Here is a 57,671-nt window from a genome sequence, read left to right as displayed (position 1 = left end):
AGTAGAGTAGGGGTAGCCTTGAACGTTGAACCCGCTTGAGGAAGGTCTCCTTATTGGCTACTGCTTTTTCGGCATTATCCCATAATTTTTTGTAACGGCGCATCAGCTCGGGTTTCAACATGCCGTTTTTGTGCGTTACAGGCGAGTCGTAAATCCAAAGTGGCACTCCACTGGCAATCAGAGCGCCTTCCATCACTTTTATATATTGATAGATATTGTGCCCGGCTTCACCGTAATAGCCATCCAAAAAGTGTATCATCAGCGAATCGACATCAACCTCAGGATTCCACATAAGCTTAGAAACCAGATAAGCACGAAGCTCCGGGAAATCACCACCAAGACTGCCCCCAATTTGCGAAAAGTGCATTTGCGCATTATGTTTTTTAAAGAGACGGATGTTATCCTGCAAGATATGGAAATTGGGGAATGGTGCCACAAAGTTATCGAAGTTGATGCCATAATCCCATACAAAAATATTGTTGCTGATTTCGGACCATCCTTCCATCGCTTTCATAAACTCCCGCCCCGATTCGTTTTCGGTGAGCGACACTTCCCTCATGCAGTCGATATCGCAGAGCATTATATTTACATTGGGCAATGGTTTAATGTGCTTTGGGGGATTCATGGTATAGAGGTAGGCCAGCGTAGAAAACTCTTTGTCGGGGAAGCGGACTGCCAATTTGTTTAAAAAGGTAATCAGGCTTCCGGAGAAGGCCTCTTCGTGCTCATCAATGGCGCTGCAATCATCACAAGTGCAATTGGTGTAGTTCCCGTCGTTCTGGCTGACGGAAATGATATTTTTATCCGGATTAGCTTTAAAAATAGCGTCGATTCTTTGTGCCACTATTTCAAAAACCTCCGGGTTGGTCAGGCACCATTGACTGGCCTTGCCGGGATGACGTTTTCCTTTAAAGTAGGAATAATATTCGGGATGCTCCTCGCCATATTGGTCAGAGGGCAGCAGTTTGTCGAAGGTGTGTACCCAGTAACTTTCGGCAAAAACCTCACTGGGCACTTCTATGCGATGCCACAGTTTGTACAACGAATCGTTGCGCATGGCATAACTTTGGGTTTGACGGTAGCGAAAGGCAGGATTGTCAATTTTATGAATAAGAGGAACCTCGAGTGTAGGCTGCTTTTCAAATGTGTATTCATGTTCACCAAAATAATCAATACCAAAATAATTTTCCAATAAGGTAACCACAGCATAGATTACCCCCCTGCCTTCGCCGCCAACAACCTGTACTGTATTGTCCTTTGATGAAAGATAAAAACCATCTTCTTTAATTGATTTACCAAGTAAGGACGGAAGGTTCTTCTGCGTGTTATCAATCACTACATCATTTTTTTTGATCTCAGCAAAAGAGGTCAGAATCGGTAGCTTGGCCCCGCTCATCTTTTCTACGAAGGTTTGAAGGATGTGTGCTGCTGTTTTTGAATCATTATCATCCACAGTGAGCAGGATGCGCGAGTTGGCTTTGTTGTTTTTAACCAACAAGGCCTGGCTTATCACCTGTGTAGATATTCCGAGTAATAATAAAACGACAAATAAGATGTTTTTCTTCATTTTTTAGATTTTTGATTGATTACAAAAGGTGCTTTTAACAAAGATAGTAAAAGAAAAAAGTCCACGCCCTTGTTGGACGTGGACTTGTGTTGCACTGACCGCACTCAATGAGTGTGGATTTACATTACGTGTTAAAAGTTACCTCTGTCGGCGTTGTCCCACCATATACGGGTTCCACCTTTATCACCTGAAATTCCTGTTTTGCTTGTATTGCTCTGATTCAACAATTCAATTCCGGTGTTAACCCCTTTTTCGTTGGCATCATAGGCCTGTCCGCTAAAAATAACGCGCCTAACACCTTCTTCTTTGTTTACATCGCCACCGCTTTTATTTACAAATGCTGGGAAAAAGTGAGGGTATCCGGTACGGCGCTGTTCGGCCCATCCTTCCGTTGACAATGGGAAAAGAGCCAACCATTTTTGAGTAATAATGCGCTCCAATTTTTCTTCCTTAGTAGCACCTTCGTCCCATTTAACGCTGAGTTTATTTAATGCTGGGCTGTTTAATGCCGGGTCAGCAGGATCTACAAAATCAATTTGGGTAGAGGTTCCATTGATGTAGTCATCAATCGCGCCGTCTTCATAATTGTTCACGCCAGCATAATCTCCTCTATAATCCAATTCATTCTGCATAGAAACTCGAATGCCCTGTTCATATAATTCCTGAGCAGTGGAGCTTCCGATATCCCATCGCAACTTGGCCTCAGCCAACAGGAAATAAGCTTCGGCAGCTTTCATGATGGGCAGGGGCATTGAATAGGATGAACCGTTGTCGCCCTGGATCCAACCAGAGAAGTTGGCCCAATTATTGCCTTTGGGCGGTAAACCGCTCGCAAAACGGATGCCTACATAATCGGTGCCCTCCGGCATGGTTACTTCACCTGCCTCATTTTTGATGTCACCGGTATTTTTGGTCATATATAATGGCTGGCGCGGATCATTCATGCCGCTCATAAGGGTAACCAAGTTGGCGTTAAAACCACAATCGCCCCAAGCGAACATCAGCCACATATTATTTTCCAAATTTTTGTCAATGAGGATGTCTTTATTCACAGTCGCCAAGGTGTTTGCAGCAGCTTCCGTAGCTATTTGCTTCAGATTCATTCCGGCCTCCAGTGCTTCGGGTTCTCTTTTCGATAAGCGGAGTGCTAAACGCAATTTTATGGTATTGGCAGCTTTAACCCATAAATCTGTATCACCACCGCACCATGAATCAAATGCTTGTAATTTTGCAATCTCATCGGCCTCCATCGCACTAATATCCTTGATGGCAATATCCAAATCTTCGATCATGGATTTAAAAATCTGTTTTTGGCTGTCGAATTCAAAATAGACTTCATTTTCGCCCGATAGAATTGAGCTATATGGTATAGGGCCATAAGCATCGGTAGTCATCAACGTGCCGTAGGATTGAACAACACGCATTATACCGGCTAGACCTTTGTTGCCGTCGGCATCAGATTGTGCAATTAAACGGCGTGAGTTGTTAAAGATATGCAGGTAATAATTTTCGTACATACCTCCACTGTGTCCACGGTTTTCGCCCATATCGGCATTGGTAAAGTTACCGTGCGGGGTCATAAAATATCCACCGTACATATCAATCGTCAGGTTGGTCCAAAACTGGAACATGTTCTGCTGTGGTGGATAGCAATACACCATAGGTTCAGTAAACTGGGCGTCAAACGGGAGATCGGCCGGATCTACCTGAACATCGCTGGTGTTCATTTTTTCAAAACCATCCGTACAGGATGTCAACAGACTTCCGCCAAACAGTGGAAGAACCATCAAAATTACGTATATCAAATAATTATTTCTGTTCATTTTATTAATCTTTAAAAGTTAAATTTCAAATTTAAACCAAAACTACGCGGAGTAGGCAGCGCAAACATATCTATCCCCTGCACACCGTTGCCTGTACCAGCAGATACATCAGGGTCCATTGGCGCATCTTTATGGAAAAAGAACAGGTTACGCCCTATCAAGGAAGTGGTCATGTTTTTTCCTCCTCCAAAAACATCTCGGAACGTATAACCTAAGCTTACCTCCCTCATGCGGATGTTGGTGGCATCATAAATATAGTTCTCAACGGCATAAGGGCTGTTGAAATTGCTGTTGCCCGTAGTCCTATAATATTTCTCGGCATCAAATTCTACACCATCGATGGTAACAGTGCCGGCATCCCTAGCTTCTCCGCTTCGTTTAGAAACTCCCCAGCCATCTAATGCGGCTTCGGTCATGGAGATAACTTTACCACCAAATTTGGCATCTATCAGGAATGAAAAGGTAAAGTCGTTGTAATAAAAAGTATTGGTCCATCCCATGTTAAATTTGGCATTCATATTTCCGGCATAATTCAAGTCTTCTGAGGAGTCTCCGCTCAAAACAGGTTCACCGTTATTATTTTTAATGGGTTTGCCGTTGTCGTCACGCATGATATGACGAACGTATAGATCGCCATACTCACCACCCTCTTTAAGGATGATTTTGGCTCCACCGAAATCGCTTAATGTTAAACCATTGGGTAGCTCGTCTACCAATTCCTTGATTTTATTTGTGTTGTAGGCCCCGTTAAGGCTAGTGCTCCAGCTCAGGTCGTCGTTGAACTGCTGCAACCAGCTCAGGCTAAACTCAAAACCTTGGTTTTCTACATTTCCAGCATTTACATAGCGGTTGCGTAAACCAGACTCGTAAGGTGCCGAAACTGAAAAGAACTGATTTTTAGTATTACTCTTATAATAAGTGAGGTTTGTTCTCAATCGATTGTAAAAGAATACGCCATCAAAACCAATTTCTGTAGAATACGTTTTTTCTGGTTTCAGCGTCCTGAACGGTGCGTTTTCGGGTGGAGCAATGGAACCCTGAGCACCCAAGGAATACAATAGGTTACTCATAAAAACTGGCACATCGTTACCTACAATAGAATGGCTTGCACGAATTTTGAACAAATCGATATTGCTCCCCATGTCCACAAATTTATCCAGCAAAAAGCTACCACCTATCGATGGGTAGAAGAAAGACATACTCTCGGTAAAGGCCAGGGCCGAAGACCAGTCGTTACGAGCTGTAACATCAATAAACAAACCTTCGCGATAACCAATTTGAGCTGTTCCAAAAACAGCGTTCAGGCGTCGTTCCGTATTCCAATGATCGTTCTTTTTGTACGTGGACATATTCTCGTAATAATTATTTGGAGTAAAGATGTTCGGATAATAGATATTTCCCGCACCAGGCTTTGAAAATTTCGATCCTTCTCCCCAAAGATTTACAGAAGATGTTTTGTTTTTGGTAAAACTGGAGCCTACCGTAGCCGTAAAGGTGACATCGTTAAATGTTTTATTATAGTTTATTAAAATATCGCCATAAAGCTGATCGCTAAAATAACGATTGTCTTTCATCCTTCCCATAGGATACAAATTACCAATACTTGAAGCATATGCGTTATGTACAAAATGCTCCTCACCACGCTCGTAGCGCATACGACCCAAAACGTTCAGTTCCGGTGTAATATCCCATTGGATACCACCCCCGAATTCGTAGCGATTACGGTCGGTAACGGGAGTTTGTCTGTTCAGCATCCAGTAGGGGTTTCCAAATTGTTGCAGCCCCACATTAGTCCAGTTCTGTACGTTGGCTCCCCGCTCTGGATCGTAAACCTCATATTCTGCCTTGTATCCGTTCCAGTCTTCGCCCCGGGGAAATAAATAGGCACCCGTCAATGGGTTCCATAAATATCCGGCAGCAGCCTGATTGGTAATGTGTTGATTGGTGAATCGGGAAGAGAAATCCACATGTACCGAATTAAATAAATCAAAACCAAGCTTAGCATTCAAGTTGTGGCTCCTATAATCATTTTCAGGGGTTATGCCGTTTGAGTAAACATTGGCATACGAAAAGTATGATTGCATATTTTCGCCTCCTCCGTTAATTGCGATGGAGTTATTGGTGGTGTAACCTGTCTTGAAAAATTCTTTAGCGTAGTCGGGGGCACTGCTAGTCAACTTATCGCCCCAACTGAATGTTCCATTGTCGCTCACGCCATATGAATTTTGAAATTCCGGTGTAATCATCGCACTTTCTATGGTAGTATTGCTGGACACGTTTACGGAAACCATGCCCTTTTGAGCCGATTTAGTAGTGATCATTATGGCTCCGTTGGCAGCTACCGCACCGTATAGTGCAGCGGCCGATGCCCCTTTCAATAAGGTAATCTGTGCAATGTCGTCGGGATTTATCGTGGACATGGCGTCCCCCCCATCTCTTTCGCCTCCGTAATTGGTGGCAACTTGATCATTCGTAATGTTCATCATCAAGGGCACCCCGTCAACTACTATTAAAGGTTGATTGCTGCCGCTAATGGATTTATTACCGCGAAACAAAATTTTTGAAGCACCACCGGCCCCCGTAGAGTTAGGCGTAATGCTTAATCCAGCACTTTTACCTTGAAGCGAGTTAATCATGTTAACGCTTTTGACGTCGTTCACATCTTTTCCTCCAACTGTTTGTGCTGAATAGGTTAAAGATTCCGATTGCCGTTTAATTCCCATTGCAGTAACGACCACTTCGCCAAGGCCGAACGCACCGGAAGACAGACTCACATTAATTACAGTACGGTCACCCACAATTTCCTCATGCGTTTCCATTCCTATAAACGAATACTGAAGTACGTCCTCAGGATTTGCTTCCAATACGTACTGCCCATCAATATTTGTGATGGTACCAGTGGTAGTACCCTTAATTACCACTGTAGCCCCAATCAAAGGGTCTGAGCCATCCTCGGTGACTACACCGGTAACTCTTTGTTGCGCCCAGAGGGCGTTAATGCTTGCTCCCATAAAAATGAGAACAATTGAAAATAGAATACTTTTCATAAATAAATTTGTTTGTAAAATTAGAATAAAATTATTTGTGATTAATTACTATGATAAAAATGACTATTAGACTAATATGTTTAAATTTTCAATTGTCGACGTAAAGTTATACTGTAGCAATGTAATACTGCATCTTAGTGGATACCACTGAATTCCTCCATCAAAGATCAACCATCCCTTCAATAAAAAATGGGAGGGAAGATCCACCTTTGCTGTGAATCCTATTCTATAATGTGAATTAATGTGTTTAGGACATGTTTTTTCTTAAAAAGAGGATAGATTGCTGATATTGATGTGCCAAATGACCTCTGGTCGTTTAAAGTGTCAGATGGGTTTGGTTATAATCCTTATCCAACCCTGAAAAACACTCATATGGCATAAAAACACACCTGACTAAACCCAATTCTCCGCTCCTTACCCTTAACTCTGAAGCTTTAGTTTAGGAGCACGTTGCTGCACTGTCTGTTTCTCGAAAAAAAAGAGAAGAGCAGTCTCCGTTAACCTTCCTTTCGACAAAGTTCTATATCGAATTATTTTTTGTAAACTCGATTATTTCGGAGATACGGCCAAAGGCTATACCTACCACTGTATCGGCAGCTCCATAATACACCACCACTTTACCTTCCTCATCGTGTAACGATGCACAGGGAAAAATAACGTTGGGCACATCACCTGCCAATTCGTAATCCTTGGCCGGAGCCAACAGGTAAGGCTGTGTGCGATACAGCACTTTATCGGGTTGTTCCAGATCTAACAATGCCGCTCCCATAGAGTAACGGAATCCATTACAGGTTTTGATAACACCATGATAGAACATCAGCCAGCCCTCGTCGGTTTTGATGGGTACACCGCCGGCACCCACTTTAAGGCACTGCCAGGCGCTGTCCTCAAAAGCGGTCACCTTTAATACAGGACGGTGCTCGCCCCAGTATTTCATATCCGGACTGTAACTCATGAAAATATCGCCGAATGCCGTATGCCCATTGTCGCTGGGTCGGCTCAACATGCAGTATTTACCGTTTACTTTTTCGGGAAGTAGCACACCGTTACGGTTAAAAGGCAAAAAGGCATTTTCACACTGAAAGTATTCCTTAAAATCGTAGGTATAAGCAATGCCGATGGTTGGCCCATGATAACCGTTGCACCAGGTTACCCAATATCTGTCCTCAATAAAAGTAACACGGGGATCATATTTATAATCGGAATCAATCATTTGGGTATTACCGGCTTTCATCACAATGGGATCGGGTTCAATGTCCCAGTTAATGCCGTCCTTGCTAAAACCGGTATGGATATTCATTTGCACCGCTTTGTTGTCGCAACGGAACACACCGGCAAAGCCATCTTTATAAGGTACCACGGCGCTGTTGAATATACTGTTTGAAGTAGGCGTATCGTAACGGCCGATAATAGGGTTTTGCGAATATCGCCACATAACATCCTTACAACCTTCGGGACGTTCTTCCCACGGTATTGCTTGTGTTGAAATCATAGTTTTACTATTAGTTATTTTAATATTTATAAGATTATTGATCCTCTTTGTCGGCATCGGGATAAGTGAAAGGCACAAAATAGGCTACCAACAGAGAAGGTATGGTGGCTATCATTACCCAAATAAAAAATATATTATACCCCAATAAATCACTGAGGTAGCCACTTCCCATCGATGGTATCATCACGCCCAGGTTCATGATTCCCGTAGCAAAGGCGTAGTGGGCCATTTTGTATTTACCCGGTGCTATTTGCTGCATCATAAACAACATAAGCCCTACAAAGCCAAAGCCATAGCTCAAGTACTCCACAACCACGGCCGTGGTGATCAGAAAAAGACTGTCGGGCTGATAGTACGACAGATATATGTAAACGGCATAGGGGACGTTAAAAACCAAAGCCAGTTTGAACAGCACATTTTTGAGTCCGCGCGATGCGATATAATAACCGCCCAGCAAGGAACCGATCACAAAGGCCACAGAACCAAAAGCACCATAAACCAATCCAATTTGCTTAGTGGTCATCCCCAGGCCACCATCGGCCACGGCTGCCTTAAAAAACAGCGGGACCATTTTTATGGCAAAGCCCTCGGCAAAGCGGTACAGGATGATGAACATGATATACCAAAGGATATACTTTTTTTGGAAGAAGGTCCTTAGCACATCCCATAGTGTCTCGAAACCCTCTTTCAAGGATTGTACTTCGGTAGCCTGTCCACCCCCGGGCAGCATTTTAATATGGTACAAGCCCAACAAAAACATTACTGCGCCATAGATTCCCATCACCACCATCCAGGCCGTCGTTATGCCCATGGTTTCTTCCAGTTCGCCGGCCAGATAAACAAAACCACCGCCCGACACCAGTTTGGCCACATTATAGGCCGCGCCCTGCCAACCGATGAACCTGGCCTGCAGCTTCGGCGACAACACACTCAGGTAAACGCCGTCGGTGGCAATATCGTGGGTTGCACCGCTTATAGCAATAAGGCCCAACAAGGCGATGGAATATCTAAAATAATTTTCCAAAGGCAGCGACAGGGCCACCAGGGCAAAGGTCATCCCCGTAACTATTTGGGTGGCCACCACAAAGTGCTTTTTCGTTTTGAACATCTCCAACACCGGGCTCCACAAGAACTTTAAAGTGTAAGGGATCATGATGAGCGATGTCCAAAAGGCAATTTGACTATCGCTGACCCCCATGCTTTCATACATCAGGGCCGATGCCTGTGCGATCGCAATAAAGGGCAGACCCATCGCAAAATAAACACTCGGGATCCAGAGGCCAGGATTTATTTTTCGCGGTTCAATGTCAAAATTCTTTCTTGTCATATCTATTTACTACCGGTTGTTATTTCCATTTTAGCCCCTTCAACAACATCTTTATGATTGATAAAGAAAGAATTTACGGGTTTACCGTCGATGCGGATTTCTTGTATAAAATTGCCTTTGTTTTTTGAATGCCTCACGATCTCGAAGGTTTTGCCGGGATAAAAGCGGTTGTCGAGCGCTATGGTCACTTTGTCGAACACCGGCGTGGTAATGGTGTAATCCATATTGCCGGGGCTCACGGGATAAATGCCCATCATGCCATACACCACCCATGCGCTCATGGTGCCACAGTCGTCGTTACCGGGCAGGCCGTCGGGCGAGTTTTTAAAGTAGGTATCTATCAAACGACGGGTCTCTTTTTGGGCGCGCCACTCTTCCCCTTTCACGTAGTTAAACAAAAAAGGATAGTGCATATCGGGCTCGTTGGCCATATCGAACAAACCATCGTCGAAAATATATTGTAGCTTTTGGGTAAACTTTTTACCGCCGCCATTCAGTTTTATCAAACCCTTAACATCGTGGGGCACACCAAAGGTATATTGCCATGCCGTTCCTTCGTGGAAGCCGTGTACAGGCTCAAAATCTTTTCCTTGCAGGGGGTCGAAGGATTTGAGGAAAGTGCCGTCCGGATGTTTTGGGCGCAGCATTTTAAATTCTTTCTTGTCGTAATAGTTTACGTATTGTTTCGATTGTTTATCGAAACGCTTGTAGTCGTCTGTTTTGCCTAATGCTTTGGCAAACTGTCCCAGGTTCCAGTCGGCCAGGTAATATTCCAGGGCAATGGAAACGGAACGGTCGTAATCTTCAGTAAAGGGCACATAGCCGTGCTCCAGGTAAAAATCATTCCCCAAGCGTATCTTGTTGTCCTTTTCGGGGGTGGTGGCCGATTTTATCATGCCCTCGTAGGCTGCATCCACATCAAAATCGGTGAGCCCTCTTAAATAAGTATCCACGATGACCGGGAAAGAAGGGTCGCCGTTCATGGTAAAGGTTTCCTTACTGTTGAGCTCCCATTTGGGCAGCCATCCCCCCTCTTTGTACATATCTACCATGGAGCGCACCATATCCAATTGTTTATCGGGATATACCAAGCTCATCAGGGGATGGAAATTACGGTAAGTATCCCAAAGCGAGAATATGGTATAACGGTTCCGATCCGTAACTTCGCCCGTTCCATAGGATTCCATCAATGGATATTGCCCGTTTACATCGTTGATAATGTTGGGATGTATGTGCATGTGGTATAAAGCGGAATAGAATACCGTTTTTTGGTCGTTGGTACCGCCTTCTACCTTAATTTTAGATAGCGTAGATTCCCATTGTTGGTGGGCATTGGCACGGGTAGCCTCAAAGTCAAACTCGGTGGATTCAAACTCAAGGTTCTGTCGGGCATTGTCGATGCTCACGTACGAAACACCTACCTGAACGGCTACCGATTCGTTTTGCTTGGTGTCGAACGAAAAGTACGCTCCAATGCTATCTCCGGCCACGGGATGTAGGAAGCCCTCGTAATATTTGAATTTATCGGCTGTTGATGACCAGGCTTCTTCTGCTTGCATGGCAGGCATCTTTTTAAATGCACCAAAGGATTTTGCCGGCTGACTGAAGCGGGCCACAAAATAAACGGGGCGTTCCGAATTACCCTCGTAACAAAAGTTACCCGTCATCCTAAAACCTTCCACCTCGGTGCTGTTCACAATTTTTATGCTGGCGCCCATCTCGTTGGTGAGACTGTTCCCAAGGTCGATGAGGATATTGGATTGCCCCTCGGGGAAAGTAAATTTGCTTAAACCAGTGCGTTGTGTTGCGGTTACTTCGGCTTTTATACCATATTTGTCCAGTTGGCAGCTGTAATAGCCCGGTTCGGCCTGCTGCTCCGACATCAACGAACCGTACTTTTTAATCCGTGCATCTACCTTGCCCGTGGTGGGCATCACCATAATAACCCCCAGATCGGGGCAGCCTACACCACTCAGGTTAACATGCGAAAAGCCGGTGAGAAAGCTGTTGTCGTAGGAATAGGGGGTGGACCACCACATGGCATCTTTATCCCATTTGTTTTTATCGGATCCTGTAACGTTAAAAGGAACTACCGATACCATGCCTTGCGGCACGATGGCACCCGGGTTGGTAGTGCCAAAATTAGTTGTACCGATAAACGGGTTTACATATTGGGTGTAATTCTGGGAATAGGTTGATCCCCATAACACCAAAGCTAAAAATGTAAGAAATATGTTTTTCATAGTGTTGTAAATTAATATTAAGTACAAATTATCAAGCATCAAGATAAAAACATAAAACATATGTCGATAGATAGGGCGTAACGGATTAATATATACTACTTCGTCTATCCAATAAAAAAAGCTCCCTATCTTCTCCGCATTACGGGTTCTACCTTAAGTTAAGATTATTTTTATGATTTTAATTTAGGATTATTTCATCCAGGTACATCAAGCCCTTATGCCCTGTGGCGGCGTGCCATGATGGGATAGGTCCGAATTCACTGGCTGTTACTTTTAAATAGCGTGTTTTTATATGATTAAGATTAAAAATCGGACGTTCCAAAAAAGTTTCTTCTAATTCCGCTTGTGAATAGCTGAACGATTTGTGCGCGATTTCTTTAAAGTTTTTGTTGTCGTTGGAAGCAGATACGGAGATTGCCGAGGGGGGAAATATCCATACCCCGGTATTGGATAGGAAACCGAGGCTCAGGTTTTTGAGCCTTATTTCCTGACCAAAATCGATAACGGCCACCATATCTCTTCCATTAAAGCCTACCCACCTGCCATCGTTAAATTTTTCTGATCCTATTTTCTGATTCATCAAGGGGCTGTCTTTTGTTGGGATGTGTTGACCAGCTTTATTTTCCAAGGTGAGTATAGGATATCCTTGTGCCAATTCTTCAAAGCGCCTTCCCGCATAATAGGTGCGATCGTAAACAAAGCTGGGCTTCATCCCATCGGCATATGCAATGGCTTTGAGGTTGGATGTTTTGTGCATCGTGATACCACCCTTGTATTTTTTGCTTTTTTTGTCGGGCGTTGAGCCGTCGAGCGTATAATAGATATCGGCATCGGGCGTATTGCTGTGCAACCTGACCTTGCGGCTTCCTTCAAACATCTCGCTGTTATCTTTGTCAAAAGGCTTTAGTGTTATTTGTGGCAAAGCACTACTGCCCTTAGGAACCGAGACTGAGGAAACCGGCATATCCTCAGGTTCTGATGCCCATTTTTTATTGGGTTCACCGCCCATCTCAAAAACCATTTCGCCGCCTTGCATAATTTGTTGGTGCGCGATAAACGACTTGGTGTAGGGCTCACCATTTAAAGTTACAGACTGGATATAAATATTTTCCTTGGGATTGTTTTTGGCTCTTATCGTAAACTGTTTCCCATTTTCGAGTTGAATGGCAGCGCTCGAAAATAGGGGAGCGGTAATGATATATTGCATGTCGCCGGGACAAACCGGATAAAACCCCAGGGCACCAAAAATATACCAGGCCGACATTTGGCCCAAATCATCGTTATTCACCAATCCATCAGGTGTATCCTGATAAAAATCGTCCATCACTTTACGCACATAACTTTGGGTTTTCCATGGTTGACCTGCATAATTGTACAGATAAGGCATGTGGTGACCGGGCTCATCGCCATGTCCATATTTTCCAATAAAGCCCGAAATGTCAACATGGGTATCGCCTGCAATGTGGCTTGTGTCGGTAAAAATTCCATCGAGCCAGGTAGCCAATTCTTCTCTACCGCCAATGAGACTCATCAAGCCTTCCACATCGTGTGGCACAAAGGCGGAATATGCCCAGATATTACCCGAAACATAGTTGCCAATTAAATCGCTCCACACCGTCAGGTCCATCTCGCGCCATTCGCCGGTGGTATATTTCGAATGAAGGAATTGTGTTTGCGGATTAAACAGATTCCTATATCCCAGGCTTCGTTCTATAAATAGTTGGGCATCCGCTGTGCGCCCCAATTTTTTGGCCAGCATGGCGATGCACCAGTCGTAATAGTTTTGCTCGGTGGTTTTGGATACGGCACAGTTTAACTCGGCGGGCACAAAACCCAGCTGAATATATTCCTCCATCCCGTTTTTATCGTAGTTGGGGCTATGCTTTTCGGTTGACATGGCAGCAGCTCTTACGGCCTCATAAACCTGATTAGCATCAATACCTTTTATATCTTTTAAAGCAGCATCAACCAACGGCGATACGGCGTTATAACCTATCATGCACACGTTGTCGTGCCCCAGGCATTCCCAAACCGGTAACCCCACCTTGGCATCGGAATGGCGACTGGCCAGTGAATTGACAAATTCTGCGGTCTTTTCCTGGTCGATCATAGTAAACAGTGGATTGAGCGCCCTAAAGGTGTCCCAGGTAGAGAAATTGGAATATTGCGGAATTTCTGAAGTCAGCACTTTTCCTTCCACCACATATTTGCCATTTACATCTGAAATTAAATTAGGGGAGATAAAAGAATGGTACATAGCGGTGTAAAAAATACGCTTGTCGGATGTTGATTTTCCGTCCACCTTGATCTTATTTAGTTTTTCGCTCCACTTTGAACGAGCCATCGTATGCACCTCAGTAAAAGATAGTCCGGCGCCTTCGGCATCAAAATTGGATTTGGCACCTCGGTGACTTACAAACGAAAGAGCCACCTGCACCTGAAGTGCTTCGTTTGATTTTAGTTGAACCTGCACAAAGGCCTTGGTGTTTTTACCCTTCAGTGTTTCTGCACCGGGACTTACCGTATTATCCTTAGCTAAGCCAAATTTTATAATTGGCTTGGAAAACCTGGCATAAAAAAACACGGTCCGTTCGCCACCTTCGCCATCGCTTTTTTTATAGCCTCGCATCTCGGTATCCGAAATGTACTCAATACCCGTATCCAGTACCCGCTCCATGATATGATGTGTGGGATCGATGATTACATTTAGGGTACCTGCCTGAGCCGGGGTATATTTATGGAAACCTACCCGCTCGGTAGCTGTTAGCTCCACATTGACATCATAATCCTTCAGCACCACTGAATAATACCCGGGCGATGCCTCCTCCTGATTGTGCGAGAAACGTGATCGGTATCCCATTTCGGGGTTTTCTTCCGTTCCGGCTTCCAGCTTTACTTCGCCCGTGGTGGGCATAAACAGGATGTCGCCTAAGCCGGCCAGTCCGGCACCGCTGAGGTGCGTGTGGGCAAAGCCTTTTAATATGCTGTCGGAATAATGGTAACCCGAGCACCAGTTCCAGGCCTTAAAATCGTTGGACGGACTTAGCTGTACCATGCCAAAAGGAACAGTAGCACCCGGAAAGGTATGCCCCAGACCATCAGTGCCAATCATGGGATCCGCATAATCGTATGGTGATTTCGACCCGCTGTAACAAGCCGACAGCAGGGAGGCAAGAATCAGGAAAAGCGCTATGTTTTTTAATCTCATTTTTTGGTTGCTGTTAGTGTGGGATAATAAAGGTATACCTTACTTGAGCGAGCTCCGGGTGTACTGCACATTCATAGTAGCATATTTTTACTCCCTACTCATGGAATAAGGTGCGGCCTCTTTAGTATTTCCTCTGTTTTTATTGGGCTTGTTGGTCATGTCAATGCTCATCTTTCCTCCGCTTTGTAATTCGGTATGGGTAAAAAAGTTGCGTTCGATGGGCTTGCCGTTGAGCTGGATGCTGTTAATATACACATTATCCGCATTGTTGTTATCCGCTTCAATCACCAACTCCTTACCGTTCTCGAACTGCATGGTCACTTTATTAAACAAAGGCGAGCCGATGACATACTCATCCGTGCCGGGACACACGGGATAAAAACCCAGGGAGCTGAACACGTACCAGGCCGATGTTTGGCCATTGTCCTCATCGCCACAATAGCCGTCGGGGTTTGGTGTATATAATCTGGTGAGTACTTCGCGAACACGGGATTGCGTTTTCCAGGGCTGCCCCGCATAATTGTAAAGGTACAACATGTGTTGGATAGGTTGATTACCGTGCGCATAGTTGCCCATATTTACAATTTGCATTTCCCTTATTTCGTGAATGGTAAATCCATAGTAGGAGTTGTCGAAAATAGGCGGAAGTTCAAATACGGTATCCAACCTGCTCACAAAAGCTTTGTCGCCACCCATCAGGTTTATCAAGCCTTCCACATCCTGAAATACGCTCCAGGTATAATGTATGCTGTTGCCCTCGGTAAAGGCATCGCCCCATTTAAAGGGGTTGAAGGGCGACTGGAAGCTGCCGTCCTCATTTTTACCGCGCATCCAGTTTGTTTCCTTGTCGAACACATTTTTATAGTTTTGTGCCCTGGCCTTAAACAGGTCTATCTCCTCTTGCGGACGACCCAATTTTTCGGCCAGTTTCCACACGCAATAATCGGCGTAGGCATATTCCAGCGTGCGGGCTGTATTTTCGTGTATGCCCACATCGTAGGGTATATAACCCAATTTGTTGTAATAATCGCTGCCGTATCTGCCTACGCTTTTAATTTCGGGATGTACGCCACCGCTATTTTTAATCATGGCTTCGTATAATTTCTCAATATCGTAGCCATCAATTCCTTTTAGGTAGGCATCTGCTATCAGTGAAGCGGAGTTGGAACCAATCATACAGTCGCGATGGCCGGGGCTCGCCCATTCGGGCAACCATCCACTCTCGTTGTAGGTATTCACCAAACCTTCCATTATCTGGGCATTAAGTTCGGGATACATCAAAGTAAAGAAGGGGAACACTGCCCTGAAAGTATCCCAAAAGCCATTGTCGGTATACATGTAGCCGGGCAATACCTTGCCATTGTAGGGGCTGTAATGTACTATTTCGTTATTATCGTTTATTTCGTGAAATGTGCGCGGAAAAAGTAATACCCGGTATAAAGTGGAATAAAAAGTACGTATGTGGTCAATATCCTTTCCTTCTACTCTTATCTTGCCCAGTTCATCGTTCCATATCTTTTTACCTTCTGCTTTTACGCTTTCAAACGATTTATCTCCAATTTCTCTGGTTAAGTTCAGTTGTGCCTGCTCGGGGCTGATAAAGGAAGAAGCCACTTTTACATTGACCACCTCACCCTTAAGGGTTTTAAAACCCACTACGGCACCGGCATGGTCAGACTCGCTGCTTAGTTTATTTTTATGCAGTGTGCTGTCGGTGAAGGTGTGCACTATTTCAAAGTCTTTGTCGAACTCGGCTACAAAGTAGTTATGGAAATTATCAGGGACACCGCCGTGGTTATTGCGGCAGTAGCCGATTATCTTACGTTCTTCGGGAATTACTTTTACCATAGAACCACCCTTGAAACCATCTAATAATATATAGGATTGATCGTTTTGCGGGAAAGTAATTTTAAATGATGCTGCTCTCTCAGTTGGTGTTATTTCTACTTTGGTATCATAATCGGCTAGATACACACTGTAATAATGGGGCTTTACCTCTTCTGCTTTATGCGAAAACCACGAAGCCCTTTTTTCTTCATTAATCTCCAGGTCGCCCGTTATAGCCATCAGTGCAAAAGCGGCATAATCGTTTATCCAGGGACTGGGCTGGTGCGTCTGCTTGAAGCCCTGAATTTTATAATCGTCGTACTTGTAGGTCCAGCCGTCGCCAAAGTTAGCTGTCATAGGGGTCCAAAAATTCATTCCCCAGGGGCGCGCAATAGCAGGGTAAGTATTGCCGTTGGATAAAGAAAATTCGGAATCTGTGCCCATCAGGGGGTTAACATACGATGTGTAATCATATGAAGTAATACAGTTGTTTGTTACCTTTTCTTGGTTGCAAGCAGTGAAAGCTATAAGCATCACTATAAATAATAATTGAAAGCTTTTCATTACAATATTAAATATTAGTTGTTTTTAAGCGATATTCGTTCACAGTATTTACTACTCATGTGCTAGGGTTTTGTAAGCATTTATGATTCAGTAAAAACTGTGCTAAGGGGCTGTGTTTAATACGGTTCAAAAATAGTACAAAAGCCCATATGTCGCAATAATATATGTTGTTCCTAAACCTATATTTGTTATGCTATTCCGTTGTGATAAATTGTAATTAAAAGCGGTGTTAATACCATAATTAAGATGGTTTTTATTATTATTGCAGAGATTAAGAATGAATATTGTAAGGTATTACCAATAATTTGCTGTCCTAATGTCGGCAAGCAGAGGGTTTTTAATGTTGATAGATTTGTCATTAGCCACTGTTTATTCCGACCTGCGAAAAGAATCGATTAAATTACTGAAGGAAAAAATGATTTAAATTTGATAAGCCCGTAATGTTATGAAGCCTAAAGAAAAAGTCCGTATAAATTTGCCTTCTTTTTTAATTCAGCCTAATGATGTTTTTCATATTGTACGAAGAACTATTACTGCCGACGAAAATCTAGATTATCACGACCATGATTACGCTGAGATATTTTGGATTAAGGAAGGTTCAGGTATTCATGTTATAAATGGTGAAGAGCACCCAATAGAAAAAGGTGCACTATGCCTAGTTCGTCCTCACGATACCCATACTTTTATCGCCAACGGTAATAGTACCGGGCTGGTGGTGAGTAATATAGCTTTTTATTTAGAAAGCCTTAACCTATTTAAGGAAAGATATTTCCCTGATTCAGACACTTTTTTCTGGACCACGGAAAAAATGCCATTCATGGTTAAGCTGAATGCCGATCAATTAAACGAAATTTCCGCGATAACGGATTACATGCTTACAAAAAAGCGTGATTATATTCATTTAGATCTTATGGTGTTGCAAATTTTCAGGATGCTCACGGATTCTTTTAGCGACAAGTCTAATGACGTACCACATTGGCTGGTATTAGCCATGGATCAGTTTAACTCGCCTAAATTGTTCAGGGAGGGGATAGCCGGATTTGTAGCGCTTACCAATAGAACTACGGATCATGTTAATAAAACAATTAGGCAATGTCTAAACCAGACACTCACCGATACGGTTACCAAAATTAAGATGAATTATGCGGCCCAACGACTCAGTATGACCAACGTTCCAATAAAAACCATCTGCTATAACTGTGGCTATAATGCCATAGGTCATTTTTATAAAACCTTTAAAAAATACAATGGGATGACACCTAACGAGTACAGAGCCATAAACCATAAAGTGTTTTAGGTGGTTTGAAACCATGGCACAGTATGCGCAGACGTATAATAGGAGCGAATATTTTAGGGCTAAAAGTTTGCAGCCTCTGATAAAATAATTAATTTTGCGCCCGCATTTATTAATTAATTGAAAATAACTATGTTGAATCATTATGAAGCCGTTTTCATTTTGACTCCCGTTTTGTCTGATGTACAGATGAAGGAAGCGGTTGAAAAATTCCGATCTGTTATTACAGAGAACGGAGGTGAAATGGTAAGCGAAGAAAATTGGGGGCTGCGCAAGCTGGCGTATCCTATCCAAAAAAAATCTACTGGTTTTTATAACTTGTTCGATTTTAAAGTACAACCCGATGCGATAGCCAAGCTTGAGATAGCTTTTCGTCGTGATGAGCGCGTCATTCGTTTCTTGACATTTAAAATGGACAAGCACTTTGAAGCGTACAGTGAGAAGAGAAGAAGAACTATTAAAGAAAAAAAGGAGAAATAGGCCATGGCACAAAATCAAAGTGAAATCAGATATTTAACTCCTCCGTCGGTTGAGATCAAAAAGAAAAAGTATTGTCGCTTTAAGAAAAACAAGATTAAATTTGTTGATTACAAGGATCCTGAATTTCTTAAAAAGTTTTTGAACGAGCAAGGAAAAATTCTTCCCCGTCGTTTAACAGGTACTTCTTTAAAGTATCAACGAAAAGTGGCAACTGCTGTTAAAAGGGCACGGCACATTGCTTTGTTGCCTTATGTTACTGACTTGATGAAATAAAAAAGGAGGACAAAAAATGGATGTAATATTAAAAGACGATGTGGCCAATATTGGGCACAAAAATGATGTGGTCAGGGTAAAGAATGGCTACGGCAGAAATTATCTGCTTCCGAAAGGGCTTGCAATTTTAGCTACTCCTTCTGCTATGAAAGTTCATGAGGAAAACATGCGCCAGCGAGCTCATAAAGAAGAAAAGATCAAGAACAACGCACTTGAAATGGCAACAAAAATGGAAGGCTTAACGCTTACGGTAGGTGCCAAAACAAGTACAACCGGTAAAATATTCGGTTCTGTAAATACTATACAAATTGCAGAAGCACTCGAAAAAGCAGGTTATAGCGTTGAACGCAAGCACATCTCGATCAAAGAGGATCAGGTGAAAGAAATTGGTAGTTACGTGGCCACAGTGAAGCTTCACCGCGAAGTAAAGGTGGAGGTTAACTTTGACGTAGTTGCCGAATAATATAGTATAAATTTATACAAGATACATTTTCAAACAAACAGCTTAAAGCCGTTTTGCTACCTGCAAAACGGCTTTTTGTGTATATATGCTTAGGTGTTTTACTCCTTGTACTGTAAAGCCCCCATAGCCAACGGATCGCCAAAAGCGACTATAGCAAATGGTTTTGTTATGATTACATATTTAAATTCCTCACTACATTAAAATTACGGTCCAGCAAAAGCAAATCGGCATCCTTCCCAGGTTCTATGCTTCCTTTTTTATCGCTGATGCCCAAAAGGCGGCTGGGGTTGTAGGAGGCAAAGCGGATGCCTTCGTGCAATGGAGCCCCGGTGAGTTTCAGGAACCGTTTTAATACATCATTTATCAATAGCTGGGATCCCATTAATACGTTGCCATCCTTGTAGCGTACCCCGTGCTTTCCGGATATTACGGTACGCCCGAAATAGTCATGTTCACCGGGTTCAAGTCCGGCAGAGATTACGGCATCGGAGATTAGTATCAGCTTGTCATGATTTAAGTGCTTGTAGCACATTTGGAGGATCTCATTATTTACATGCACGCCATCGCCGTTAAGTTCAAAAAATATATTACGGTCTATAAAAGGCAGCATGGCCAATCCGTTTGTTTTGTGCGATATGCCCGACATGGCATTGAACAGGTGTGTGATGTTAATGTTGTGTCCTTGCGTTTGATATACATCTGCTATTGTGGCGTTGGAATGGCCAAAGCAAGGCACAATGTTGTTTTGCAGCAAATGATGGAACACCTGATGGTTGCCTTGCATTTCGGGAGCTATGGTCATTAACTTTAGCAAACCCCGTGTTTCCGCAATAATTTGCTTTAGTACGTCAAGGTTGGGTTTATGGATGGTATCGGCTATAATGCCTCCTTTCTTGTTTATGTTCACAAAAGGACCTTCTATATAGATGCCCGGAATGTATTTTTGCAAGGCGGGAGAATTGGCAAGTATGTTGCAGAAGCGCTTTACTATCGCCCGGTCGCAGATAAAGGTTGGTACAAAGGTATTGATACCTCGTTTCTTCAGAAACTCTATCGCTTCATATACATCTGCTTCCTCCACTGTATCAAAACCATAATGGCTGCACCCATGGATGTGCAGCTCAACAAGCGAAGGCGTAACGTAGGCTCCCTGGGCATCAACTGTTTCAATATCCGAATAGTGATCATCATCGGTAGTGATGTCCACAATTGTTTTATCCTTAACAATCAGGCTGTGATTTTGCAGAATAGCGTCTTGTAGTACGATCTGTCCGTTGGCAATTTTATAGTTGTTCATAAAAAATAAAAACAAATTATAGTTAAAATAAAGTAAAGCCCATTGCTTTTAAATAAATTTGCGAACAATTTTCAATATAATCCCTTTACATTTCTAATGGTCATTCTATATTATTGTTCAAATTATCCGAGCAAATAAAATTACAGATAAACTTTTTAAGTCTAAATAGAACCAATGAAACAAATGAGTTATTTTAGCTTGATAGTAAGCTTATTTCTTTTGACAGCGTGTCAGAACCAAAAAGGTGGGCAGCGACAAGAGCAACGTGCCATGCCATATCCGGTTGTTCAGGTGCCCCAAAAAACGGTTACCGGTTATACTTCTTTTCCGGTAAGCATCGAAGGCACCATAAACAGTGCGGTACGGGCAAAAGTGAGTGGTTATATCACATCGGTTTTGGTAGATGAAGGACAACGGGTTAAAAAAGGACAAACACTTTTTGAGATTGAAACACAGGCTTTATCGCAGGATGCCGGTGCAGCCAAAGCAAATATGAATGTGGCTCAGGTAGAAGTAGAGAAGTTAAGGCCTTTAGTCGAAAAAAATATCATCAGTAAAGTGCAACTGTCTACAGCCGAAGCCAAACTGGCACAAGCTAAAGCCAGCTATAACAGTATTGTTGCTAACATAGCTTATGCAACCATTAAAAGTCCGGTAAATGGATATGTTGGATCTATTCCTTACAGGCAGGGTACATTGGTTAGTCCGGCAGATCCAATGCCATTGACCACCGTTTCGGTAACTGATGAGGTGTACGCATTTTTTGCAATGAATGAAAGTGATTATTTGGATTTTATCCAAAATACAGAAGGCAGTACGCTAAGCGAAAAAATTAATAACTTTCCTCCGGTAGCTCTTGAGCTAGTCAATGGGTCGGTGTACGAAAAGGAGGGCAAGATTGAAACGGTGACCGGACAAGTAAATCCTTCTACGGGTACGGTAAGTTTTAGAGCTACCTTCCCCAATCCCAGTCGTCTTTTGGCCAATGGGAGCAGCGGTAAGATACGTATTCCTATAAGGTACGAAAATGCGGTGGTAGTGCCCGAATCGGCCACTTTTGAACAACAGGGGAGAGTGTATGTGTATAAGCTGCAAGGCGATACCTTGGCAGTTTCTGCTACAGTTAAAGTGAAAGACAGAGTGGGTAGCCTGGCCGTTATAACATCAGGGATTAAAGCGGGAGATATGATTGTGGCCAAGGGGGTGGGTAAAATCCGTAATAATACGCCCATCGTGCCTCAGCCTATGCCTTTCGATAGTATAGCCAACTCATTAAATGTGGTTTTTAAATAATTAATCATAATGCTGAAAAGATTTATAGACAGGCCAGTCTTATCTACGGTGGTCTCCATCATATTGCTTATTCTGGGTGTACTTGGTTTAAGTACTTTACCCGTAACCCAATACCCCGATATTGCTCCACCCACAGTACGGGTGTCGGCCAATTTTCCGGGGGCGAATGCCCAAACGGTGTTAGAAAGTGTTATCATTCCCATCGAAGAACAAATCAACGGGGTGGAGGGGATGACTTACATTACTTCTACCGCCAGTAATAACGGTAGTGCCAGTATTCAGGTATATTTTAAACAAGGTATAGACCCTGATATTGCTGCGGTTAACGTACAAAACAGAGTGTCCAGAGCTATTCCCTTATTGCCAAGAGAGGTGACGCAATCGGGGGTGACGGCCCAAAAGCAGCAAACCAGTGCATTAATGTTTCTTACAGTGTATTCCGATAACGAAAATTATGATGCTACCTACATTCAAAACTATTTAAATATTAATGTACTACCAGCGCTTAAACGTTTAAATGGGGTAGGTGATGTAAGTGTGCTGGGCGCCAAGAATTATGCCATGCGTATATGGCTGCAACCCGATAAACTGGCCGCCTACAAGCTAATGCCATCGGATATTACGGCAGCTATTAATGAGCAAAGTTTAGAAGCTGCTGCCGGAGCTTTAGGCCAAAATAGTGGTCAGGCTTTTGAATATGTAATGACTTACGCAGGAAGATATAAAACGGCAGAGGAATTTGGCGATATCGTTATCAAGGCCTTGGATAACGGTCAGTTTTTGCGCTTAAAAGATTTGGCCAAAGTGGAGTTGGATGCCGAAGGGTATACCGTAATATCCAACACCAACGGCCTACCCGGTGTGAGCATGGGGGTGTATCAAACACCGGGCTCTAATGCGAAAGAAATAATTGAAAATGTGCACAGTACCTTGCATGAGTTGGAGAAAGATTATCCCGAAGGTTTAACTACCCTAATAAACTTTGATACCAACGAATTTTTAAATGCGTCTATTGCCAAGGTGATTACCACTCTTATTGAAGCTTTTATTTTGGTGTTTATAGTAGTGTATATTTTCCTTCAGGATTTTAGATCTACACTTATTCCGGCCATCGCCGTTCCGGTTTCTATAATTGGTACGTTTTTCTTTTTGGGGCTGTTTGGATATTCGGTAAACCTATTGACCTTATTTGCCCTGGTGCTGGCCATCGGAATTGTGGTGGATGATGCCATTGTGGTGGTGGAGGCGGTACATGCCAAACTGGAAGAAGGAGAAAAAAGTGCCCGGGTAGCGACCCACAAAGCCATGGAGGAAATTACCGGTGCCATCATTTCCATTACTATGGTGATGGCTGCCGTGTTTATCCCTGTTACTTTTATCACAGGTCCTACCGGCGTTTTTTATGAGCAGTTTGGGGTTACACTAATTATTGCCATAACCATTTCGGCAGTGAATGCTTTAACGCTTAGCCCTGCATTATGTGCCTTGTTTTTAAAGCCACATCGACATCGCGAAAAATCAGATATGAATTGGGGCCAGCGCTTTTTTTTCGCTTTTAATATTGCATTTTCTAAGACCACAAAAAAATACGTACACTCGCTGTCGTACTTGTACAAACACAAGTGGATTACAGGTGCCATTTTGGTGGCCTCTGTACTTCTTATTTTTTGGACGGCAACCACAACACCTACAGGTTTTGTACCCAACGAGGATAGAGGGGTGGTATTTACCAATATTGAGCTCCCCGTAGGTGCTTCACTGGACAGAACAGTGGCTGTGACACAGGAGCTTTATAGTAAAATAAAAGATATACCAGGCACGGCTGGCGGTTCGCTGATAAATGGATTTAGTTTAATTTCCGGTGCCGGCAGTAACTATGGTACAGGATTTTTAAAACTGAAACCATGGGACGAGCGAAAGGAAGATTCATTGTCGTCTGAAGCCATCATTGCCAGGATGTATCAGGCTGCCATTAATATCCCCGATGCCAATATACTGTTTTTTGCTCCACCGAGCATACCGGGTTTTGGTGTTTCTTCGGGTTTCGAGCTAAACGTTTTAGATAGGCTGGGAGGCGATTTTACCGAGTTGGACAAGGTATCCAAGGACTTTCTGTTTACCTTGATGCAACGCCCTGAAATTGCCTATGCACAAAGCTCGTTCAACACCAATTATCCGCAATACGAAATCATGCTCAATGTACCCAAGGCCAAGGAGGCCGGTGTGTCCATCAGTAGTATTTTTGCTACCTTGCAAGGTTATATAGGAGGCATTTATGCGGCTGATTTTTCACGTTTCGGAAAGCAATACAGGGTATTTGTGCAGGCTTTGCCCATCGATAGGGCCAAAACGGAAGATTTAAACAGTATGTTTGTGCGAAACGCTTCAGGAAAGATGGCACCAATAACTGCATTTATATCCCTAAAAAGAGTGTATGGCCCACAGGCGGTTACCCGCTTCAACCTATTTAATTCGGCCAGTGTAAACGGAGCAGCGGCCCCCGGTTATTCTTCAGGGGATGCTATTAAAGCCGTTCAGGAGGTGAGTTCGACAGCCTTACCCCAAAACTTTTTTGTGGATTTCTCCGGTCTGACTCGTGAAGAAATTGCAGCAGGCAACCAAACCACATTTATCCTCATCCTAAGCATTATGTTTGTGTTTTTTCTGCTGGCCGCTCAGTACGAAAGTTATCTATTGCCATTGGCAGTTTTGCTTTCGCTCCCGGTAGGTATCATGGGGGCCTATATCAGCACTAAATTAACAGGCTTGGAGTTGAATATCTACTTTCAGATATCCTTGATAATGCTGATAGGGCTACTGGCTAAAAATGCTATTTTAATTGTTGAATTTTCAATGCAAAGGCGCAGAGCCGGATTCTCCATAGTAGAAGCCGCCTATGACGGTGCAAAAGTGCGGCTGAGACCCATATTGATGACCTCCTTCGCTTTTATCATTGGCTTAATGCCATTGGTTTTTGCGAGTGGAACTGGTGCTTCAGGAAACCGATCTATTGGCACAGGTGCCGTAGGGGGTTTGCTCGTAGGTACCTTGTTGGGCGTGTTTGTGGTGCCCCTGCTCTATATTTTATTCGAATGGCTTCAGGAAAAAATCAGTGGAAAACCTGAAGTAAGTGCGGAAAAAAGCATGACTTAGTATAAGTACAAAACGTTGAACCTGAGATTTATTATCCAGCGTTCTTCTGTCTTGATACTTGATACGCATTTCCTGATACTAATACTGAACAAATGACACATATAAAATATATACTAATCTTCGGCCTAATAAGTTTGTTTTCCCTGCAATCGTGTTTTGTGGCTCGTAATTATCAGCAACCAACGGTAGTCAACGAGGCTCAATATAGAACGGATCAACTGCCTTCGGACAGTATTAGCATAGCCGAGCTTTCCTATACCGAGTTATTTACAGATCCGCTGTTGATCAGACACATCAGTAAAGGCCTTGAGAACAATATAGATATAAGAATTGCCGTGCAGCAGATACTGGCTGCTGAGGCTTATTTTAAACAGGGTAAAGCAGGATATTTGCCAAGTATAGGTGCATCGGGGCAAGTGGCCTATCAAAATCCCTCAGAAAATAGTCCCACCGGTGCCGCGGTGGGAAGGAGTTTAACCCAGTACGAACTTTCGGTCGGTGCATCGTGGGAAGCGGATATATGGGGAAAGATCAGAAGCAACAAAAGGGCTTTTGAAGCTTCGTATCTGCAAACGGTGGCGGCGCATAAAGTGGTAAAAACACAACTTATCGCCAGTATTGCTTCGGTTTATTATCGACTGCTTTCCTTTGATGAACAGTTGAGGATAACTGAAATGACCATTGCCAACCGGAAAAGTAGTCTGGAGACCACCAAGGCCCTGAAAGAAGCCGGCTATGTTAATGAGGTGGGCGTAAAGCAAACCGAGGCACAGCTTTATAGTGCTATGGCCTTATTGGTGGATATAAAAACAAATATTAAGCTGTTGGAAAACACCATGTCTATTTTATTGGGCGAGGCACCTCAAAGTATTCAACGGGGCAGCCTCAAAGAGCAAGAAATACTAGAAGAAGTGAAAGTGGGTTTTCCTGTGCAACTACTGCGTAACCGACCTGATGTTTTGGCGGCGGAATATAAGCTGATTAATGCCTTTGAACTGACCAATGTGGCGCGAAGTAATTTTTATCCATCACTAAACATATCGGCCAATGGTGGCTTGCAGAGTTTAGAGCTGGCAGATCTGTTGGATGCCAACTCTTTGTTTAGCTCGGCCGTGGGTTCCTTAGCACAACCCATTTTTAATGGCCGACGAGTCCGTACCCAGCACGAAGTTGCCAAGGTGCAGCAGGAGCAGGCTTTACTTAATTTTAAGCTTAGTATTTTAAATGCCGGTAAGGAAGTTTCAGATGCGCTCTACACTTTTAAAGCTGCAGAAGAGCGTATAGAAATTAAAAGCCGTGAGTTCGAGGCTTACGATTTGGCAACAGGCTATTCCGAAGAGTTGCTGAACAACGGATTGATCAATTATTTGGAAGTAATTACCGCACGGCAAAATGCCCTGTTTTCACAACTGGATCTTATCAATGCTCAATTTACCCAACTGAATGCATTGGTGGAGATTTATCGTTCGCTGGGTGGTGGATGGCAGTAAAGGATGAGTCTCATTTGTTTAAAGGGTGAAAATATTTTTTTCACTTTTTTTCCATTGGGCATAAACGCCAATTTGCGTAACCAGCGGTCGCCGACGTTCCCCATCCATCCGCCACCCAAAGCACCATTTTAATGTTGAGATGGTTGATGTTTCGCTCATCCACACCGTCATCAGTTCTAAGATGGGCTGATTGGGTTCAAATTTATCGTAAGTCCCGGGATTGGCGGACAGGACTATGGTCCAGGAATCCGGCGAGTTTAATGGAGGATGGGGGCCTAATTTTCTTGTGCATTGAAAGGCAGCACCAGAAATAAAATTATAAATGCCCTATGCATAGTTTTTTTAACATAGCTGAGGGCAAAGGGCAGCGCAATGTTTTTTTCATCTATCCCATATTGCTCATTCATTTAATGCACTCTTCCAGGTGGCCTGCGGTTTTTTCCGGGGTTTCCTGTAAGATCGTCCCCCAAATCTTCACGTGCTATATCGGCCATCTTTTCCAGCTCTTTTACGATATGGGGATACGATGACATCACGTCGTAACGCTCGCCCGGATCGCGACGCAGATCATACAAAGCATCCGGGAAGTTAAAGTTTTCGTTGGCATTGCCCGGCATGCCGTCTTTACCCGGGGCAAAACCCTGGTAAGTACGACCCGGGTGTGCAAACACCAGCTTAAAGTCACCATTGCTTACAGCCTCCAGACTGTTGCGCCGGTAGTAGTAATAAAATGATTGCCGTGGGTTGGCTCTTTGGTCACCTTTTATCAGGGCAGATAAATCCACCCCGTCTATTCGTTTCGCAGGCAACGGAGCTCCGGAAATTGCAGCCAGGGTTGGAAGGATATCAATACCCGAAACCAATTTGTTGCAAATCATCCCCTCAGGAATAGTGCCTTTCCACCTCATCAGGCAGGGAACGCGTTGCCCACCCTCGTAGCTGGTGCCCTTTCCCTCACGCAAACCGCCCGTACTACCCGCATGATTTCCATAGTTTAACCAAGGGCCGTTGTCGGAAGTGAATATAACGAGTGTATTTTCATCTATTCCCAGATCTTTAATTTTATGCAATATTTGACCAACGCTCCAGTCTATTTCCATCATCACATCGCCGTATAGTCCCTGTTGCGATTTACCCCTGAATTTATCGGAAACCGCCAATGGCACATGTGGCATGGGGTGAGCGAGGTAAATAAAGAATGGTTTGTTTTTATTGTGTCCAATAAAATCGATAGTCTTCTCAGTAAACTTGGTGGTAAACTGTTTTATGTCGGGCATAGTTTCAACCACTTGCTCCCCATCATAAAGGGGTAAGGGCGGGTAATAATTTTTGGTTATCGGGTGATTGGGCCACATGTCGTGCGAATAGGGGATGCCATAAAATTCGTCGAAGCCATGCTGTAGCGGCATAAATTGGGGGATACAGCCCAAATGCCATTTGCCGAAAGCCGCGGTGGCATATCCTTTCTTTTTCAAAATCCGGGCTATGGTTTCCTCTTCACTGCTAAGACCCATTTTAGAGTTGTGATCAATCGCCCCTGCAAAACCTACACGGTTGGGGTAGCAACCCGTTAATATTCCTGCGCGAGATGCACTGCAAACAGCTTGCGGCGAATAATAATGTGAGAAGAATATTCCTTCCCTGGCCAACTGGTCGATATTGGGCGTACCGTACCCCTTGGAACCTGTAATGCTTAAGTCGCCATAACCCATGTCATCAAGATAAACGAGTATTATATTCGGAGGAGATGGTAATTTTTCGGCCATCATACTGATCCCGGTCAATAATATTGATACAAGTAATGCAATAAAATATAAGATAGATTTCATGTGTTTATAATTAATTTTTTTGCCGCAAAGCTTGCCCCGATATTTTATCGGGGGAACTCGCCATTACAATCATTCCCCTCCCGCCTTTGCGGGACAGGTAGTGTGAGAAGCTACTCTCATAGCTCGTTTCATATTGCTACCTTTTTGTAAAAAGTATAGTTTAAGAGTATACGTTTTACCCGGTCGCAAGAGTCTTTCTACTTACAACAAATGCCTTTGTACCACCTTTTGGCGGTATTGGTTTTCGTTGCCTATTAAGTGCCTGATACAAAGGCATAAATTCCACTATCGCTTATTCTTTAAGTTGCACGGTTTGCTTACTTTTAGCACTTTTTACGGCACTATCCAGAATTTCCATAGTAATCATATTATTTTCAATTGAGTAAGGATCGAACTTTTCTAATTCCAGGCTCCCATGTATAAGGGCAGCAAGCACGGCAAAGGGATCGTTAAAAGGAGCCGGTCGCTCCTGCAATTGAAACGTTTCTTCGCTAAATCCATCGTATCCCTCGGCCTTACGTACCCGCAATTGGTTACGGTTGTCGGCGTAAATAACTCCCGTTGTGCCATACAACTCCATGTCTTTCCTTCCGATAGGCCAGTTCCAGGAAGGCTGTAGGATAGCCATCGCTTTATCATAATTAAGTAGGATGGTGGCATCGTCGTCAACCTTGGGGTTAACTTCAGGCTGCAGTTGCTGGGTTACCGCGGTAATTGAATTAGGTTTTTCTCCTTTTAGCAGCCAAGTCATCAAATTGGCCCCATAACAGCCAAAGTCCATTATAGCACCTCCACCGTTCAAAACGGGGTCTGTAAGCCATTGGAAGAATTCGTCGTTTATTTTAACGTTTTTAAAACCGCTGTGTCCATCGCGAATAATCACTTTCCTCAGCTCTCCTATGGCACCATCATGCAGTAGTTGGTGGGCTTTAAAGTTTGTGGGATACCACGATGTTTCGTAATTGGTGAGCAAGTGTATGTTGTGCTTTTGCGCAAGAGCTTTCATTTTTTTAGCATGGGCAAGATTTACGGCTAAGGGTTTTTCCACCATAACGTGTATTCCTGCTGGAGCACAGGCTTCAACAACCATCAAATGTTCATATATACTCCCAAAAGCAGCTACCGCTTCGGGTTGGGTGGCCGCTATCATTTCTTCCATCGTATCGTACACTATATTCATGGAAAAACCGTACTGTGATGACAAACGTTGTGCTAGTACCTTGTTGGTTTCCACAATACCCACCATCTTTACATCTCCCGAATCTTTGCGACTCAATATCCAGCCTACATGTCCATGGGTAAGTCCCGCAACACCTAATCGTAGCGTTTTGGGCTGGGTTGCCCATAGGTTTTTAGTAGTTAACAAAATACCAACGATTATAAAGATCTTTCTTAGCATTGTTTTTAGTTTAATTATTGCATAAATAATTTAATTAATAACTCCAATAAATCGGGTTATTCTATCCTCCAGGATGCGCAGTTGTGGGCAAGATTGTTAAAACAGCAATATTCTTTTTTTTACTTCAATCAATTCTCAAAATACACATAGCAAATTTAATTGGATGAAGTGTTTTATGTAAATAAACTTACTGGTAACCATTGACGTAAGCTTTATTTAGCCTTATATTTTGCTAAAAGTACAAAAGCTTATCGTCATGAAAAAAATAAACCTAAACTATAATTCAATAAAAGAGAATGGAAGAATTAGAAACCCTTTTCCTTATCAATTGGTGAACTTATTTAATCAAACTAAACATAGCACCGCATTTATTTTCGATTTACACAGCAATAGGTGCATATATATGGCAGAATCCATCAATTACATTACAGGTCACTCGGCCGAGGAATTCATTGGAAAGGGTTTACTGTTTTTTAAATCGCTTATACACTCCAACGATTACCCCCAGTTGGTCTGTGATATAGTAATTCTTTTAAACGAAGAAAAGGAAGCAATTAATCAGATTGCCAATAAACCGATCAAATTTATTATGTGCAAAATGAAACATAAAAAAGAGTTATGGGTGCAAACAAGAGTGAGTATTATAAGCGCAGATAATACAAGCAGAAATACTACGGAAAAACTGATTGGATTTATTCAAAAATATGATAAAATTCTAAACGAGGGAGATGAACCTTACAGTAAGCAGATCACCAACAGAGAAAAGCAGGTACTCCAATTAATGGCTTCCGGCGATTCGGCAAAAATAATTGGCCGCAAGCTTAATATCTGCCCAAATACAGTTGTAACTCACCGTAATCACCTTAAAGAAAAGCTTAAAGCAAAAAATACAGCAGAATTAATTAAAAAGGGCATTCAATTTAATATGCTATAGTTTGATATTTACCTGTTATCATAATATCGTAAAAAATCCTCATAAAAGAGGATTGAGTACTGTTTATATTGATTGTAACTTTTTTGCTGATTAATAGAAATAAAATGGGACTCAACAGGCGAAGCTGTGTTTTACCTTGTTGTACTGGGCTCCATCATCATAGTCAATTACAAATGATAAGCTAAGCTGTTTTATTTGCGTATAAATAGATAAGGCTCTGATAGTTAGTGTAATTTATTGTAAAGCTTCTGTATGGTTTAACTATTTACTCCGGCCATGCCAGTCTCATAAGTCCGATTTTCATCCATGATATTCGAAACCTTACAAATATTAAAGGAGCAGCTCGAAAACTATTTTGCGGCCATAAACCTCGAAGAAGATATCCTATTGGGCAATATTTCCCTGTGGGAGTCGGGCAGTGTCGAGGCCAAAGAGCTGAACGGTAAAGTGGTGTTTACCTTGCTAAATATCGAAGAAGAATCTACGTTGAAAAACTCTCCATCCTTTAAGGTGGTAAATAATAAAACTGAATATCGGAACCCACCTGTTAATGTAAATATTTTTTTATTGGTAAGTGCCAATTGCAATACTTACGAGCGCTCCCTCCGGAGCATATCAAAGACCATAGAGTTTTTTCAGGCCAAGAAAATATTCACCTCATCCAATACGGTATATAACCGAACCAATGTAGCCTTTGACGTGCTTGCTTATTTTAAGTTCGTATTGGTGTTATATACACCCCGTTTCGAGGAGCTAAATAATATATGGGGCACTTTAGGTGGCCGGCAACTCCCGTCGGTATTGTATAAAGTACAACTTGTACAAATCGAGCGTGATAAAAAACTGGCTTCCTCTGAGCTTATCACGCACATAGGTGGAAACGTAGAACATATTAAATAATGGCTTTCTCAATTCGATACAAACCCCTTTTCGAGGTGAATATTTATCATTTGTTTTTTCTTGATAAGGGAAACGATGAATACCTGTCGATGACCGGACAAGAGAAAGATAAACAAGACACCGACTACAATATTTCCGATACCATAAACATTGTCCCCACATCCGAAAGTCTCCAAAAAATTGCGGGCCGGGGTTTAATTTTCAGGGCCAATGAATTTGGTTTTTCCGTATGGAGCAAGGTGTCATCTGCCGATGATGCTGAACCTTTTATAGCCCTTGACGATACGTTGGAGCTTACGTTCCTGTTAAAACTGAGGGACGGCATGTTTTTTAATTATACACGCCTTGACCTCGAAAATACAGACAAGTTGTTCTATTTCTCCAACAAAATACCAGATACAGAGCCCGGTACTTTTCCTCTAATTAACCGATCGGGCGAATTAGTGGCCGTCAACGACAATTCTGTATTGTCCGATGATGGGGCGTCCGATGCATTGCAAAAGATATCCGCATCAGAAAAAAACAACTTGTTTGGTTTGGTCAGTATATGGATGAAGGGTGATGTGGCCGCTTTGGACGTTACCGATGTTACAGGTCATATACCCGATCCATATCAAAGCTTCGAGTTGCTGTTTAAACCCAGAAAAACCACGTGGCGCTATATTTTCGATACCGACCAAACGGTAGTTGGAGCCGATGATGTGGAAGTGGAAAACGGTAACCCCAAAACCTTGACAAGCAAAACTGAACAACCCCTTACCCAAAGAGGATTTGTATCCCTCGAACATGGTGGAGTTGAGCTTCCTAATCCCGATTACAAGCTGATTAAGCCCGACAGCACCGCTAACAAAATATATTCAGAAGTTTATATGTAACACTTAAATTAAACAGTTATGGCAACATCGTACAAAACACCGGGCGTTTATGTGGAGGAAATTTCCATTTTCCCACCATCGGTCGCGCAGGTTGAGACCGCGATACCCGCCTTTATCGGCTATACAGAATCAGCTGTTGTTGATGGGGTCGATTATCACACAGACGGAATCATTAAACCCATTAAAATTGACTCTTTAAAAGAATATGAATTCTTTTTTGGGGGAGCCCCCGACCCAACTACTTTAGAGGTAGAGCTTAACGCCGACAACTCAGTTAAATCGACAACCGTTAACGGCATCAATCTTATATACGATTCGCTGCGTATGTTTTTTGCCAATGGCGGAGGCGAATGTTTTATCGTATCTGTAGGCTCGTTTAATGCTAAGCCGGAGGATGTGGATAAGCAACAATTGATTAAAGGACTGACCTCACTCGAAAAAGAGGATCTTCCTACCTTGCTGGTTATCCCCGAAACGGTACACCTTCCGGACTCCGAATCGGGCGAGGTACATGCCGCCATGTTAAAGCAGTGCAACAAGCTACAAGATAGGTTTGCGGTAATGGATTTGGTGGACGGTGACGATGAAGCGACCCCGACCGACGATCCGGTGGCCAACTTCCGCAACAACGTGGGCATGAACTACCTGAAATACGGAGCCGCCTACTATCCCTGGCTAAATACAACGCTGCCGTTTAAGGTAGATTACAATGCCGTAGCCAACGGTATTTATACTAAAGATGGAGCTCCGGTTCCGCAGGTCACGGCTTTGTTTAACAGTGCTTTGGTAGCCGGTATTGCTAATATCGACATGGATATTGCCGCAAAATCAGGCCTTACAGTGCCAACCATGGGCGATATAACCAACCGTACCCAATTAGTAACTGCTGCCCAGGATTTATATGATTACTTCGAAGCCTTCTTCGACCTTACCTTTACCGACAACGATGCCGCCGATACGAATTCGGCCCTCGGCATCCACGGTAAATATACAGCCGAAGATTCTAATTTTCATGGCCTCTTGGTTAGGTTGTTCGATTATAACCATTTTAGCCAGTCGGCCAATAGCAATGCCCCCTCTCCAACCTGGGACGCTGCACTGCTGGGCGAAGATTTTAACGCCGACTTCGGTTTTACCTTCGTTGCTCCGGCTACTGACCAAAACGACATTTTCACGGCCACGCAAACCGCGCAAACTGCCTCGGGATACTTTAAAGCTTTGCTCGAAAAGTTAAAAACATTGATCGATGATTTCTATATCGAGCTGAGTGCCGTCAGGGAGAGCCGTACCGATATATTGGCCCAGACAGACCCCGTTTATAAGGGTATTTTGGATGCCATCGACAAAAAAGGTGTTGTATTACCACCAAGTGGTGCCGTGGTAGGCCTATATGCCGCTGTAGATGAAAACCGGGGCGTATGGAAAGCGCCGGCCAATGTGAGCATCACAGCCGTTAAAGGCCCTGCGGTAAGCATCACCCACGAAGATCAGGAAAGTCTGAACGTGGACACCGAAGCAGGCAAATCTGTAAACGCTATTCGTGCCTTCACCGGTAAGGGTACCATGATATGGGGAGCCCGTACACTGGCCGGCAACGACAATGAATGGCGTTACGTTTCTGTGCGCAGGTTCTTTAATATGGTGGAGGAATCGGTTAAAAAGGCCACCAACCAATTTGTTTTTGAACCCAATGATGCCAATACCTGGGTGAAAGTAAGAGGCATGATCGAAAACTTCCTGATCCTTCAATGGCGTGCAGGTGCCCTGGCAGGTGCCAAACCCGACGATGCCTTCTTTGTTAAAGTGGGCCTGGGGCAAACCATGACCGCACAGGATATCCTGAACGGATATATGCACGTGGAGATTGGGATGGCCGTGGTGCGTCCTGCCGAATTCATCATTCTCAAGTTTTCTCACAAAATGCAGGAATCCTAATCTTTTTAACATTATAATATTTTTAAAACACAAACGTTATGGCAACAGCATATCCAATAGTTAAGTTTCATTTTCAGGTTGATTGGAATGGAACGAAAATAGGATTTACCGAGGTTTCAGGGCTGGATGTAGAAACTGAGGTGGTAGAATACCGACACGGTGCCAGTCCCGAGTACTCGAAGATAAAAATGCCGGGAATGCAAAAATTCAGTAACATCACCCTCAAACGGGGAACTTTTGCGTCGGACAATGAGTTTTACAACTGGTGGAACACCGTGAAATTGAATACCATCGAACGACGCGACATCACCATTAGCTTGTTAAACGAAGAACATGAGCCGGTTGTGGTGTGGAAGGTTAAAAGTGCCTGGCCTACCAAAGTTCAATCTACCGACCTCAAGGCCGACGGTAACGAGGTGGCCATCGAATCCATGGAATTGGTACACGAAGGTCTCATCATTCAAAATGAATAACGATGGCCGACTACTATCCCCCTCTCGGGTTTCATTTTAAGGTAGAATTTGACGACATTGAAGGCGAATCCGAATTTCAGTCGGTCGCCGGCTTGTCCGTTGAGTTGCAAACCGAAGAGGTGGCCGAAGGGGGCGAAAACAGGTTTAAGCACAAGCTGCCCGTACGCACGAGCTATCCCAACCTGGTATTAAAGCGGGGCGTGGTGGTTGGTTCGGAGTTGATTAAATGGTGCCGGAGCGCCGTGGAGAATTTCGAAATTGCCCCTACCAATATAAAAATAAGTCTGCTGAACGAAAAGCATGAGCCCTTGACCACCTGGAACATTGTTCATGCCTGGCCTTTGAAATGGTCGGTGACAGATTTCAGTGCCGAAGAAAGCAAACTGGTGATTGAATCTATTGAGTTGTCCTATAATTATTTCAATATCCTCTAATTAGTGGCTATAAGTAAAGTTGATAATTATCTTTTAAAAAACCCTCTAACTCCCTAAAGGGAGAACCAGAATCCCCTGCGAGAGCTAATTCTCCGGCAGCTGCCGGATTAGGGGTAATCATGGAAGAGTAATCATATAACAAAGAGTTTCTTAAATAACCTATTATGCCCATTGAAATCAAGGAACTGCACATAAAAATAAACGTGGACGATGGCTCACGCCGTGGTAGGGGAGCAAGCAAGAACGGCGGGGATAAGGACAAGATTATTGAGGCCTGTGTGGAACAGGTAATGGAAATATTATCGAAAAAAGAGGAGAGATAATACCGATTGTTAAATGAAAGGAGCGCGAATCTCTCATTGTTCGTTCCCGCTCTTTATTTATACATCGGCATTATATCGGTATAAATCTATTTTTATAAATGCTATAAAAGATGTCGGGAGAATTGGTTAAACTTAAGATAAAGGCTTACAGCGACGAGCAGTTCAACAACGAAGTGGCCGACGGGGAGTTTACCACTTTGCTGAACCCCGAAAATTACAACATAAAATACCAGATAGAACATAACGAGGATCAGGCTTCGGGAACCAGCTCTTCGGCACCCCGGTTCAATAAAATACCGCCCGAAGATTTGGAGCTGGAATTCATTTTTGACCGGACCGGCGTAGTGGTCAACACCTCCGACAACAGCTTGTCGAGCGATGAGGGCGTGGGGGTGATCGACGATGTGGAAACTTTTAAACGGGTGGTGTTCGATTACAACGGCGATGAGCACCGTCCTAATTTCCTGATTATATCCTGGGGTTCACTGTTGTTTAAGGGAACCCTTACCGAGATGGATCTTACCTTTAAGTTGTTTAGCCCCAATGGCGCACCCTTACGGGCTACCGCCAGGGCAAAGTTCAAAGGTTTTGTGGAAGATAACCTGCGGGTAGCCCTCGAAAACAACGCTTCGCCCGACCTGACCCATGTGCGTATCGTTAAAGCCGGCGACACGCTCCCCTTGATGGCACATCGCATTTACGGCGATTCAAAATATTATCTGGAGGTGGCCAGGGTAAACGGCCTGAGCAACTTCCGAAAGCTTACTGTCGGACAGCAACTATTCTTTCCGCCACTCGAAAAGACATCCTGAACATGCCCGAAGAAAGAGTTATACGGACCGCCCGCTCCGCGGATTTGGTTACACACAAAATCCTGATTGATGGGGAAGAACTGTCCGCTACCTATCAGGTGTTGAGCATTGATGTAGAAAAAGAAATCAATCGAATCCCCTGGGCAAAAATCGTTTTGCTCGATGGTCATCCGTCGTCCGAAGATTTTCCGCTCAGTAACGAGCCTTACTTTGTTCCGGGCAAGGATATTGAGATACGGGCAGGGTATCATTCCGAAGAGCAGACTATCTTTAAAGGAATCGTCATTCGCCATAACCTGAGGATAAGGCCGCAAAAATCAATGCTAATTATCGAATGTAAAGATTTGGCCGTAAAACTTACTGTGGGCCGGAAAAGTAAATATTTCTACGACAGCAAGGACAGTGACATCCTGCAGCTAATTATGGCTCCGTACAGCCTTGATATGGATGTGGAAACCTCGAAGGTTGAACATGCCGTGATGGTACAATATAATGTTAGCGATTGGGATTTTGTGATAACAAGGGCGCAGGCCAACGGGAAAATATGTATTGTTGACGATGGAAAAGTTACTGTTAAGCGTCCTGATTTTAACCAAAGCGAATCTCTGTCGTTGGTTTATGGGGCAACCATCCTGAATTTCGATGCCGAGATAGATGCACGGAATCAATTCCAATCCATCACATCGTACGGATGGAATGCCGCGGATCAGGAAATGTTTGAGATTGCCGCCAACGGCCAGGATGTTAATTTAAACGGGAACCTATCGTCGGACGATCTGTCATCGGTTATCGGGTTGGACAACTTAGAACTCAAAGACGGCGGCGAAATGAACGAAAGTGAGTTGCAGGATTGGGTCGATGCCAAAGACCTTTTCAGCAAGCTGTCGAAAATTCGTGGTACGGTTCAATTTCAGGGCGCACCCGAAGTGAAACCCGATACAACCCTGGGCCTTACCGGGGTGGGCGAAAGGTTCAACGGTAAAGTGTATGTTTCGGCCGTCAGGCATCATATTTCCCAGGGCAACTGGACGACAACGGCTCAATTTGGCGTCAATCCCAAATGGTTTACGGAATCTGTCGAAATAAACGACCTGCCGGCTTCGGGCCTGCTGGCCGCGGTAAATGGTTTGCAAGTGGCCAAAGTCACCCAACTCGAAAGCGACCCGGACGGCGAAGACCGCGTATTGATTCGAATGCCCGTAATAGATAATGCGGAACAGGGTGTTTGGGCAAGAGTTTCCACACTGGATGCCGGCGATGGCAGGGGCTCTTTCTTCCGGCCCGAGATAGACGATGAGGTACTTGTGGGCTTTATCAACGGAAACCCCCGCGATCCAATTATTCTGGGCATGATGAACAGCAGTGCCAAACCGGCTCCTGTTCAGGCCGCCGACGACAATCATGAAAAGGGTTTTGTTACGCGCAGCGAGATGAAGCTGATGTTCGACGACGATAAAAAATCCGTGGTCATCGAAACGCCCGCCGGAAAAAAAATCAGCGTGGACGAAGATGCCGGTGTCATTAAGCTGGAAGACGAAAATGGCAATACCGTGACACTCGACAGCTCGGGTATTGCCATGGAAAGCCAGGGCGACATATCCCTAACAGCCTCGGGCGATGTTAAAATAGAAGGTACCAATGTTGAGATAAAGGCCGCTGCCCAGTTAAAAGCAGAGGGATCGGCCGGTGCCGAACTTACTTCGAGTGCCATCGCCAAGATACAGGGTTCGATGGTGCAGATAAATTGATTCATTTTTATACGTATATTTTATGGGAGCGCCGGCAGCACGGATTACCGATATGCATACATGCCCTATGGTAACAGGCACTGTTCCCCATGTGGGAGGCCCCATATTACCCCCCGGGGCACCAACGGTGTTCATAGGTGGTATGCCCGCAGCCCGTGTCGGTGACATGGCCGTCTGTGTCGGCCCGCCCGATACCATCGCCATGGGCTCGGGAACGGTGATGATAGGTGGTATGCCCGCTGCCAGGATGGGCGATTCAACAGCCCACGGCGGCGTAATTGTAGCCGGTTGCCCAACGGTATTGATAGGGTAGGTGGAGCGGTAATCAGTAATCAGTGATCAGTAATCAGTAATCAGTGATCAGTAATCAGTAATCGGTGATTAGTACCGTAGCCTCGAAAAACGGCATATCCAATAATCCCTGCCTGCGGCAGGCAGGTAACTGGGGGAGTTGCGTTGCAAACTTACCCCAGAGGGGTAAAATATTAGTGGCCCCGGGTTTTGCTCCTCCGCTAAAGCTTCGACGGCACGCGGAAACCCGGGGAATAATACGTCATGCAAATCCCTGCCTGTGGCAGACAGGCGACGCACCACAGTTCTCATTATATGTTTACAGCAACTTTGCGTCCCTGCCCGATGGCAGACGGGGGAACATGGCACATATCATTCTTAACGACCTTTTTCCTAATTTATGTAGTTGTCTCATGTTCTGAAACTTAAGCCCGCAGTTAGATAAAAGTAATCAGTAATATGGAAACTCAAAACTCAAAACTTTTAAACCCATAACATGTAACAGACATTCAAGCCTATCCGCTTCCTTTTACCCCGACCCTAAAGGGAGAAGGAAGCTAACAAACTTCGAAACTCAGAACACAAACACAACTTCAAACTCTGAATTCAAAACTCTTAACTTTAAACTTCCAACCTAAAACTCAATTTAAAAAACATGGACACAACGCACTCTTTTTTAGGTACCGGATGGAGTTTCCCGCCCGAATTTCAGAAAGGGACCCGCACGGTTAAAATGTTGCAGGATGAGGCAGATATCGAGAGTAGCCTCGAAATCTTGTTGTCCACCCGTTTGGGCGAACGCATCATGGTGCCCGATTATGGCTGCAATCTGGACGAAATGCTTTTTAAACCCTTGAGCCTAACCTTGAAAACCTATGTAGTCGACTTGATAAAAACGGCTATCCTTTACCACGAACCCAGGATAGACGTGATTAAAATCGCTATCGACCCCACCAATGAGCTTCAGGGGGAACTGCTGATCAATATCGAATATGTGGTTCGGACCACCAATTCCAGAAAAAACATGGTCTTCCCGTTTTATAAAGAAGAGGGCAGCGAAACATAGAAAGAATTCCATTACCGATAAAAAAAATAAAAAAGCTCACAACAGAATAAATTAAAATAAGTATTAATGGCCAACTGCGGAAAGGAAATATTATTTGGGCGCGAGGGAACGGAACAACAGCAACGTTATATCCAGGCGTTGGATCCGGCTTCGGTAAAGCTCAACGACTTTGAACTGAAAGAGTGGATGCAGTTTGCATATGGTTTTGCATCCCATGTAAATTATTTTGCAAGCACGGACGAGAAAGTTGTCAGTGGAAATTGGGAGGATTTTTTTAAATCGGAACCGGAACTGGACGCCTTTCTTGCCAAGGTACAGCAAGGCAATGAGCTTACGCCCCACCTGGCCTTGTATGTTTGTTTCATCCAATTATTACAGATAACAAAACGTAGGTTCAACCAACTTACCCTTCGGCATTTGGATTTTTATTACAAGCAAGTTCTAAAAATTCAAAAATTACCTCCCTCTCCCGATAGCGTCCATATCCTCTTTGAATTGGCCAAAAATGCCGTTTCCGAAAAAATTTCGGACGAAACGGAGCTTGACGCCGGAAAAGATGCCGATGGCGATAAACTGATTTACCGTACATCTGAAGAACTTATTGCAAACAAAACCCAGGTCGCCCAACTCAAAAGCGTTTACAACGATCATGATTCCGCTAAATTAAAGGCGGCAGATGTGGCCGATTCATACGATGGCAAGGGCGACGATTTTCCTGACGACGAGGTGAAGTGGTGGCCGTTCGGATATTATAAAAAAGAGGTTGAGGGTATTAAAAACGATTATCCCGAATTGCCGGATGCACAAATTGGCTTTGCCCTGTCCGGAGAAATACTGGAGTTAAAGGAAGGCGTACGAAACGTGATGATCACCGCAGACTTTACTACTGCCCCCGACGCTTCCTATACTTCGGTACAACTAAACAACAACCTTGAGATTTATTGTTCGGGCGAAAAAGGCTGGCTGGGCCCTTTCCCGGTACTAAACATGCCCGGGTTCACTTCAGGCTTAAATGCGGGCACAAAAAAACTACAGTTCGCATTTCAAATACCCAAAGATGAAGAGCCCGTAGTAAAATACGATGCGACGGTGCATCCGCAGAGCTATGGTACAGACTTTCCGGTTTGTCGTATCCGTTTTAAAACTGAAAATTCAGAAGCACATGCTTTATACCGCAATATTGTTGAGAAGGAGTTAGCTACATTGCAAGTGAATGTTGATGTGCGCCAGATAAAAGGAATCTCCCTTTACAACGACATAGGCACCATAAATGCCGACAAACCTTTTTATCCCTTTGGTACCCAGCCCGTAAAAAAATCGAAGTTTTATATGGATTATCCCGAATTGTTCAAAAAAAATTGGAATGATTTAAAAGTAGATATCGAATGGAAAAACACGCCCGACAGTTTTAAGCAATGGTATCTGGCCTATCGTAGCTCTTTTATCACACAAATAAGCCCCTACGGATATTTGGACGGGATTTTTGATTTGGCTATCAATTTAGAAGCACAGAAAAAGATGGCCATTGACAAAGAAGCTGAGTTAGCGCAGAATACACTTAAAATTATTCAAAACCCTACGGAAACCGATTTGATTGTAGAGGGCGACGATCATTTTGCAGCAGCCGTTGAAATCAACAACAAGGAAGATTGGGATACGGTGAGCGGACTGGACACCATTACCCTATTCGAAAAGGACGGTGATATATTTGAAACAAGTTTTACGGTAAATAGGGCTGCCACGTGGGAGGAAGATAAAAATGGCCCGGTGCGGCTATCCCTGAACCAGACTTTTCTGCACGAAATGTTTCCGCGTATCTATGCCCTGGCCATGAGCAGCGATAACGACAGCGTCCTCATTCCCAACGAGCCTTACACCCCTTTTATCGAAGAGATAAGCCTGGACTACAAGGCTTCGGCACAAATTAAGGTTTCAGGGGCTAAGTATGATTTCAATGCGTTTTCGCTTTTTCACGAGCATCCCTTTGGACAATCGGAAGAAAACTTAGACCTGAAAACACAAAATGGTTTATTAGATGAAGGTGAAGACCCTGTTTTAAACCTTGTTCCCACCTATTGCAAAGGGGGCGAACTATATATTGGCTTACAAGATGCACTGCCTAAGCAAACCATTTCGCTGTTGATACAAGTACTGGAAGGAAGCGAGAACCCGGAAGCAGACTCCTTTGTGGGGAAACAAAAAGTAGAGTGGCATGTATTGCGCAACAACGAGTGGATGGAGTTGGATACCCATTATATGATCACCAACGAAATAGATAATTTTCTGAAATCGGGCATCGTTAAATTTTCCATTCCCAAAGAAGCCAACAATAACAATACTTTATTGCCCACAGGTTATGTATGGGTTAAAGCCAAAATTCACAAAAGCTACGATGCGGTAAGTAAAGTTATCGGTATCCATGCCCAGGCTGTTGAAGCACAGTTTGAAAATGACAATAATAACCTGCAACACCTGGAAAACGGTTTGCCTGCCCAAACCATATCCAAACTCATAAACCGTATTCCCAAGGTAAAATCACTTTCGCAACCATATAGCTCATTCGATGGAAAACCGGAAGAGTCAAATGCCGATTATTACACCAGGGTCAGTGAACGGTTAAGGCATAAAAACAGGGCAATTTGCGTGTGGGATTATGAGCACCTGGTGTTGCAGAATTTCCCGGAAATTCATAAAGTAAAATGTTTGAGCCATACCAGTACGCTTATAACGGGCAATAAGCGGGTTACCAAATACCTGGCTCCCGGAAGCGTGGTGGTAGTGGTGATACCCGACATTGTGAATAAAAACGTGTTCGATATTTATCAGCCCAGGGTTAGTAAGGCCACGCTCAACAAAATCCGTGATTTCCTGAAAAAGCTGGTGTCCCCTTTAATTCAGATCGAAGTGATAAACACCGAATACGAAGAACTTACCGTTGAACTGAAAGTCAAATTTTATAAAGGTTACGACGAAGTTTACTATAAAACTGTTTTGGAGCAAGACTTAACCAAATTGCTATCGCCCTGGGCTTTCGATGCAGCCTCTACTTTGCAATTCGGCATCACGCTGCATAAAAGTGTTGTGATCAACTATGCCGAGAAACTGGAATACGTGGATTTTGTGACCGATGTCAAACTGCATCAGAAAAATGCCGCTACCAAAGTGGTGGCCGAAGTAAATGAAGCCATTCCCTCAAGTCCCGAGGTAATTTTAGTATCGGCCAAAACCCATCTGATCGATACCAACATCAACGATTGCACGAATACTAATCCGGAACCTGCTGAAGTATGTCAGACGTAAGCAAGCATATTACCATCCCCAACGATGTTGCCTACGGCAACGATTTGGATTACCTATTTCTAAAGGAGAAAGGTCTGCAATATATCGAAGAGCTCTCGGGCAAGGTATGGACCGATTATAACACGCACGACCCGGGCATCACCATGCTCGAAATGTTGTGTTATGCCATTACCGATCTGGCCTCGCGCATCGATATGCCCATTGAAAACATCCTGACCCCCGAAAAGGATGGCTCCCTCGAAGACCAGTTTTTTAAGGCCTTGCAGATATTGCCGGGCAAGCCTGTAACAGAAAACGATTACCGGAAGTTGTTTATCGACATTGACGGGGTTAAAAACTGTTGGCTGCAAAAATTTAAGAAAACGGTATATGTGGATTGCAAAAACGATTTGTTATCCTATGATGCTAAGGATTTTGATGCGACAGATAAACAAGCTAAAAGTGAATTCGACTTGAATGGCCTATATACCATCCTAATTGATTTTAATGAGCTTAGCGATGATGACTTCCCTTCCGACACCGACAAAGAAGCCGAAATTGAGCGGATAAAAAACGAAATAGTAAAGTGCTACCATAAAAACCGGAATCTATGCGAAGATTTAGTGCAGGTAAGCCGGGTGGAAACCCAAGCCGTTAAGGTTTGTGCGAGCATAGAACTGGATCAGGAGGCCGACGAGGAGTTGGTACATGCCCGGATATTGCGAATCATCGATAAATACTTTTCGCCCGACCTGTGGTTTTACTCGCTGCAGCAGATGTTCAATAAAGGTTACACCTCCGATCAAATATTCGAAGGCCCCGTACTTAAAAACGGCTTTATCGATCCCGTGGAATTGGAAAATGCCATCCTGAGGTCCGAAGTGCGATTGTCCGACATTATCCGCCTTATAATGAATATCGACGGAGTTAAGGTGGTTAAGGATATTTCTATCAACGATTGCACCAACCCCGTAGCTGAAGATAAGGATGTATGGCTGCTTTGTATCGATGAAGGCAAGAAACCCACTTTGTGCGATAAGAGTGCCTTCAGTTATTATAAAGGTGTTTTGCCGGTAAATGTAAATGAAAAAACGGTAAAAAAACACCTCGAACAATTAGAGGCCAGGGAAGTGGAAAAACAGGAGCTGGCCAAAATAGGGCAGGAAATTCAAATTCCTGAAGGCGAGTATATGAAAACAGGGGTAAGCACCACCGTACAAAACGATTTTCCCGAAACTTATGGAATCGGCCAGATAGGTCTGCCCCCACGATCAACGGTGGCACGAAAGGCTCAGGCTAAACAATTAAAAGGGTACCTGCTCTTTTTCGATCAGGTTTTTGCCACGTATTTTGCACATCTCGATAAAGTAAAGGATTTGCTGTCGGTAGATCAGAAACTGACAAACACTTATTTTACCCAGGCCGTAAACGATGTAAAAGGTTTTGAATACCTGGTGAACGATTATCCCATCGACGACGATGAAGAGCTGACAAAAAAACTGTTATCGGATTTGGATGACCATATCGCCCGGAAAAATGAGCTCCTCGATCATCTGATAGCCCGTTTTGCCGAAAAATTTAGTGAGTTTTCGTTTCTGATGAAGGAACTATATGGCGATTATGCAGCGGAGGCCATAGTGAAGGCAAAAGAAGTTTTTCTTTCAGAGTATGGCGAAATAGAGGATGATACCGGTACCATAGTCAATAAGGGAATCAGTAATTGGAGAGGCAGCGCATTTAATTATTTCGAGCAACCGGCATCGCAATTGTGGGACACCGATAACATAGCCGGTGCGCAAAAGCGGATAGCCCGTTTGTGCGGCATGAAAAACTTTAATCGGCGCAATCTCTCCGAGTCTTATGTCGAGGTGTACGACTACATCAACTCCGATGGCGAAAAAGTGTACCGTTGGCGAATTACAACAAGCGACGGTATTAAAATTTTATCGGCTACGGATGATTATAAAACAGCCCGTGCAGCGGTAGATGAGCTATATCTATCGGTGGTACGGGTAATGGAAACTGCGGAGAAGACTATTGAAGAGGCTTTTAAAAGCGAGGTGACAGATGGGGAAGAAATTGGTAATTTTAAAATTCAGATATCGCCCGAGGGTATGTACTCGTTTGATGTGATTAACCATGAAGCCGACCCCGACAGTAGCGATTGGATTATTGCCCGCCAGTTTTTGTATTACACCAAACAGCGAATGCTAAAAAAGGCATTGCTCAAAATCATCCGCTTCCTGACCACCGATTTTACCGAGGAGGGAATGTTTATCATGGAGCATATCCTGCTGCGGCCCGATGTAAACCAAAACACGGTTCCCCTGGAACAGTTTATGCCCGTTTGCACCGATAATTGCGAGAGCTGCCATCCCCTGGATCCTTATTCCTATCGCGTTACGGTGGTTTTGCCCGGCTGGACTTACCGTTTTGGGAATCATGATTTCAGGAATTTTATGGAGGACTTGATAAGGAAAGAGTTGCCTGCCCATGTGCTGGCCAGGATATGCTGGATAGGGCATAGAACCAACAGCGTGCCTGATGCCGAAAACGAGATGCTCCTTTTTGAGGAGGCGTACAAAGCGTTTTTACTGGTAAAATCAGGTTTGGGCCAAAAACAGGACGAAGAAAAATTGAAAACATTCATAGATATACTTACCGAACTACATTCAATTTATCCTTCGGGTAAACTGATTGATTGCGACGATGAAAAGGATGAGCAGGAAGGCAAAATCATTTTAGGCCGTACGAATATTGGAAACCTTTAATTGAAAAAGTTATGGCATCGAAATTAACAGAAATAACCACTAAATATCATACGTTTGTCGATAACCAGGTTTTAACCAAGGACCAGTTAAACGAGTTTGTTAGCTATTTTGACGACCAGAACAGGCTCACAAGGGTTTTTTTATACGGCGTAGGTGTGATATGCGGCTTCAAGCTGCTGAAAAAAGCAAACGCCGTTGTAGTTGCGCCCGGTGTTGGTGTTACCACCGATGGCGATTTGCTGCAACTAAAAACGGCTATTCCCGGTTCGGAGTTGAAAAAGCTCGAAACAGAACCGATAGAATACCTGTATTATAAGAACTATACCGACGATTTGGCCAATTATGGACACTTCCGCAAACAAGTGGGTGGGTCATCGCAGGTGATGGAGCTTTTGGAGCTTTTCCCCGAACAGGTGGAAAATTCCAAACCCTTGAATACAATAACCAACCTGAACGATAAGGTGGTATTGCTCTATCTGGAGTCGTTTGCAAAAGAAGGGGAACTTTGTACAACTATCGATTGCGATAACCAGGGGACAGAACAAGTTAACCGTTTAAAGGTATTGCTGGTTTCAAAAAACGATGCCGAATTAATAGCCAAACGGGATACCATCTTTAGCGCTTTTAATGTGTTCGACTCCTATTTTGCCCTGCCGGAAGTATCTGTAAGAAGAGTCGTGTTAAACCAATTGAACACCGCCAAATACGAAGAGTTAAAAAGGGCCTATTACGATGCGGTAAACAGCGATAGCTTGCTGGCAAACCTTACGAAGGGGATCAGCCGTATCATTCAAAATTTCGATGACATCCTACAATTAGATATTTCCGCATCGCGTCTGAACACCTCATTGACAAGGCTAAAAGATATCTTCAACTTCAGTGCCTATGCGGTACCTTTCAATATTCAGTATTGCTACGATTTTTTAAAGGATGTGGTGGATACCTACAACGAGATAAAAGCGCTCCTTTTGGATTTGAAAGGACTCTGCCTCCCTAATATTAGCGCATTCCCCAGGCATCTCATGTTGGGCCTTATCAGCGAAATAAATACCGAACCTAAACATTTAAGGCATGGCTTTTATAAATCGCCTGCCATAAGTTGCGGGATGGATAAATTACAGCATTGTAAAAGTCTGATTGATAGATTATTTATATTGATAGACCTGTTTGAAACTAAAATGGGAGAAATTAAGATAACCCCCTCGAACCAATTAACCGTTTTGGGCTTGCGGGCTGTTCCCTATTATTACAATGTGAAAAACGACCTGCTCAAATCGTGGAATTATTCAAAGTCCACCAAAAATGAAGAAAAGTATAATTTAAGTTACCACACTCCCAGCCTCTCGGGCGATGCCCATGTGCAAGAGCCGTTGGCTTTCAATATCGATAAGTTCGACTTTTTCAGGATCGCGGGACACCAAGGTAAAGACTATCGCGATGTGTTGGAAACATTGGACAAGTTAAAAATAAAATACGGGCTTGCTTTTGATGTAAAGGCATTGGCGGTAAATCTTAGTAACGAAACCCTGGATATTGATGATTACGAATGCGAATTTGAAGACCTAAAAGTGATGCTGAAAGCCTGGACGGCCGAGCAGGATTGCATTTTGGCTCAGGTGGCCAGTTTCTTTTCGAGTTTCAGCACCAAAGAGCCGGGTAAAAATGTGAAAGAGGAGGAACTGGTACTGACACACAGGACCAAGTCAAACTTCTCATCGGCATCCGGTAAAAACCTGAAATCCGCAGCCGCAAAAAGCGAGACGTCTTATGTTACAGTAAATAAATTGTATCAGCCTGTTTACACCAAAAGCAATGTGGTATCCGACAATATGAGCACAGCACAAGACACGCTGGGTATTGAAATGAAAGCGGCCATTGAAGAAAACAAAGGCGGTTCGGTTCACGATATTGTTGCGGGTACAAGAGAAAAATTAGTGGATAAGGTAAACACCGAAGAGTGGAACGCCGATCCGGATATGAAAATATTTGTGGTGGATAAGGGTGTGGAATTGATGGCTTACACACATGTGCTTACACAACGGATGCCTACGGAAGTGGCCGTTGTGGATACCGTGAAGGTTAACGATTACAAATTGACCCTCGCCGAACTGTGCGACCTGGTACAGAAAATGAAAGGGGCATACCAGTCCGTTCAGCTGTCAGTAGCGCTAAGGGCCTTTATGGGCTTGCTGATAAACCAACTGTCAACGGTATGCTGTTCGGGTAAAAAACTGGAGATATTATTGGATGAGGTAAATAAGCGCAAAGACAAAGTCCTGCTACAATTACAACTTTCCAAATTTATAGAGAAGCACCCCGGAGCCGAACACCTGGCCGGAGTTAAACCGGGCGGAACCTTTATCCTGGTATATAAAAACAAAGAGAAGGATGTTGAGCTGCAACAAAACCCCAATGCAAAGGAACTTACCATAGCCGATAGCTTTAACAAAGCAACCGAGTCGCTGGCTAAAGATATTTTAAATTTGAGCAAATATAGTACTGCTGAACGAAACCTCTTAACGAACAGGGTCAACCAACTGTTTAAACTGGAAGAAAGTTTAAGCCTTGCCACAGAATTAAATGCATCGGACGAATTTGTGAAAACACCGGATATCCCGGCCAACACGGTGGTTGCCGATTTTTCTTTGCCTTACCTGTGCTGTTCCGATTGTGCTCCTATCAATTATATCATTGCCAAGCCGCCGGTAACCTTGCGTCTGGAAAAAGATACCTATTGCCTGGGTACGGATACACAACCCGTGTTGTTCGAGAAATCGCCGGCCGATGGTGTGGTCAAGTCGGATCCCGAAACGGAAGGTATCACCATCGAAGAAAACAGGTTGGTATTCTCACCGGCCCTGTTCCCCGAAGATTTGTTTGGACAGGCCATTCGCTTTACCGTTAATGATCAGGTTACGGATGCCGAGATTAAAGTTTACAAGGGTATTAAAGTGGACTTTAATGTTCCGGAATCACCTACGAATCAAACTACCATTACCTTTGTTGCCACCGGTGATGTGGAAGCCGTACGGTTTTTATGGGATTTTGGAGATGGAGAAACATCTACCGACCGTAGCCCTACGCATACCTATAAGCTTCCGGTAAATGATGACAATAAAGTAACTGTAAGGCTTACTGCCACTGCCCGGAATGAGGTTTGTACAGCAAGTGCTCAGCACCCCATTCAGTTTGTGGCCATACCTGCCGATATTGACCTGGATCAAAAAGAATATTGCGAAAATGATGAAAGTGAGTATCCCTTCATCATTACGCCCGACGGTGCAAGCGTTGAAATAAAAGGCCCCGGAGTACGGCAGAACGCCGCCGGAAATTATTTCTTCGTTCCTGCCGTTGCCAATCCCGGAACACATACGTTTACGCTGAACGGAGAGGCAAATGACTTGTCGGTTATTGTACAAGCCGCGCCTATTGCAAGTTTCAGTGGCCAACAGCTAGGCGATCAGTTGATATTGACCAATAACTCGGTGAATGCAAATGCGTTTACCTGGAGCATCAACAGCCAAAAAATTGAGCAAAACAATACGCAGCCTTATGTGATTGACTTAACCCCTAGCAGTCCAACCGCCTGGGCGGTTCGTCTTGAGGCCAGGGGTGCGGCGGTGTGCCCACCACACCTGAGCAGGCTAAGAACTTTTAATACCAAGTACTCCGAAGAACCGGCCAGTAGCTGCATCGAAGAAACCAAAGAGGCCATTATTGCCGATCATAGAATCCTGAATGCCATTAAACATGAGGATAACAAGGCGGTAGATGCTGTCTGGAAGCAAACCGCACAGATATATGGCGGCACCACCGAATTTAAGGAAGGTGTACTTGATGATGTGGATCGATTCCTGGCGGGAAGCAGGAATGACCGTTTGGATGAGATGTTCACCAAGCTGCTGCGGCAAACGGCAGAAATGATGATGGAACTGACCGGTCAGGAAGATATTATCCCCCGACTTGTCCAGTTGTTCGAACTGCAATTAAGACTGTTATACCATGTCTTAGGCTGTCAGCCCGGCGAAGTCATCAATGAACACCAGGATGTTTTGGCCAGCATGCTCGATCAAATCATCGAATTGCTCGGACTGCTTCAGCAATATCCGGATGTTATCTATAGCGAGCGGATGAAAAAGTTTATTGCTGATTACCAGAACCGCGTTGCTGATGTTGAACTCCTAAAAGCACATGTCGAAAAAATTATCAGCGATAAGTTGATTTAGCCCCAAATAGACTAAATGGAGTAATCACGACAAGGAAATTACCCCAAAAGTCTACCTGTACGGCTATGGTCGACAGGCGGGCAACCCGGGGTATGAAATACCTGCAAATCCTACGCAGGCAGTCGGCTTCCTGTCCAGCGACAGACGGGTAGCCGTAATTGTAAACTAAAATCCAAATCGCCTATAAAAGTCACGGCTAAAGCCAATTATCCAGATGTACTACTGGTTCAAATTGGCTTTACTCACAACTATTAAACCTTGACCCATTCCAATCATATCGTCCATAAGGTATTTGTTGAAGTAAATACAGCCAACGAGGAAACGGCCTATTCATTTAAAGATAACATCAGCACGTTTTTAAAGGAGAATATTTTTCCCTGTGTAGAAAAGCTATTGGAAAAATACGATAAGGGCCAGATACTTCGTTATGATAAGATAAACCTGGAACTTAACGTGAAAGACTGGGGAAATCCGGAGGTGATAGTGTTTGCGTTGGAGAAGCAACTATCGGAAAAACTAAAAAACACGGGTGATCTTACTTCAGAAGGGGCAGCAGTCAATTATCCACCAAAGCAAATTGAAGAGGAAAATAAACTTGAATCTACTTTTTTGTTCTTTCTGGAGCATGGATACCTGCCGTGGTACGGAAAGGAAGAATTTATCCATCAAATCTCGCTTCCCGAGGCTTGGAGCATATACCTGCAAAAAGCCACCTTTGGGCAAGCATTAAGCCAAAGGCTACGGAGCGACCATAGCAGCCTTAACCGTTTTATCTATCAGCTCTCATCCCAACCCGTTATTTCTTTTATTGCTGCTTTGGGCATCTTCAATTCAGCAGGGGAGGAGCTTTTAAATTCCCATATACACAAACTCTCTCGCAGGCATAAAACCTTATTGCTACGATATCTTTTGAAAGCGGCCCTGTTTACCGAAAAAGAAAGTTGGATACAGGATTTTTATCAGTTGTACCGGTTCCGTGCACAAACTAAAAAGGGTTCTAAAAATACCGTTGCTCTTGATATAGCCGACATTAAAGATCTTCTTGACGAAACATTAAACCCGGAAGCGAAGGAAAGAATATTTCTTAAACCTGAAAGGGAGTTTTTAAAAACGAAAGGTTTTGATGCCTACCCAAAAGCCAGATCAAAAATATCTGCCGACTATACATCCTTAGAGATAGTCGATACGAAAAATGAAGATGCCCCATTTTTGGGTAGGCATGAGGATGAAATATACGTACGCAATGCAGGGCTTATACTAATCCATCCTTTTATAAAAGCATTCTTCAAAAATACAAAATTCCTGGACAGCACCGGAAATATTAAATCTGACTGTCTTTTTCAGGCTGTTCAGGCATTGCATTATTTGGCCACGGGTATTGATGAATATTTTGAAGCCAACCTGCTGCTCGAAAAGTATTTATGTGGTGTATCCTTAAAAACACCCATCCCGCGAGAAAGCCTGATAGACGGAAAAATTAAAACCGAGGGAGAAGTACTGCTGAATGAGGTGATCAAAAACTGGCCGGCATTGAAAAACACCAAACCCGATGGATTGAGACAGATGTTTATTCATCGCGACGGAAAACTCATAAAAACAAAGGACGGGTATAAGTTAATTGTTGAGCGTAAAGCACAAGACGTGCTGTTGGACAAATTGCCATGGGGAATTTCCCTTGTAAAATTACCGTGGAAAGATGAGTTGTTGTTTGTAGAATGGTAACCGGCATGGCTACCCAAAAGCACAACATTTTTTTTGCATTAGGCTCTTAAAAAGCAACTAACGCCAATGCCGTCGAAATGTCGGCACAGGCTATGTTAACGATAATTTGTTAGCAACAATTTTAATTTTGGAAGATGTTCGATGCATGTGCGACCGGCCTCCTGAAAAATATTATTTGGCTCAAAGCGCTGCCTTAGCAAGACCGGGAAGCTCCGAACATGTTCGGAGATCACCCGGCCGCGCTTAGGTAGTGCAAAGTGACAGATGATGTTTTTCGGACAGTCGGCGGTCTTTTTGCCTACTTTTTTGACTGTAGAAAAAAGTAGGAGCACCTCCGGCTTTAGGAGGGTGAAGAGGGTTACATAAGTAAAAAGGTTTCAAGTGATTGATTACTCTAATAATTCAGCCGTACCCGTTCCCCGTAGGGTTTTTGCCGCCGCGGGAAACTTAGGCTCTTACTCCCTAACCTGACCCATTCAGAAAAGTATCAAGTATCAAGACACAAGTATCATTTAAACATGAAAACAAGGTTTAAAAATAACTTATATAGGGATAGGGCAAGTCGTCCTTTCTTTACAAAGAATTCGGAACCCGGTTTCTTTAAAGCCCAGCCTAAGCTAAACATCGGGCAACAAGGGGATAGATATGAGCAGGAAGCGGATCGTGTGGCCGATAAAGTAGTTGCAGGCAGCAAGAACAATGCGTTCAATTTTAGCCGGGGAAATTTTATTCAGAACAAAGAACTGCTTCAGGAAAAGCCTTTGGGTAAAAGCATTACCCCCTTTGTACAAAAGCAAGTTGAGGAAGAGTCGGCCTTCGCTAAAACTATGGTGGGCAAGGAAGAAATGGTTCAAGCACAAGTTGAGGAGGAGGAAGAGATGCTGCAAACCCAACCGCTAGAGGAGGAAGAAGAGATCCAGGCACAATCCATAGAGGAGGAAGAAGAAGTGCAGGCACAATCCATAGAAGAAGAGGAAGAAATACAGGCGCAGTTTGAAAATGAGCCCGCCTTCGCTAAAGCTATGGCGGGCAAGGGAAAAGCAGTCCAATCGAAAACAGCAGGTGAAGTAAAGCCAAATCCAATTGTTGAAACCACGATACAGGCCAGTAAGGGTGGGGGCAATAAAATGGATGCCGCAACAAAAATGGAAATGGAGCAAAGCTTTGGAGCAGATTTCAGCAAGGTGAATGTGCATACCGACACTAACGCCGTTCAAATGAGCAAGCAATTGAGTGCACAGGCTTTTACCCTTGGTAATGACATATACTTCAATGAGGGAAAATACAACCCTAAATCGACGGATGGCAAACATTTACTGGCCCATGAGCTGACCCATACCATACAACAAACGGGCAGGATACAAAAACGAGAGACATACAATCCTGAGGAAAACTTACAATCGAATAGGTTTGGCGGCCATCCTCGTTTAGAGCGCGTTTACGATAACAAAGAACTTCTTTTTAATGGGCTCGCAAACGATGCCGTTGCCATAGTTCAAAGAGCCCTGATGGCCTTTGGGTATCCGCTCGAAAAATATAAGGACGACGGGATATTCGGTGGCGAAACGGAAAAAGCGGTACGTGATTTCCAAGCCGATCTTGGCGCATTAATGATTGACGGAATCATAGGGCCAGAAACCATGCGACTGCTCGACCGGGAAGCCGTAAAGATGGAAAAAGATAAAGAGGAGGAAAATATCGACGAGGCTGAAAAAACAATTCTCGAAAAGGTTGAAGAGGAATTAAAGAAAGGGAGTGGAGATAAACGCGCGGAATATGCACTTTGTATTTTACAATTGCACAAAATTCATCGCGAGGGTGGTGAAATTTTTGATAAATATATGGGGCCACAGGTAATGTTGGGCTATATTGAGAACGACCGGGGCAACCGGTCGGGAAACTCTTTTAAGCACCCAAATGATGTTCCGCAAAGTTCATCCTTTGTTACTCTGGATCGCGCTATCGTAAAAAATGCAGCTACCTATACCCATAATCTGCTTAGCGAAGCCAATAGCATTTTGGAAGGAATCAACCTGGTGGGGGAAAAAAACCGCAACAAAAAATATAGATTACTTTATGGAGCCACGTTAGATTTCTTATATAAATACCTAAAAACAAGGATGAATGATGTAAATGATATTTACGCATGCTTTAAGTAGCCCGAGGTGGCAAGACACCTTGTACCTATAATTAAAAAAAAATAATAGGATAAACCACATGTTTACTTCACAAAATAAATTAGTAGAATCTCATTCTTCGTCAAGTGCGAATAATCATCATGCGCCTTTTATCCAACCTCGTTTACAAGTCGGACAGCCCAACCACAAGTACGAAGTGGAGGCAGAGCACGTGGCCGATACGCTTGCGGGAGGGATGCACTCCACTGATTCTTTTTTTAATACATCTTTCTTTTCTAAGTCCACAGATCAAATTTCGACAGTACAAACTTTGCCTGAGCGTGAGCAGCAAGAAGAAGATGAAGTCCAGGAAAAGCCTTTGAGAGAAGCAGGAACTCCTACCATACAAAGCAGCTCCGGCGACGATCAACCACAGGCCCAGTGCGAAGAATGCGAAGAGGAGGACGGATTTTTGCAGGCCAAAGCTACCGAGGGTACAAGCCTTGCCCCAAGTATCGAAGCCCGCTTAAGCAATAGTAGCGGTAGCTACCTGGATACGCCCATCCGGCATGAAATGGAAGCCGGCTTCGGTACCGATTTCAGCAAGGTTAAAGTGTATGCAGATTCCGAAGCGATTCAAATGAATCATGAACTCTATGCGCAAGCTTTTAGCCATGGCAGCGACATCTACTTTAACGAAGGGAAATATAAGCCGAATTCCCGGGAGGGGAAACATTTGTTGGCACACGAATTAACCCATACCATTCAGCAAGGTGCGAATGTTCAGCCAATGATTCAAAAGAATGGTGACGAAACTGCCGAAGAATCCTCTTCGGGAAGTAGCACACCATTGGCAGATTTGATTGGAGGAATCGTGCGAGATCAACTTTCAAATTCCAGCATGAAGAGACATCTGAGTAGCCTTGGCACTGCACTTCAGAGCCTCGCTGTTGAAAGTGCCACAGGCGAAGGGGATCAACCCGCCACAAGTACCGAACGCTTGGCAGCGCTCGGTATTTCCGGTGCTTTTGAAACCACATCAGCCGCTATTCTTCGCGATCCGGAGTTTGCCGCATTACGCCAACAAATAATCAATATTATTGGTGGAAGTGATGAAGCGGCATTTATTGCAGCACTCGCAGCAGGAATAGCTGCTGTATTGGCTGATGTTCCACTAAGCGCTTCACCCTCACAAGATCTAGGTGCTGGCTTTAGCGTTGGCGGTTCTTTCGATCTCGGGTCTATTCAAAGTTTGCAATTTAACGAGGTACAGCTTTATGCACAATATGCAAGCGATTATTTCCGAACTCGGATAACAGGAACGCTTAGCAGGGATGACGATACCGAAGAGTTTTCAGGATCTGGGACAGGCGAAGTTAGGATCGGCAACGATATTAGCCATTTAATGGGTAGGGTAACAATTAATTCTGATGGAGAGGTTGTGTTTGTGGGTCGATTATCAGCCGGCCATCAGTTTGGGGGAAGTGATAGGCTTGTATTAACGACAGACCTTACGCACTCTTTTGCTTCTGGGGAAACAATTATTCAACCCGGTGTGAGTGGTAGGTTTAACCTGGGTTCTGATCAAAGTCTGCGCGTTGGATCATCTCTTTCAATATCCACGGACAGTGGCTTAACCGGAGTTACTGGTTTTGTCGAATATAACGCGAGGTTCTTACAATTACGGATTGAAGGAAATATGACTGGAATAAGCGAAGAAGGCGGATTGATTCCTGGTGGAGATACGCGGGTTCAAGGAATGCTTACTATTCCTTTTGGGTTATAATTTTGCAGGACAAATGAATTTGCATGAGCGCGAACACTTGGCTGCTTTTGGTCGTTTCATCTGCACCATAAGTTTCTCAGCATAGAATTTGGGGGATTGGCTTAGGGAAAAGAATTGGGCGAATTTGGCTCGAGGTGCCAGGTTACGGCTACAAGAAAAATAAATACGACCTGAAATTGAAATCGGCTTATGAAAAAATATTTCAATTAAAAACCTTAGATTTATGGCAGACGAAAATTCACTAAATGGGGTCTGGTCTTTTTTAAAAGAAACCATTAAACAGCGTCTGGCACACGAGCTAAGGGGAGAGCCTATTGAGCATTTAAACCTGAACCTCGAATCGGATAAGTCGCATCTGGAGCAATTTATTACAGCGCGAAAATTGACCGATGAGGAAGTGGTTTTTCTGTTGTTGGCCATGGTTCCGCACGTGATGCCCGACTTTCTTACCAACATTATTGCAAGATTTTTGCCTAATGGCGGAGAATTTCCGGCATTCGGCGGTGTCAAGGGCAAAAACCATCGCGGCATCCTGCCAACCGGCGAAACAGTATTGTACATCCTTGCCGGAAACGATATCGGGAAGAGGATTGAAGTGTCTAAGCTTTTCGATGAATCCCATCTTTTTGCCCGCAAAAATATACTTGGCATAGAACAGGTAAATTCCGGCGAGCCTAAAATGAGCGGGCGCTTGATTATGGATGAGGAGTACGTTGATCTGTTTACCTCCGGAAAGATATCCAAACCCAAACTGAGCAGCAGTTTCCCGGCCCAACTGATCACCACACAATTGGAATGGGACGACCTGGTGCTGAGCAAAAAAACCTTGTCCGAAATAAAGGAGATAGAAACCTGGCTAAAGTTCAACCATAGGCTCATGGGCGATTGGGGCATGGAGGGCAGGATAAAACCCGGTTATCGCGTGCTGTTCCACGGGCCGGCCGGAACGGGAAAAACCATGACGGCCAGCCTCCTCGGGAAATACACCGGACGTGACGTTTTCCGTATCGACCTCTCCCTGGTGGTCTCGAAATACATTGGTGAAACGGAAAAAAACCTCTCCCGGCTGTTCGATAAAGCCGACCATAAAAACTGGATACTGTTTTTCGACGAGGCGGATTCTATTTTCGGAAAGCGCACCGATGTGCGCGATGCCCACGACAAATATGCCAATCAGGAAGTGTCGTATCTGCTCCAGCGTATCGAGAATTTTGGCGGTCTGGTCATTCTGGCATCCAACATGAAATCGAATATCGACACGGCTTTTGTACGACGCTTCAACAGTATGATAGAATTTGAAAACCCTAAGGTGGGCGAACGCCTGCGGCTCTGGCAGAACTACCTTCCCAAGTCCGTTACGCTCCATAATGACATCTCCCTTAAAGAAGTGGCACGCAATTACGAACTCAGCGGTGCCAATATCGTCAACATTATCCAATATGCTTGTCTGCAAACGATTGAAAAACAATCCCGAACTATTACTTACCAGGATTTGATCAAAGGAATACAAAAGGAATACAAAAAAGAGGGAAAAATGATAAGTAGTTGATGAGTAAGTTGCTGTGGTCGTATGGCCAAAGCATATTTATAATGGTACAGGATTACAGCGCATTCCATTGTTGTTTAATAAGTTTAAAATAATACCCCTAATAAAACTTCATTCGCTTCTTACTTATCAAAATACCTGTTAAAATCCCCCTAAAGAAGGATAGATTTTAGCAAATTTATTCAATAAATTTATTTACTGATTCATACTGGGCTCCTTCTAAAAAATGATTATAGCGAAGTTGTATTTATTGGGATAGTAATTTTTACGTAACCCTTCAACGAAGTACATCTTGTTTAAGATTCGATAAGCAATTTACTTTGTAAGCTAATTTTAAAATTTACAGCTATGCAAGAGAAAATGT

The 57,671-nt window shown here is 43.8% G+C and carries 36 protein-coding genes (1 of these 36 running past the window's edge); 25 read left to right on the top strand and 11 right to left on the bottom strand.

Going from position 1 to position 57,671, the window contains the following annotated elements; translation table 11 throughout:
* The 8 genes from FN809_RS09060 to FN809_RS09025 all read right to left on the bottom strand — a co-directional run.
* Positions 1–1,567, bottom strand: the 5' portion of a protein-coding gene (locus FN809_RS09060) for a DUF4838 domain-containing protein (protein WP_142533202.1). Its footprint begins 653 nt before the window's first position; only the first 1,567 of its 2,220 coding nucleotides appear in the window; the start codon lies at positions 1,565–1,567; its stop codon lies beyond the left edge, outside the window.
* A 131-nt stretch (positions 1,568–1,698) separates the two neighbouring features.
* Positions 1,699–3,390: a SusD/RagB family nutrient-binding outer membrane lipoprotein gene (locus FN809_RS09055; RefSeq protein ID WP_142533201.1), complete on the bottom strand. Its 1,692-nt coding sequence runs from the start codon at positions 3,388–3,390 to the stop codon at positions 1,699–1,701.
* Between the two features lie 11 nt (positions 3,391–3,401).
* Positions 3,402–6,437, bottom strand: a complete 3,036-nt coding sequence (locus FN809_RS09050) for a SusC/RagA family TonB-linked outer membrane protein (RefSeq protein WP_142533200.1) — start codon at positions 6,435–6,437, stop codon at positions 3,402–3,404.
* A gap of 520 nt (positions 6,438–6,957) precedes the next feature.
* Positions 6,958–7,929, bottom strand: coding sequence for a glycoside hydrolase family 130 protein (locus tag FN809_RS09045; protein ID WP_142533199.1), 972 nt, complete (start codon positions 7,927–7,929; stop codon positions 6,958–6,960).
* Between the two features lie 34 nt (positions 7,930–7,963).
* Positions 7,964–9,256, bottom strand: a complete 1,293-nt coding sequence (locus FN809_RS09040) for an MFS transporter (protein WP_142533198.1) — start codon at positions 9,254–9,256, stop codon at positions 7,964–7,966.
* A gap of 2 nt (positions 9,257–9,258) precedes the next feature.
* The gene (locus FN809_RS09035; RefSeq protein ID WP_142533197.1) at positions 9,259–11,499 is read right to left on the bottom strand and encodes a GH92 family glycosyl hydrolase; all 2,241 of its coding nucleotides are present in this window, start codon (positions 11,497–11,499) and stop codon (positions 9,259–9,261) included.
* Positions 11,500–11,677: 178 nt separating this feature from the next.
* Positions 11,678–14,707 (bottom strand): GH92 family glycosyl hydrolase, encoded by a 3,030-nt coding sequence (locus FN809_RS09030; protein ID WP_142533196.1) that lies wholly within the window; start codon positions 14,705–14,707, stop codon positions 11,678–11,680.
* A gap of 87 nt (positions 14,708–14,794) precedes the next feature.
* A complete protein-coding gene (locus FN809_RS09025; protein WP_142533195.1) occupies positions 14,795–17,098 on the bottom strand; it encodes a GH92 family glycosyl hydrolase in 2,304 nt (767 codons plus the stop codon).
* A gap of 445 nt (positions 17,099–17,543) precedes the next feature.
* Between FN809_RS09025 and FN809_RS09020 the strand changes: the two genes are divergently transcribed.
* From FN809_RS09020 to rplI, 4 genes are all read left to right on the top strand, one after another.
* Complete coding sequence (locus FN809_RS09020) at positions 17,544–18,395, top strand: AraC family transcriptional regulator (protein ID WP_142533194.1); 852 nt, start codon at positions 17,544–17,546, stop codon at positions 18,393–18,395.
* Positions 18,396–18,524: 129 nt separating this feature from the next.
* Entirely contained in the window at positions 18,525–18,872 is a 348-nt protein-coding gene (gene rpsF / locus FN809_RS09015) for a 30S ribosomal protein S6 (protein WP_221929393.1), read from the top strand.
* A 3-nt stretch (positions 18,873–18,875) separates the two neighbouring features.
* On the top strand, positions 18,876–19,145 hold the full coding sequence (gene rpsR / locus FN809_RS09010; protein ID WP_142533193.1) for a 30S ribosomal protein S18: 270 nt from the start codon (positions 18,876–18,878) through the stop codon (positions 19,143–19,145).
* A 16-nt stretch (positions 19,146–19,161) separates the two neighbouring features.
* Positions 19,162–19,608: a 50S ribosomal protein L9 gene (rplI, locus tag FN809_RS09005; RefSeq protein ID WP_142533192.1), complete on the top strand. Its 447-nt coding sequence runs from the start codon at positions 19,162–19,164 to the stop codon at positions 19,606–19,608.
* Positions 19,609–19,780: 172 nt separating this feature from the next.
* Here rplI and nagA read toward each other — a convergent pair whose 3' ends face one another.
* Positions 19,781–20,905 (bottom strand): N-acetylglucosamine-6-phosphate deacetylase, encoded by a 1,125-nt coding sequence (gene nagA / locus FN809_RS09000; protein WP_142533191.1) that lies wholly within the window; start codon positions 20,903–20,905, stop codon positions 19,781–19,783.
* A gap of 174 nt (positions 20,906–21,079) precedes the next feature.
* Between nagA and FN809_RS08995 the strand changes: the two genes are divergently transcribed.
* The 3 genes from FN809_RS08995 to FN809_RS08985 all read left to right on the top strand — a co-directional run bounded on the left by FN809_RS08995 (position 21,080) and on the right by FN809_RS08985 (position 26,841).
* Complete coding sequence (locus tag FN809_RS08995; RefSeq protein ID WP_142533190.1) at positions 21,080–22,198, top strand: efflux RND transporter periplasmic adaptor subunit; 1,119 nt, start codon at positions 21,080–21,082, stop codon at positions 22,196–22,198.
* 9 nt (positions 22,199–22,207) lie between these two features.
* Positions 22,208–25,351, top strand: coding sequence for an efflux RND transporter permease subunit (locus tag FN809_RS08990; RefSeq protein ID WP_142533189.1), 3,144 nt, complete (start codon positions 22,208–22,210; stop codon positions 25,349–25,351).
* Between the two features lie 92 nt (positions 25,352–25,443).
* On the top strand, positions 25,444–26,841 hold the full coding sequence (locus tag FN809_RS08985) for an efflux transporter outer membrane subunit (protein ID WP_142533188.1): 1,398 nt from the start codon (positions 25,444–25,446) through the stop codon (positions 26,839–26,841).
* Positions 26,842–27,248: 407 nt separating this feature from the next.
* Here the strand turns inward: FN809_RS08985 and FN809_RS08980 are convergent, their stop codons facing one another.
* Positions 27,249–28,670, bottom strand: a complete 1,422-nt coding sequence (locus tag FN809_RS08980; RefSeq protein ID WP_142533187.1) for a sulfatase family protein — start codon at positions 28,668–28,670, stop codon at positions 27,249–27,251.
* 292 nt (positions 28,671–28,962) lie between these two features.
* The gene (locus FN809_RS08975; RefSeq protein WP_142533186.1) at positions 28,963–30,069 is read right to left on the bottom strand and encodes a Gfo/Idh/MocA family protein; all 1,107 of its coding nucleotides are present in this window, start codon (positions 30,067–30,069) and stop codon (positions 28,963–28,965) included.
* Between the two features lie 256 nt (positions 30,070–30,325).
* On the opposite strand from FN809_RS08975, the gene FN809_RS08970 reads away from it, so the two are divergent.
* The 18 genes from FN809_RS08970 to FN809_RS08890 all read left to right on the top strand — a co-directional run bounded on the left by FN809_RS08970 (position 30,326) and on the right by FN809_RS08890 (position 57,310).
* Complete coding sequence (locus tag FN809_RS08970) at positions 30,326–31,003, top strand: LuxR C-terminal-related transcriptional regulator (protein WP_142533185.1); 678 nt, start codon at positions 30,326–30,328, stop codon at positions 31,001–31,003.
* Positions 31,004–31,309: 306 nt separating this feature from the next.
* Positions 31,310–31,903 (top strand): DUF4255 domain-containing protein, encoded by a 594-nt coding sequence (locus tag FN809_RS08965; protein ID WP_142533184.1) that lies wholly within the window; start codon positions 31,310–31,312, stop codon positions 31,901–31,903.
* Positions 31,903–32,778 carry a hypothetical protein gene (locus FN809_RS08960; RefSeq protein WP_142533183.1) on the top strand — a complete coding sequence of 292 codons (876 nt, stop codon included), beginning with the start codon at positions 31,903–31,905 and terminating at the stop codon, positions 32,776–32,778. The genes FN809_RS08965 and FN809_RS08960 overlap by 1 nt, the downstream gene beginning before the upstream one ends.
* Positions 32,779–32,796: 18 nt before the next feature.
* Positions 32,797–34,713, top strand: a complete 1,917-nt coding sequence (locus FN809_RS08955; RefSeq protein ID WP_142533182.1) for a phage tail sheath family protein — start codon at positions 32,797–32,799, stop codon at positions 34,711–34,713.
* Positions 34,714–34,751: 38 nt separating this feature from the next.
* Positions 34,752–35,186 carry a phage tail protein gene (locus FN809_RS08950; RefSeq protein ID WP_142533181.1) on the top strand — a complete coding sequence of 145 codons (435 nt, stop codon included), beginning with the start codon at positions 34,752–34,754 and terminating at the stop codon, positions 35,184–35,186.
* A 2-nt stretch (positions 35,187–35,188) separates the two neighbouring features.
* Positions 35,189–35,620: a phage tail protein gene (locus tag FN809_RS08945; protein WP_142533180.1), complete on the top strand. Its 432-nt coding sequence runs from the start codon at positions 35,189–35,191 to the stop codon at positions 35,618–35,620.
* A 164-nt stretch (positions 35,621–35,784) separates the two neighbouring features.
* The gene (locus tag FN809_RS17740; protein ID WP_185957513.1) at positions 35,785–35,943 is read left to right on the top strand and encodes a DUF5908 family protein; all 159 of its coding nucleotides are present in this window, start codon (positions 35,785–35,787) and stop codon (positions 35,941–35,943) included.
* A 110-nt stretch (positions 35,944–36,053) separates the two neighbouring features.
* Positions 36,054–36,755, top strand: coding sequence for a CIS tube protein (locus FN809_RS08940; protein ID WP_142533179.1), 702 nt, complete (start codon positions 36,054–36,056; stop codon positions 36,753–36,755).
* A gap of 2 nt (positions 36,756–36,757) precedes the next feature.
* Positions 36,758–38,503 (top strand): type VI secretion system tip protein VgrG, encoded by a 1,746-nt coding sequence (gene vgrG / locus FN809_RS08935; protein WP_142533178.1) that lies wholly within the window; start codon positions 36,758–36,760, stop codon positions 38,501–38,503.
* A 22-nt stretch (positions 38,504–38,525) separates the two neighbouring features.
* Positions 38,526–38,816, top strand: coding sequence for a PAAR domain-containing protein (locus FN809_RS08930; RefSeq protein WP_142533177.1), 291 nt, complete (start codon positions 38,526–38,528; stop codon positions 38,814–38,816).
* A gap of 633 nt (positions 38,817–39,449) precedes the next feature.
* Positions 39,450–39,860: a GPW/gp25 family protein gene (locus FN809_RS08925; protein ID WP_142533176.1), complete on the top strand. Its 411-nt coding sequence runs from the start codon at positions 39,450–39,452 to the stop codon at positions 39,858–39,860.
* A gap of 66 nt (positions 39,861–39,926) precedes the next feature.
* A complete protein-coding gene (locus tag FN809_RS08920) occupies positions 39,927–43,160 on the top strand; it encodes a baseplate J/gp47 family protein (RefSeq protein WP_142533175.1) in 3,234 nt (1,077 codons plus the stop codon).
* Positions 43,148–45,910, top strand: coding sequence for a hypothetical protein (locus FN809_RS08915; protein WP_142533174.1), 2,763 nt, complete (start codon positions 43,148–43,150; stop codon positions 45,908–45,910). The genes FN809_RS08920 and FN809_RS08915 overlap by 13 nt, the downstream gene beginning before the upstream one ends.
* 11 nt (positions 45,911–45,921) lie before the next feature.
* Positions 45,922–50,136, top strand: a complete 4,215-nt coding sequence (locus tag FN809_RS08910) for a PKD domain-containing protein (protein ID WP_142533173.1) — start codon at positions 45,922–45,924, stop codon at positions 50,134–50,136.
* Positions 50,137–50,394: 258 nt separating this feature from the next.
* Positions 50,395–51,858: a contractile injection system tape measure protein gene (locus FN809_RS08905; RefSeq protein ID WP_142533172.1), complete on the top strand. Its 1,464-nt coding sequence runs from the start codon at positions 50,395–50,397 to the stop codon at positions 51,856–51,858.
* 518 nt (positions 51,859–52,376) lie between these two features.
* Positions 52,377–54,017: an eCIS core domain-containing protein gene (locus FN809_RS08900; protein WP_142533171.1), complete on the top strand. Its 1,641-nt coding sequence runs from the start codon at positions 52,377–52,379 to the stop codon at positions 54,015–54,017.
* A 58-nt stretch (positions 54,018–54,075) separates the two neighbouring features.
* Positions 54,076–55,761 carry an eCIS core domain-containing protein gene (locus FN809_RS08895; protein WP_142533170.1) on the top strand — a complete coding sequence of 562 codons (1,686 nt, stop codon included), beginning with the start codon at positions 54,076–54,078 and terminating at the stop codon, positions 55,759–55,761.
* Positions 55,762–55,984: 223 nt separating this feature from the next.
* On the top strand, positions 55,985–57,310 hold the full coding sequence (locus FN809_RS08890) for an ATP-binding protein (protein WP_142533169.1): 1,326 nt from the start codon (positions 55,985–55,987) through the stop codon (positions 57,308–57,310).
* Positions 57,311–57,671 lie beyond the last annotated feature (361 nt).

This window comes from Saccharicrinis carchari, assembly GCF_900182605.1.
Lineage (GTDB): Bacteria > Bacteroidota > Bacteroidia > Bacteroidales > Marinilabiliaceae > Saccharicrinis > Saccharicrinis carchari.
The sequence above is the reverse complement of the archived record's forward strand: the minus strand, read 5'-3'. Positions and strand labels throughout refer to the sequence as shown.

Bases quoted from the DNA above. Each gene is read 5' to 3' on its own strand.
- FN809_RS08930 (WP_142533177.1), top strand. From the start codon at position 38,526: ATGGGAGCGCCGGCAGCACGGATTACCGATATGCATACATGCCCTATG.
- FN809_RS08995 (WP_142533190.1), top strand. From the start codon at position 21,080: ATGAAACAAATGAGTTATTTTAGCTTGATAGTAAGCTTATTTCTTTTG.
- FN809_RS08980 (WP_142533187.1), bottom strand. From the start codon at position 28,670: ATGAAATCTATCTTATATTTTATTGCATTACTTGTATCAATATTATTG.
- FN809_RS09050 (WP_142533200.1), bottom strand. From the start codon at position 6,437: ATGAAAAGTATTCTATTTTCAATTGTTCTCATTTTTATGGGAGCAAGC.
- FN809_RS09040 (WP_142533198.1), bottom strand. From the start codon at position 9,256: ATGACAAGAAAGAATTTTGACATTGAACCGCGAAAAATAAATCCTGGC.
- FN809_RS09035 (WP_142533197.1), bottom strand. From the start codon at position 11,499: ATGAAAAACATATTTCTTACATTTTTAGCTTTGGTGTTATGGGGATCA.
- FN809_RS08910 (WP_142533173.1), top strand. From the start codon at position 45,922: ATGGCATCGAAATTAACAGAAATAACCACTAAATATCATACGTTTGTC.
- FN809_RS08970 (WP_142533185.1), top strand. From the start codon at position 30,326: ATGAAAAAAATAAACCTAAACTATAATTCAATAAAAGAGAATGGAAGA.
- FN809_RS08975 (WP_142533186.1), bottom strand. From the start codon at position 30,069: ATGCTAAGAAAGATCTTTATAATCGTTGGTATTTTGTTAACTACTAAA.
- vgrG (WP_142533178.1), top strand. From the start codon at position 36,758: ATGCCCGAAGAAAGAGTTATACGGACCGCCCGCTCCGCGGATTTGGTT.
- FN809_RS08920 (WP_142533175.1), top strand. From the start codon at position 39,927: ATGGCCAACTGCGGAAAGGAAATATTATTTGGGCGCGAGGGAACGGAA.
- rpsF (WP_221929393.1), top strand. From the start codon at position 18,525: ATGTTGAATCATTATGAAGCCGTTTTCATTTTGACTCCCGTTTTGTCT.
- FN809_RS09045 (WP_142533199.1), bottom strand. From the start codon at position 7,929: ATGATTTCAACACAAGCAATACCGTGGGAAGAACGTCCCGAAGGTTGT.
- FN809_RS09020 (WP_142533194.1), top strand. From the start codon at position 17,544: ATGAAGCCTAAAGAAAAAGTCCGTATAAATTTGCCTTCTTTTTTAATT.
- FN809_RS09055 (WP_142533201.1), bottom strand. From the start codon at position 3,390: ATGAACAGAAATAATTATTTGATATACGTAATTTTGATGGTTCTTCCA.
- FN809_RS08960 (WP_142533183.1), top strand. From the start codon at position 31,903: ATGGCTTTCTCAATTCGATACAAACCCCTTTTCGAGGTGAATATTTAT.
- FN809_RS08900 (WP_142533171.1), top strand. From the start codon at position 52,377: ATGAAAACAAGGTTTAAAAATAACTTATATAGGGATAGGGCAAGTCGT.
- FN809_RS08890 (WP_142533169.1), top strand. From the start codon at position 55,985: ATGGCAGACGAAAATTCACTAAATGGGGTCTGGTCTTTTTTAAAAGAA.
- FN809_RS08985 (WP_142533188.1), top strand. From the start codon at position 25,444: ATGACACATATAAAATATATACTAATCTTCGGCCTAATAAGTTTGTTT.
- FN809_RS08925 (WP_142533176.1), top strand. From the start codon at position 39,450: ATGGACACAACGCACTCTTTTTTAGGTACCGGATGGAGTTTCCCGCCC.
- FN809_RS08955 (WP_142533182.1), top strand. From the start codon at position 32,797: ATGGCAACATCGTACAAAACACCGGGCGTTTATGTGGAGGAAATTTCC.
- FN809_RS17740 (WP_185957513.1), top strand. From the start codon at position 35,785: ATGCCCATTGAAATCAAGGAACTGCACATAAAAATAAACGTGGACGAT.
- FN809_RS08915 (WP_142533174.1), top strand. From the start codon at position 43,148: ATGTCAGACGTAAGCAAGCATATTACCATCCCCAACGATGTTGCCTAC.
- FN809_RS09030 (WP_142533196.1), bottom strand. From the start codon at position 14,707: ATGAGATTAAAAAACATAGCGCTTTTCCTGATTCTTGCCTCCCTGCTG.
- FN809_RS09025 (WP_142533195.1), bottom strand. From the start codon at position 17,098: ATGAAAAGCTTTCAATTATTATTTATAGTGATGCTTATAGCTTTCACT.
- FN809_RS08990 (WP_142533189.1), top strand. From the start codon at position 22,208: ATGCTGAAAAGATTTATAGACAGGCCAGTCTTATCTACGGTGGTCTCC.
- nagA (WP_142533191.1), bottom strand. From the start codon at position 20,905: ATGAACAACTATAAAATTGCCAACGGACAGATCGTACTACAAGACGCT.
- FN809_RS08945 (WP_142533180.1), top strand. From the start codon at position 35,189: ATGGCCGACTACTATCCCCCTCTCGGGTTTCATTTTAAGGTAGAATTT.
- FN809_RS08895 (WP_142533170.1), top strand. From the start codon at position 54,076: ATGTTTACTTCACAAAATAAATTAGTAGAATCTCATTCTTCGTCAAGT.
- rpsR (WP_142533193.1), top strand. From the start codon at position 18,876: ATGGCACAAAATCAAAGTGAAATCAGATATTTAACTCCTCCGTCGGTT.
- FN809_RS08965 (WP_142533184.1), top strand. From the start codon at position 31,310: ATGATATTCGAAACCTTACAAATATTAAAGGAGCAGCTCGAAAACTAT.
- FN809_RS08940 (WP_142533179.1), top strand. From the start codon at position 36,054: ATGTCGGGAGAATTGGTTAAACTTAAGATAAAGGCTTACAGCGACGAG.
- FN809_RS08950 (WP_142533181.1), top strand. From the start codon at position 34,752: ATGGCAACAGCATATCCAATAGTTAAGTTTCATTTTCAGGTTGATTGG.
- rplI (WP_142533192.1), top strand. From the start codon at position 19,162: ATGGATGTAATATTAAAAGACGATGTGGCCAATATTGGGCACAAAAAT.